The organism is Pseudomonas fjordensis (assembly GCF_976987115.1).
The window spans coordinates 2,719,707-2,777,377 of record NZ_OZ336860.1 but is presented as its reverse complement, the minus strand read 5'-3'; the positions used below and the strand labels follow the sequence as shown (position 1 = coordinate 2,777,377).

Annotated in this window: 35 protein-coding genes and 2 riboswitches (2 of these 37 cut by a window edge); of the genes, 23 read left to right on the top strand and 12 right to left on the bottom strand. The window is 60.0% G+C overall.

From position 1 onward, the window contains the following. Together cobN and cobW are read right to left on the bottom strand one after the other, a co-directional pair. On the bottom strand, nt 1-661 hold the 5' end (the start) of the coding sequence (gene cobN / locus ACWHXD_RS12545; protein WP_138763547.1) for a cobaltochelatase subunit CobN. It extends 3,101 nt beyond the left edge of the window; the window shows 661 of its 3,762 coding nt (coding positions 1-661); its start codon is at nt 659-661; the stop codon falls past the left edge of the window. Between the two features lie 2 nt (nt 662-663). Beyond that, the gene (cobW, locus tag ACWHXD_RS12540) at nt 664-1,725 is read right to left on the bottom strand and encodes a cobalamin biosynthesis protein CobW (RefSeq protein WP_047710668.1); all 1,062 of its coding nucleotides are present in this window, start codon (nt 1,723-1,725) and stop codon (nt 664-666) included. Between the two features lie 93 nt (nt 1,726-1,818). Next, nucleotides 1,819-2,018, bottom strand: a riboswitch (cobalamin riboswitch). A 42-nt stretch (nt 2,019-2,060) separates the two neighbouring features. Then, nucleotides 2,061-2,273, top strand: a riboswitch (cobalamin riboswitch). Between the two features lie 96 nt (nt 2,274-2,369). On the opposite strand from cobW, the gene ACWHXD_RS12535 reads away from it, so the two are divergent. From ACWHXD_RS12535 to cobM, 4 genes are all read left to right on the top strand, one after another. Further along, nucleotides 2,370-2,558, top strand: coding sequence for a CbtB domain-containing protein (locus tag ACWHXD_RS12535; RefSeq protein ID WP_032892180.1), 189 nt, complete (start codon nt 2,370-2,372; stop codon nt 2,556-2,558). Between the two features lie 11 nt (nt 2,559-2,569). Continuing rightward, a complete protein-coding gene (locus ACWHXD_RS12530; RefSeq protein ID WP_032892181.1) occupies nt 2,570-3,274 on the top strand; it encodes a CbtA family protein in 705 nt (234 codons plus the stop codon). Beyond that, nucleotides 3,271-3,663 carry a cobalamin biosynthesis protein gene (locus ACWHXD_RS12525; RefSeq protein WP_032892183.1) on the top strand — a complete coding sequence of 131 codons (393 nt, stop codon included), beginning with the start codon at nt 3,271-3,273 and terminating at the stop codon, nt 3,661-3,663. The genes ACWHXD_RS12530 and ACWHXD_RS12525 overlap by 4 nt, the downstream gene beginning before the upstream one ends. A gap of 70 nt (nt 3,664-3,733) precedes the next feature. After that, nucleotides 3,734-4,480, top strand: a complete 747-nt coding sequence (gene cobM / locus ACWHXD_RS12520; RefSeq protein WP_069558666.1) for a precorrin-4 C(11)-methyltransferase — start codon at nt 3,734-3,736, stop codon at nt 4,478-4,480. A 612-nt stretch (nt 4,481-5,092) separates the two neighbouring features. Here cobM and nfuA read toward each other — a convergent pair. Continuing rightward, entirely contained in the window at nt 5,093-5,677 is a 585-nt protein-coding gene (gene nfuA, locus ACWHXD_RS12515; protein WP_032892187.1) for a Fe-S biogenesis protein NfuA, read from the bottom strand. 213 nt (nt 5,678-5,890) lie between these two features. Here nfuA and ACWHXD_RS12510 point away from each other — a divergent pair, with 213 nt between their 5' ends. Then, a complete protein-coding gene (locus ACWHXD_RS12510) occupies nt 5,891-10,249 on the top strand; it encodes an SET domain-containing protein-lysine N-methyltransferase (RefSeq protein WP_138763545.1) in 4,359 nt (1,452 codons plus the stop codon). A 9-nt stretch (nt 10,250-10,258) separates the two neighbouring features. Here ACWHXD_RS12510 and ACWHXD_RS12505 read toward each other — a convergent pair whose 3' ends face one another. Both ACWHXD_RS12505 and ACWHXD_RS12500 read right to left on the bottom strand, forming a co-directional pair. Further along, a complete protein-coding gene (locus ACWHXD_RS12505; protein ID WP_138763561.1) occupies nt 10,259-11,281 on the bottom strand; it encodes an acyltransferase family protein in 1,023 nt (340 codons plus the stop codon). Between the two features lie 82 nt (nt 11,282-11,363). Beyond that, entirely contained in the window at nt 11,364-13,655 is a 2,292-nt protein-coding gene (locus tag ACWHXD_RS12500; RefSeq protein WP_138763544.1) for a fatty acid cis/trans isomerase, read from the bottom strand. 166 nt (nt 13,656-13,821) lie between these two features. Between ACWHXD_RS12500 and metH the strand changes: the two genes are divergently transcribed. Next, on the top strand, nt 13,822-17,532 hold the full coding sequence (metH, locus tag ACWHXD_RS12495; RefSeq protein ID WP_138763543.1) for a methionine synthase: 3,711 nt from the start codon (nt 13,822-13,824) through the stop codon (nt 17,530-17,532). A gap of 122 nt (nt 17,533-17,654) precedes the next feature. On the opposite strand, the gene ACWHXD_RS12490 is transcribed toward metH, so the two are convergent. Next, nucleotides 17,655-24,827 (bottom strand): NEL-type E3 ubiquitin ligase domain-containing protein, encoded by a 7,173-nt coding sequence (locus ACWHXD_RS12490; protein ID WP_499084056.1) that lies wholly within the window; start codon nt 24,825-24,827, stop codon nt 17,655-17,657. Between the two features lie 199 nt (nt 24,828-25,026). Between ACWHXD_RS12490 and ACWHXD_RS12485 the strand changes: the two genes are divergently transcribed. Next, nucleotides 25,027-29,853, top strand: coding sequence for a dermonecrotic toxin domain-containing protein (locus ACWHXD_RS12485; RefSeq protein ID WP_499084055.1), 4,827 nt, complete (start codon nt 25,027-25,029; stop codon nt 29,851-29,853). A gap of 68 nt (nt 29,854-29,921) precedes the next feature. Continuing rightward, nucleotides 29,922-30,140 (top strand): DUF2970 domain-containing protein, encoded by a 219-nt coding sequence (locus ACWHXD_RS12480; RefSeq protein ID WP_032892193.1) that lies wholly within the window; start codon nt 29,922-29,924, stop codon nt 30,138-30,140. Here the strand turns inward: ACWHXD_RS12480 and ACWHXD_RS12475 are convergent. Beyond that, nucleotides 30,137-31,204: an ABC transporter substrate-binding protein gene (locus tag ACWHXD_RS12475; protein ID WP_032897471.1), complete on the bottom strand. Its 1,068-nt coding sequence runs from the start codon at nt 31,202-31,204 to the stop codon at nt 30,137-30,139. The genes ACWHXD_RS12480 and ACWHXD_RS12475 overlap by 4 nt on opposite strands. Nucleotides 31,205-31,630: 426 nt before the next feature. On the opposite strand from ACWHXD_RS12475, the gene ACWHXD_RS12470 reads away from it, so the two are divergent. From ACWHXD_RS12470 to poxB, 12 genes are all read left to right on the top strand, one after another. Continuing rightward, nucleotides 31,631-33,289 carry a nitrite/sulfite reductase gene (locus tag ACWHXD_RS12470; RefSeq protein ID WP_003190712.1) on the top strand — a complete coding sequence of 553 codons (1,659 nt, stop codon included), beginning with the start codon at nt 31,631-31,633 and terminating at the stop codon, nt 33,287-33,289. Next, nucleotides 33,273-33,767, top strand: coding sequence for a DUF934 domain-containing protein (locus ACWHXD_RS12465; RefSeq protein ID WP_044273390.1), 495 nt, complete (start codon nt 33,273-33,275; stop codon nt 33,765-33,767). Before ACWHXD_RS12470 ends, ACWHXD_RS12465 begins: the two co-directional genes overlap by 17 nt. A 205-nt stretch (nt 33,768-33,972) precedes the next feature. After that, nucleotides 33,973-35,196 carry an NADH:flavin oxidoreductase/NADH oxidase family protein gene (locus tag ACWHXD_RS12460; RefSeq protein WP_138763613.1) on the top strand — a complete coding sequence of 408 codons (1,224 nt, stop codon included), beginning with the start codon at nt 33,973-33,975 and terminating at the stop codon, nt 35,194-35,196. Nucleotides 35,197-35,515: 319 nt separating this feature from the next. Continuing rightward, nucleotides 35,516-36,205: a type IVB secretion system protein IcmH/DotU gene (gene icmH, locus ACWHXD_RS12455; protein WP_032892195.1), complete on the top strand. Its 690-nt coding sequence runs from the start codon at nt 35,516-35,518 to the stop codon at nt 36,203-36,205. Nucleotides 36,206-36,241: 36 nt separating this feature from the next. Continuing rightward, nucleotides 36,242-38,608: a type VI secretion system Vgr family protein gene (locus ACWHXD_RS12450; protein ID WP_138763612.1), complete on the top strand. Its 2,367-nt coding sequence runs from the start codon at nt 36,242-36,244 to the stop codon at nt 38,606-38,608. Between the two features lie 116 nt (nt 38,609-38,724). Then, a complete protein-coding gene (locus ACWHXD_RS12445) occupies nt 38,725-39,486 on the top strand; it encodes a VRR-NUC domain-containing protein (RefSeq protein WP_238344620.1) in 762 nt (253 codons plus the stop codon). A 2-nt stretch (nt 39,487-39,488) separates the two neighbouring features. Further along, nucleotides 39,489-41,045 carry a type VI immunity family protein gene (locus ACWHXD_RS12440; protein ID WP_032892198.1) on the top strand — a complete coding sequence of 519 codons (1,557 nt, stop codon included), beginning with the start codon at nt 39,489-39,491 and terminating at the stop codon, nt 41,043-41,045. Between the two features lie 10 nt (nt 41,046-41,055). Then, on the top strand, nt 41,056-41,934 hold the full coding sequence (locus tag ACWHXD_RS12435; RefSeq protein WP_138763611.1) for a VRR-NUC domain-containing protein: 879 nt from the start codon (nt 41,056-41,058) through the stop codon (nt 41,932-41,934). A gap of 2 nt (nt 41,935-41,936) precedes the next feature. Continuing rightward, entirely contained in the window at nt 41,937-43,493 is a 1,557-nt protein-coding gene (locus ACWHXD_RS12430) for a type VI immunity family protein (RefSeq protein WP_138763610.1), read from the top strand. A gap of 127 nt (nt 43,494-43,620) precedes the next feature. Further along, nucleotides 43,621-44,382: a VRR-NUC domain-containing protein gene (locus ACWHXD_RS12425; RefSeq protein WP_499084051.1), complete on the top strand. Its 762-nt coding sequence runs from the start codon at nt 43,621-43,623 to the stop codon at nt 44,380-44,382. Beyond that, the gene (locus tag ACWHXD_RS12420; RefSeq protein WP_238344618.1) at nt 44,327-45,460 is read left to right on the top strand and encodes a type VI immunity family protein; all 1,134 of its coding nucleotides are present in this window, start codon (nt 44,327-44,329) and stop codon (nt 45,458-45,460) included. The genes ACWHXD_RS12425 and ACWHXD_RS12420 overlap by 56 nt, the downstream gene beginning before the upstream one ends. A gap of 136 nt (nt 45,461-45,596) precedes the next feature. After that, nucleotides 45,597-47,321, top strand: a complete 1,725-nt coding sequence (gene poxB / locus ACWHXD_RS12415; RefSeq protein ID WP_138763608.1) for a ubiquinone-dependent pyruvate dehydrogenase — start codon at nt 45,597-45,599, stop codon at nt 47,319-47,321. Nucleotides 47,322-47,443: 122 nt separating this feature from the next. On the opposite strand, the gene ACWHXD_RS12410 is transcribed toward poxB, so the two are convergent. After that, entirely contained in the window at nt 47,444-48,001 is a 558-nt protein-coding gene (locus tag ACWHXD_RS12410) for an NADPH-dependent FMN reductase (RefSeq protein WP_032892207.1), read from the bottom strand. 227 nt (nt 48,002-48,228) lie between these two features. Here ACWHXD_RS12410 and ACWHXD_RS12405 point away from each other — a divergent pair, with 227 nt between their 5' ends. Then, a complete protein-coding gene (locus ACWHXD_RS12405; RefSeq protein WP_032892208.1) occupies nt 48,229-48,465 on the top strand; it encodes a hypothetical protein in 237 nt (78 codons plus the stop codon). Between the two features lie 49 nt (nt 48,466-48,514). Here the strand turns inward: ACWHXD_RS12405 and ACWHXD_RS12400 are convergent, their stop codons facing one another. Beyond that, nucleotides 48,515-48,853, bottom strand: a complete 339-nt coding sequence (locus tag ACWHXD_RS12400) for a hypothetical protein (protein WP_044273387.1) — start codon at nt 48,851-48,853, stop codon at nt 48,515-48,517. Between the two features lie 183 nt (nt 48,854-49,036). Between ACWHXD_RS12400 and ACWHXD_RS12395 the strand changes: the two genes are divergently transcribed. Next, a complete protein-coding gene (locus ACWHXD_RS12395; protein WP_138763607.1) occupies nt 49,037-49,942 on the top strand; it encodes a LysR substrate-binding domain-containing protein in 906 nt (301 codons plus the stop codon). 142 nt (nt 49,943-50,084) lie between these two features. Then, nucleotides 50,085-54,305, top strand: coding sequence for a TcdA/TcdB catalytic glycosyltransferase domain-containing protein (locus ACWHXD_RS12390; protein ID WP_138763606.1), 4,221 nt, complete (start codon nt 50,085-50,087; stop codon nt 54,303-54,305). A gap of 70 nt (nt 54,306-54,375) precedes the next feature. Here ACWHXD_RS12390 and ACWHXD_RS12385 read toward each other — a convergent pair whose 3' ends face one another. The 3 genes from ACWHXD_RS12385 to ACWHXD_RS12375 form a co-directional block, all read right to left on the bottom strand. After that, on the bottom strand, nt 54,376-54,957 hold the full coding sequence (locus tag ACWHXD_RS12385) for a GNAT family N-acetyltransferase (RefSeq protein ID WP_081089351.1): 582 nt from the start codon (nt 54,955-54,957) through the stop codon (nt 54,376-54,378). Nucleotides 54,958-54,965: 8 nt separating this feature from the next. Beyond that, nucleotides 54,966-57,221 carry an Orn/Lys/Arg family decarboxylase gene (locus ACWHXD_RS12380; protein WP_138763605.1) on the bottom strand — a complete coding sequence of 752 codons (2,256 nt, stop codon included), beginning with the start codon at nt 57,219-57,221 and terminating at the stop codon, nt 54,966-54,968. Nucleotides 57,222-57,579: 358 nt separating this feature from the next. Further along, a protein-coding gene (locus ACWHXD_RS12375) for an IS4 family transposase (protein ID WP_499085050.1) crosses the window boundary here: on the bottom strand, nt 57,580-57,671 show its 3' portion. 1,210 nt of this gene lie beyond the right edge of the window; only the last 92 of its 1,302 coding nucleotides appear in the window; the start codon falls outside the window, past its right edge — the gene reads right to left on this strand; its stop codon occupies nt 57,580-57,582.

Here is a 57,671-nt window from a genome sequence, read left to right as displayed (position 1 = left end):
CATCGATAAAACCGGTATTGGCCGCCTGTAAATGGGAGCGGTAGAACAGCACCGCAGCCACGGGCCAGTCAGCGTGCCAATCGGCCTGCCAGTCATTGAGGCGGGCATTGGCGGTGTGCGGGTGATAGATCGCCGTGCGTGGCAGCGCTTGCGGCTCGGCCCAGGCATAGTCGCGGCCCAGGTGGGTACTGGCCAGGCAGTGGTAAAAATCCAGGGCATTGCCCAGGCCACCTTGGCGCAGGAAGTGCCACAGGCGCTCGCGGTGTTCGACAGCAACGCTGCTCAGGCCGCTGAGTTCCGGGTCCGGGCGGTCGTCACCCGGCACCAGGATCAGGGTGACGCCGCGCTCGGCCAACTCCACCAGGCGCTCGATACCGTAGCGCCAATAGCCGATGCCGCCGTGCAATGACAGCAGGATGACCTTGGCGTGGCGCAATACCTCGTCGACGTACAGGTCGACCGAGGCATGGTTCTGCACCTGCATCGGGTTGGCCAGGCGCAGGCTGGGGTAGTCCTCGGGCAATTGCTGGGCGGCTTCGGCGAGCAGCGCCAGGCTGGAATCGCCGCTGCACAGGATCACCAGTTCAGCGGGGGTCTGGCCAAGGTCGGCAATATTGTCGTCCGCGACGAAACCACCGGGTTGGGTCCTGAGCAGGTGCATGGTTAAACGCTGAGGGCGGCGCGCAATTGCGCTTCAAGGCCGGCGGCGTCCAGTTCCTGGCCGATCAGCACCAGGCGCGTGGTGCGTGCTTCGTCAGCGCCCCAGGCACGGTCGAAGTGCTTGTCAAAGCGCGTGCCCACGCCCTGGATCAGCAGACGCATCGGTTTGTTGGGGATCGCGGCGAACCCTTTCACACGCAGGATGCCGTGCTGCACCACCAACTGGGTCAGAGCGTCGAGCAACAGCGCTTCGTCGGCTTGGGGCAAGTCGATGGAGATGGAATCGAAGGCATCGTGATCGTGGTCGTCTTCACCTTCGTGGTGATGGTCGTGATGGCTGTGACGCCCGTCGATATGCTCCTCGGAACCGGCGCCCAGGCCGATCAGCACGTCCAGAGGCAGGCGACCGCTGCTGGCTTCGATGATCTTCACCGCGGGCGGCAGTTCTTCGGCGACTTCCAGGCGCACACGGGCCAGGTCTTCGGCGCTGATCAGGTCGGTTTTGTTGAGAATCACCAGATCGGCGCTGGCCAACTGGTCGGCGAACAGCTCGTGCAACGGCGATTCGTGGTCCAGGTTGGGGTCAAGTTTGCGCTGGGCGTCGACCTGGTCCGGGAAGGCGGCAAAGGTGCCGGCAGCCACGGCCGGGCTGTCGACCACGGTGATCACCGCGTCAACGGTGCAGGCGCTGCGGATTTCCGGCCACTGGAAGGCTTGCACCAATGGCTTGGGCAGCGCCAGGCCTGAGGTTTCGATGAGGATATGGTCCAGGTCACCGCGACGGGCGACCAGTTCACGCATCACCGGGAAGAACTCTTCCTGCACGGTGCAGCACAGGCAACCGTTGGCCAGCTCGTAGACGCGGCCATTGGCTTCTTCTTCGGTGCAACCGATAGAACACTGCTTGAGGATTTCACCGTCAATGCCCAGCTCGCCGAACTCGTTGACGATCACCGCAATGCGACGGCCCTGGGCGTTGTCGAGCATATGGCGCAACAGCGTGGTTTTGCCCGAGCCGAGGAAGCCGGTAACGATGGTGACGGGAAGTTTGGCCAGTGTTTTCATCGGATGCCCTTTGGGGCGGGCATACGGGACGACAGGCCCTGCGGCGGCGCGCAGCAGCGGATTTCGTCACCGGATCACCCCGCCCGGTTGAATTGGAAAATCAGTCGCGAGGCAGGTCTCCTGGCTTGGGGTGTGCAGGTCTTGCGACCAACGCTGACTGCGCCTTCCCGCCCTATCGGCAGTGGCGTGGCAGTCAACTGAACCCTTCACAGTTGCGGGGGCAGCCGCGGCTTGAACCGCGTTCCCTTCTTAGCTTCGGCCTGGGCCGAAGAACCTCGAGGGTGCAAGGCTACAGGGGCTTGCAGCATTTGACTACCGTCCCCGGCCCATGCTCTCCTACACCTCTTGTTTCGGGTGCCCTTCACAGGGTGAAACGGGAAACCGGTGCGTCATAGACCTATGACCAGTCCGGTGCTGCCCCCGCAACGGTAAGCGAGCGAAGCGTCATGGCCACTGTGCGTTTGCATGGGAAGGCGACGCTTTCAGGAGGCCTCTTTCAAGAGCCGCCCCTCGCAAGCCCGGAGACCGGCCCGAAAAAATCAGATAACAAACCCGCGGTGGGCGGGCGCTGTTCGAACCCTGCGTGCCTGGCGCGTGGGGTCTTCATGCGCTCGTTTCACCCTGACACCTGAAAGGGACGCGCCATGTCGATCATCAGCAGCACTTCGCACTCCGCCACTAGCACCGCCACCCTCAGCCAACGCCTGACCGCCGCCATCGGCGCGTCGATCCTGGGCGCGTGCCTGGTGTATTTCGCCGGGTTCTCGCATATCGAGGCGGTGCACAACGCCGCCCACGATACCCGCCACAGCGCCGCGTTCCCGTGCCATTGAGAGCTGCCGACATGATCAAGCGTATTGCGCAAACCGCAGGGTTCACTGGGCTTTTGGCGGCCTTGCTGCTGACCCTGCTGCAAAGTTTCTGGGTGGCACCACTGATTCTGCAGGCGGAAAGCTATGAAAAAGCCCCGCCAGCCGCCGAAGTGGCGCATGAGCACGCCGCTGGTGCCGCAGCCCACACCCACGACGCCCAAGCCTGGGAGCCGGAAGATGGCTGGCAGCGCGTGCTGTCCACCACCGGCGGCAACCTGGTAGTGGCAGTAGGCTTTGCGCTGATGCTCGCCGGCCTCTACACGCTGCGCGCGCCGACCCGCACCGCCCAAGGCCTGCTCTGGGGCCTGGCCGGCTACGCGACCTTTGTACTGGCGCCCACCCTGGGCCTGCCCCCGGAACTGCCCGGTACCGCGGCCGCTGACCTGACGCTGCGCCAGACCTGGTGGATCGGCACTGCAGCATCGACCGCCGCCGGCCTGGCGCTGATCGTATTCGGCCGCAATTGGCTATTGAAAGGCCTTGGGCTGGCGATCCTTGCCGTGCCCCACTTCATCGGCGCGCCGCAACCTGAGGTGCATTCGATGCTGGCTCCGGAGGCGCTCGAAGCGCAGTTCAAGATCGCCTCGCAATTGACCAACGTGGCCTTCTGGTTGGCCCTGGGCCTGATCAGCGCCTGGTTGTTTCGCCGCAATCGCGACGACCAATACTCGGCATGATTCTGGTTGTCGGGCTTGGCTGCCAGCGGGGCTGTGAGGTTCACAGCCTGCTGGCGTTGCTGGACAGCGCCCTGGCCGAGGCCGGCATTGAGCGCTCACGCGTGACTGCGCTGGCAAGCATTGACCGCAAACGCGATGAGCCTGGCCTGCTGGCCCTGGCCCAGCGGTTGAACCTGCCCTTGCAATGTTTCAGTGCCGAACAACTGGTGGGCTATGAGCATCGGCTGAGCCATCGCTCTGCGCTGGCTTTTGCCCACACCGGCTGTTACGGCGTGGCCGAAAGCGCCGCCCTGGCCCTGGCCGAGCACCTGTCCAATGGCCCCGCGCGCCTGCTGATCACTCGCCAGAAAAGCGCACAGGCCACCCTTGCATTGGCCTGCGCAGGGTAAAATCCCGATAATTGCCGCTTTCGATCATGAGCAATCTTCATGCTCGCCCGTTTTTCAACAGGACTTCTCCATGACCGTCTACTTTATCGGCGCCGGCCCCGGCGACCCGGAATTGATCACCGTTAAGGGCCAGCGGCTGATTCGCAGTTGCCCGGTGATCATCTACGCCGGCTCGCTGGTGCCCGCCGCCGTACTGGAAGGTCACCAGGCGCTCCAGGTGGTCAACAGCGCCGAACTGCACCTGGAGCAAATCATCGAGCTGATCAAGACAGCCCATGCCCAAGGCCAGGATGTGGCGCGGGTGCACTCCGGCGACCCCAGCTTGTATGGGGCGATTGGCGAACAAATCCGCCATTTGCGTGAGCTGGGCATCCCGTTCCAGATCATTCCAGGAGTGACGGCTGTCGCGGCGTGCGCGGCCTTGCTGGAGACCGAACTGACCCTGCCGGACATCGCCCAGAGCGTGATCCTGACCCGTTACGCCGATAAAACCAGCATGCCCCCCGGTGAAGACTTCGACAGCCTGGCGCGGCATGGCACCACCATGGCGATTCATCTGGGGGTCAATCACTTGGAAAAGATCGTCGCCGAACTGCTGCCGCACTATGGCGCGGACTGCCCGATTGCCGTGGTGCACAGGGCGACCTGGCCGGACCAGGAGTGGGTGGTGGGTACGCTGAGTGACATTGCCGAGAAAGTCGCGGCCAAGGGGTTTCGGCGTACGGCATTGATCGTGGTGGGCCGGGTGTTGGCCAGTGACAGTTTCAGTGAGTCGTCGCTGTACCGCGCAGGGCATGCGCACCTCTATCGGCCCTGAAGAAACACAGTTTGGCTAGAGAGCTTGCTCCCGTGACGATCCGACAGTCGGTGCATAACTCTGTAACGATCAACGGTAACCACGATGCGAAGCGAGCCGCTCTTGATCTGCTTTTGATCTTAGGCGCCCCGTTAAACCACGCTGGCCGAACGCAGGCTTGAATTCGTGGGTAACCCGGCAGGACGCCGGGTTAGCCGCCCCGCGCCATGGATGGCGCGTGGCGGCGGCCCACGGATTCAAGCCTGCGTTCGGGCACACCGAGCCTAAGCGAGGTGCCGAGTGGTGGGGCAAGAGCGTTTTGCTTACTTTTGCGCTTTTCAAAAGTGAGCCGCCGTCAGGGCGGAACCCTAAGTGGCCGTTACCGCAGCAATGGATATGTACACAATCCAACTGTGTTGACTGTCAAGCCGCCTTCGCGAGCAAGCCCGCTCCCACAATTTGGATCGTGGGCTTCAGGTGGATAGGCGTCGGCCATGAGGCCGACATCGCAGGCAAGCCAGCTCCCACCCTTGATCTATTTTGTTAGATGTATCTTATAACTGACTGAATTTTAAGCATAAAAAACGGCGCTCACGGGGCGCCGTTTTTTTATGTTCGCAGTGAACACCTTACTCAGTAGTAGGCGTTTTCTTTCTGCGTGTGGTCGGTCACGTCACGTACGCCCTTGAGCTCAGGAATGCGCTCGAGCAGTGTGCGTTCGATACCTTCCTTCAACGTAACGTCCGCCTGGCCACAGCCCTGGCAGCCGCCGCCGAACTTCAACACGGCGATACCGTCCTCCACCACGTCGATCAGGCTCACCTGGCCGCCGTGGCTGGCCAGCCCAGGGTTGATCTCGGTTTGCAGGTAGTAGTTGATGCGCTCATTGACCGGGCTGTCGGCATTGACGTTCGGCACCTTGGCGTTGGGGGCCTTGATGGTCAACTGGCCGCCCATACGGTCGGTGGCGTAGTCGACCACGGCGTCGTCAAGGAAGGCTTCGCTGAACGCGTCGATGTAGGCGGTGAAGCTCTTGAGCCCCAGGGCGGTGTCTTCAGGCTTCTCTTCGCCGGGCTTGCAGTAGGCAATGCAAGTCTCGGCGTACTGGGTGCCAGGCTGGGTGATAAAGACGCGGATGCCGATACCTGGGGTGTTCTGCTTGGACAGCAGGTCAGCCAGGTAATCGTGGGCGGCGTCGGTAATGGTTATGGCAGTCATGGAAACTCCTCACAGGCTTGCCCGCAGTTTACGCCAAATTATTACCCAGGTACAAAGTCCGAGTGTTTTTGTCGGGAAAGACCTGATCCTGCTGACCGAACCCGCTGGCGCTCCTACCGGTTTCTGCGAAAACCTATGCCTACCTATGTAGGCCACCTGCAAAACCGCGCTGAATATAGTGAATCCTCTTCGACCAAGGATTGTGAGGATTGCATGAACAACGCGTTGCAGAGTTTCTATTTCAACGGCTTGCCTGAACAGCAAGCGCACCTGGACCATCTGATTGAGTTCGTGACGGCGCACATTTCACGTTCAGTAACCGCCGCCGAGGTGTACTACTACCCTCCCCCGCAGTCCGAGCTGAATCGCGAGTGCAAGGAAGCCTTTCGGGTCCTGGCAAAACTGGAAGCCGATGAAGACTTTCAGCAGTTCCTGCGGGACAAGCCTGAACCGGATAATTCTCTGCTAGGCCGGGACTTTCTTTACGATCTGCTCTCCACCCTACTCAGCAGCGCCCGCTCGCCGGTACCCGACCCTCCCGAAACGTTCAGCATCGCCGACCGCTCGGTGATTCTGCGCCATGTGCCCACCTATTGGTACATCGACGTCGATGTGTTGCTGGATATCAACCGGCGCGTGGGTAATGGTCTTAAAAGTGACGGTTCGGTACGGTTCGACCTGGTGCTCAAGTATTACGCCATCCTCCCGTCCCATCCAAAAACCGGCGAACAGTGGAAATCGGTTCTTTATGGCTTGCAGGAACACTGCGCCCTGAAAAAACTCGGCCACGAAGGCAGCATCAGCGATCTGCAGCATTTACTGGATGCGCCTGCTGACAAAAAGATCAAGTCTGTTATCCAAGAGATCCAGACACACACCCGTAAATCACTGTTCCAATGCGTGCTGCCGCCGACCTTTTCCTCATCACAGCAGGCCATGCTCAGCACCACGCCGACGGTCTTGCTTGAGCAGATTCTCAACAGTCCGAGCAACCTGGCGCTGGCCGAGCGTATCGCCAAGGCGCTGGACTGGTACGGCAGCCAAAAGGCGCAAACCTGCCCACAACCGGTGCTGGTGAAGTTGCTGTGGCGCGCACTGTGGCTGACGATCATCCCCAACCCACGCTCGACGTTGGATAACGAATTGAAGTTATTCATCACGCCTGGGGCGTCTTACAAGTCGGTCCGCCAAGACCTGATCAGCCAGTATCACCACACCTTGTCGATCAGCACTGACGCGGCGCAACTGGCCATGTGCGTGGTCAAGGCCAATGTCGCCAGCGAAGTATGGGTGGCCGATATTCCCGATGACCTGCCCTACGCCGCCACCAGTACCTGGGTCAACTTCAGAAGCGGTTTTCTGCTGGCCGAAACACTTGCGCCCGGCTCATCGCGCCACATGAGCTTTGAGCAACTGCTCAACCTGACGGCGGAGCATTTTCGTGCCAGCGGCGATGACGTCAAACAACAGGCTCTGGTCGCGGCGGCCAAGCTGGGCCCTACCGTGCAATGGGCGCAGGCCAACGGCCTGATTGCCAGCCGAAAGTCGGGCCCCTCCCGCGAGGAGCTCGCTCAGGCCGTCACCGCGCTGGAACAGCATGAGTATGAGGTGTTCAACGCGGTCCAGAACCTTGCGCTCCATCTGCCCAGCCGTTGGCGCTCGGCGTCGGACGCGGAGTACGACAAAGCCTTCCGTGAAGCCCTTGAGCGCCCGAGAAACGCCTATAAGGTACTGATCCAGTCCCTGCTTGCCCATCTGGGTAGCTGGACCCTGGATGTGGACCGGGACGAAATCACGGTGTACTCATTGAGAGAGGCCCTGAACAAGGTGCCCATCGAATATGAAACCAAACGCAAGGCCGATGCCGTTCGCTACCGCACGGGTTTTATTCTGCGCATCGTCAAGGCTCGCGATCCTTTCAGCGCCCTCTACGTCGAGGTGTTCCCCCTCGCCGGCGTGATTCGCCGACGTGGCGATATCGATACCCTGCCACTCAATGGCAAAGTGGTCGAACTGCGTGACGCCATGAGTTGGTGCAAATACAGATTGGCCACCGAAGTGCCCTTTGATCGCGAGGCCTACCGCGAGAACAAAGCGCCCAGGCGCGGCAAAAAGGCCGAGATGATCGTTGAACAAGTCGGCGAAACATTGCCTGGCATCGATTCGCACACATCGCGCCCCTCATCGTTCGCGCCCAACACGCTGTATGCGCCACGCAGTGAAGCGCTGGCGAGCATGATCGCCCGCGAGCTGTTTTTTTGCGACGAAGAAGCCCTGCTGGAAAAAACCCGCAAAGACACACGCGAAGTGGACATCGGCGCAGAGGTACTCGAAGATTTGGCGTTCTGGGGCAAGATATTTGTCCCGTTCTGGGCCGGTATCGAAGACATCGCCTCCGGCGATCCCCAGCGCATCAAATCCGGCGTCGCCAGCTTGTTCATCGACATCGTGGCTTTCGCATTGCCGGTGGGTCGGTATGTGGCCGGCTCTACCCGCCTGCTCATCCAGGCGGGCAAAACCGGGCTGCGCCTGGCGATGCCGAAACTGGCGAAACTGACGGGAAAACTGGTGATTGCCACCCTGCAGGAATTCAACCCCCTGGCCGCCCTGCCCAGCCTGCTCAGGCTGGCGCGCATGGGCATGCTCAAGTTGGGTCACAAACTGATGCGCCAGACGAAACGGGGCATCGCCCAACTGCGCGATGGGACAATCGCCGCCAGGCACATGCGTTCGGTCGATCCTGACAGTTGGAAGCCGCTGCTGGCTGGCGATCGACTGTTTACTGTCGACGGTTTTGCCAATATCCCGATGCGTAACGTCGGCAGCCTCGACGCGCCCGATTATCGCCTGATCGACGCCGCCTCAAATACCGCCTTCGGGCCGCGTTATCGAGAGCCGATCACAGTCATCAGCAACAGCAGCCCGTTGATCCGTCGATACGCGGTCGACCCCGAGTTGATCAGGGGTCTGACGCCCGACGCTCGCGGCCTCTTCTCCCGAGCGGACTACAATCAAAAGTTCATCTGCAATATCGATGATAAGGGCAAGATCGCGGTGTACCAGGTACGCGACAATTCCTACGGGTTTATTCAGGAGACCGCCGCAGGCGCCGACAACAGCTTTTCGATCGTACTGGTCAATCCAAAGACCAACCGCGACTTATCGATCACGCTGTCCTCGGTCGAGCCCGGTCACTGGTACTCAAGCCAGATCAAACTGGCAGGCGGCGCGCCGGATGCACCCAACGTGGTAACGCCATCGATACTGTTGAAATGGACCGAGGCCAGCGAAGAGGTCCTGAAAAAAACCATGGACACCTTCGTCAGCACTTACAACCTGAACCCCACTGCATTTCGCCAGTTCGTCAACAGCCGCAACACCCTGACGCGCAGAGGCCAACAGATGCTCGACCGTGTGGGAACCGCCCGTTCCAGCGTGACCTACGACCACCTGGAGCGCTGGAGCAAGGTATCCCAACGTGAGCGCAACAGCCTCACCCTTGAAGGCTTCGCCGCCGACCACAACCTTGACCCGGTAGACTTTGCCGAGCATGTAAACCTGGACGGCAGCTACCGGGCGGCAGGCAAGGTGCTGGCCAAGTATGCCAGCGGCGGCGACTTCGATGTGCTGACGCCCGAGCACTTGAAAGCCTGGAACAAACACTACAACGCTGCCAATTCACGGGTCTCGATGCTCTCGTTTGTCGAAGCCAAAAACCTCAACCCGGTGATATGGCGCAGTTACGTCAATGACAATGGCAGCATGACCCGCGCCGGTCGGGAGATGTGGCTGTTCGGACAAAGAAGCCCGCTGGACCAGCCGGTCGCCAGGAAACGGCCTGCACCGCCCCCTACTGCAGGCAGTTCAAAACGCCCGCGCCTGGAAGACAACACCCCACCCACGCGGCGCCGATCAACCTCGATCACAGGCTCTTTTGATCATAAAATCAACAACAACGCGGCAATTTTGCAAGATCCGACCGACGTCAGGCGCAGCTTGACCCTCGAGCTTGAAGGCCCGCTGCACACCATCGAGATTACCGACGCCAACCGTTTTTTTGACGAGTTCACTGGCCTGCAACACGTCGAAGTCAAAGAAGCTGCGACCAAAAGTATCCGAGAATGGATCTCCAAGGAGGGCAGCCATCACCGCCGCCTTGATCGGCTGTTGGAGGTCAAGAAACTGGCAAATGGCCCGGAGCGAGGCCTGTCGGTGGTGGCCAAGACCGATATAAAGCGTTTCGATGTCCTTGGGCCGTACACCGGCAAGCTGCATCGGGATCAAGCCTCGATCAATGCCGAGATTCTCGAAAAAGGCGAGGCGGCCGTCGGTACGTATTTATTCCAGACCAACACCCAAGGCGCGACCATCAGCGGCCACGGCAACAGCAGTACGCTGAGCCTGATCAATGCGGTCAAGGTGCCGAACCTGCCCGATGTCGGCATTGAAAATGTCGGCGCCCTGTATGTAGGCAAGTACATGGTGTTTTTAATCGCTTGGCGAGATATCCCTGCCGGGACCGAGTTGCTGATGGATTACGGGAAAGCCTACTGGAAGTACATGAGGCCCTGAAACTCAGCCCTAATGAGCTTGCCGAGAGGGTATCGCGTCATCAATGCCAAGCCAGCGTTTGAGCCTGCGGTGCGTGCCCCTCTCCAACACGTGGTAGCTGGCGAATGCGCCCAGCGCAATGATGACGATACACACAGGCACCATGGTGTAGGGGTCCACCCCACGGTGCTCGATAGCCCAGCGTCCAGCGCACAGCACCAAGACATGAAGCAGGTACACCGAGTAGGAACAATCCCCCAGCATTTTTATACAGCGCGAGCCGCGCAAATACGGCTCCAGCGCCACACAACTGATCACCAGCACAGCGCTGGGCAGGCCCCATTCCAACGCACGGGGGACATCCGCGCCGTGATAGATCGCCGCCAGTGCCGCCATGATCCCCAGCAACGCCAACCACGGCCTGGCCCGGCACAGGCCGCGGCGATACAGCATGCCGATCGCCACGCCCATGAGAAACTCCAGGACAATGTCATTACGGTAAAACCCATCGGCCAAATCGAAGGCGGGGCCAATGACGTAACACAGCAGATACAGCAACACCGCCACCACCCATAGCCGATAGGCTTGCCCCACTAACAAGGCAGCCGCAAACAGACAGTAGAACAGCATCTCGAAATTCAGCGTCCAGCCCACGTCTAGCAAGGGATAGACGCCATAGCCCGCGGGGTTTTGCGCTGGGATAAAGAGCATTGAAAGGAGTATATGGCCGAGTTCGAGCTCAACGTCTGCAAACATCGAAGGCATGGCCGCCGCCAGCACGGCCAGCAGCACGGTATAGAACCAATAGGCCGGCGCAATCCTGGCTACGCGCATCAGCATGAAACGCCAAGGTGTCAGCGCTTTATCGGCAGTTGCGAGGAAAATCACCAAGCCGCTGATGACGAAGAACACATCCACGCCAGCGCCGCCCTTTTCGACTAACAGGTCCTCCAACGCGTTGCGGACCTCGAAGTTGAAAAACAGCTGCATAACGTGGTGCCCCACAACCAGCCATGCCGCCAACGCGCGTAGCAACTGCACTGAAATCAACATCGGCATCCCCTTTCCAATCCGTAGGTAGATATCCGACTGCTTCAGCCCCCACATGGAGAAATGACCGGATCAATAGCGGTAGTTATAGGTTCTCGTAGCGGTTCATGTCCAATACGCCCTCTTCCACCGGCGTGGTTTCGTGGATATACCGCGACAAGTCATGGAAGTACTGCCAGAACAGCGGGTGACTGCGACGTACACCCCAGCGATCGACGATTTTCTCGAAGCTCTTGGCGTCCTTGGCTTGCTCCATTTGCGCGACAAACTCAGGCACTTGCCGGGCCGGGATATTGAACATGAAGTTCGGGTAGCTGCTGAGCACGCCTGGGTAGATCGTCACTGTGTCCAGGCCCGGCTGATAGCGATACGCCTCACCCAGCAGGAACGCCACGTTACTGTGGGCGCGGTTGCGCAGCAGGCTGTAGACCTCGCGCTTGCCGCTGGCGGTTTCGATGCGCAGCATGGTGGCTTCGGGCAATTGCTCGATCACCTTGAGCCCCGCCGCCGGGCGAGAGGTCAGGCGGCTCAGGGCTTGTTCGGCATCCTGCAAGGCCGGGTCGATGCCGTCGCGGGAGCAGAACGCGCCGCTGCAGCGGTTGATCGGGTCGGGGCTGGCGTTCAAATGGCCGTAGCGGGTCAGCAACTGGTTGGCGAAGTCACGCTTGGGGTCCTTCTCGCTCAGGTGCAAACCACTGGCCTTGTCATCGTCAATCGCCTCGTAGTCCAGCCACAGCTTGAGCTTGCCGCTGTTCTGGTACCAGTCGTCCATGAAGTCTTCGCGGGTATCCGCTGGCATCAAGCGCAGGAAGTTCTGCTCGGCGCCGTTGCGGATCAGGTCGAAATACAGGCGGGTCTGGGCCTGGTGCGAGACGTTGCCGAACACATCGAAATTCACCGCCAACTGGTAATAGGTGCGCTCCAGCAGTGGGTAGTCGAACAACCACATCGTCTGCGGGACCTCGCCAATCAGGCCCTTGGTCACCGAGGCGCTGTCGAAATGGCGGAAAATGCTCAACAAGGCATTGTCATTGCCCGCCCACAATGTCGACCAGCTCGGCGCCGGCAGGTCTGCATAGTTGTCACGGCGCAGGGCTTCGTACTGGTTGCGCTTGTCGCGATAGGCCAGCCACAGGCTCAGCACACTGCCCACGTCGTCATTCTGCCCAGGCATGGCCAGCAACGGCGTGGCCTGGCCGCGATAACGCGCATCGGTGATGTACAGGTCGTGGTCGGGGTCCTGGAACAGCGTCCAGAAGTTATCGCGGATCACATCCGTGGCGATCTGCCCACGGCACACCGGCCCGCGAATGAAGGTACGCACGAAGTACTCGGCGTTATCGAGCATGAATTGGTAGCGCGCTTTGGCCGGTATGGCTTCGAATGTCGCGAACGGGTTGGCGCGGCTGCCGGGGCCGTAGCCTGGCAAGGCAGTGACCTGCCAGTCGCCGCCGTAGAACAGCGCCTTGATCCGCGCCATCTTCGCCGCGCTGAAGGGGTAAGTGATGTGGGTTTTATGCACGATCACGCCCTGCACCGGCCACAGGCGGTAATACACCTGGGTGCCTGGGTCGTCGTTGGGGCGGCGCGTGGCGATCAGGTCAATCGGCTGGCCACTGGGCGTGCGCGAACGCACCCACTGGAAGTAATGCCCCGGCTCGCCGTTCTCAAAATAGATATGCGCCAGAAACAAATGCTCGAACAGCCAGCGCGCCACGAGGCTTTCCCGGGCGCCCGGCTGGTTGAACAGGTTTTCCCACTGCTGTACTTGCAAGGCTTCCCTGGCGCTAGGTGCCAGGCCTTGTTCGTCAATCGGCGCGCCGGAGGCCAGCCAGCGTTGCAGGGTCTGGTATTGCTGGTCGGTCAGGCCAGTGACGGCCAGCGGCATGCCTTCCTTGGGGTGAGCGCCGGCATAGGCACTGAACTCACCGGGCGTCGCGCACATGTTGTCGCGGTTGAGCCCCAGCACAATGTTGTCGGGCAGCTTGGCATTGGGCGCCAGCGGTGCGTTGTGCCCCAGCTCCAGCATGCGCGCCATCAACGCAGCCTGGCTGCCCTGGGCGTCCAGTACCGAATAGAAGCCCTTCTGCTGCCACGCCTGTTTGCCGAAGGCGTCATAAAACAAACGGGTGGTGGGCGTGGCCTGGCTGCGCTCGCCGTCATACACCGGCATCTTGCTTGCGCCCCGCGTTGCGCCCTCGGCGCTGCCCAGGTTGAGCTGGCAGGCGGAGTCATAGCAGGCATGGCAGGCCACGCACTTTTCAGTAAAGATCGGTTGGATGTCGCGGGTGTAGGAAATCGCCGAAGCGGGACCTTCCGCCTGAGCGCTGCTGGCTATCAAGGCCAGGACGGCGCTGACGATTAAACGAAGTGACATGTATCCGGTCCCGATTCAAGGCGTGCGGTGTTTGAAGTGGCGTGATTCTACCGGGCCATGCACCCCAGCAACATGAGCGATATTCATGCAAAACCTCTACATGCTCCAAAAGCCCGCAGGTTTGTTATGATTCACGCCCTCCGAAATGCCTGACCAGAGTAGTCCCATGTCCGACCGAAGCGTTCGTCTGCAAGCCCTTCACCACGCCCTCAAGGAACGTATCCTGATCCTGGACGGCGGCATGGGCACGATGATCCAGAGCTATAAGCTCGAGGAGCAGGACTACCGTGGCAAACGCTTCGCCGATTGGCCGAGCGACGTCAAGGGCAACAACGACCTGTTGGTGCTCACCCGCCCCGACGTGATTGGCGGCATCGAGAAGGCCTACCTGGATGCCGGCGCCGACATTCTGGAAACCAACACCTTCAACGCCACGCGCATCTCCATGGCCGACTACGGCATGGAAGAACTGGCCTATGAACTGAACGTGGAAGGCGCACGCCTGGCGCGCAAAGTGGCCGACGCCAAGACCCACGAAAACCCGGCCAAGCCGCGCTTCGTGGCCGGCGTGCTGGGCCCGACCAGCCGCACCTGCTCGCTGTCGCCAGACGTGAACAACCCCGGCTACCGCAACGTGACCTTCGATGAACTGGTGGAAAACTACACCGAGGCCACCCAAGGCCTGATCGAAGGCGGCGCCGACCTGATCCTGATCGAAACCATCTTCGACACCCTCAACGCCAAGGCCGCGATCTTCGCCGTGCAAGGCGTGTTCGAAACCCTGGGTATCGAGCTGCCGATCATGATTTCCGGCACCATCACCGACGCCTCCGGCCGTACCCTGTCGGGCCAGACCACCGAAGCGTTCTGGAACTCCGTGGCCCACGCCAAGCCGATCTCGGTGGGCTTGAACTGCGCCCTGGGCGCCAGCGAACTGCGCCCCTACCTGGAAGAGTTGTCGAACAAGGCCAACACCCATGTGTCGGCGCACCCCAACGCGGGCCTGCCCAACGAATTCGGCGAGTACGACGAACTGCCGTCAGAAACCGCCAAGGTCATCGAAGAGTTCGCCCAAAGCGGCTTTCTGAACATCGTCGGCGGTTGCTGCGGCACTACGCCTGGGCATATCGAAGCCATCGCCAAGGCCGTGGCCGGTTATGCACCGCGCCCGATCCCGGAGATTCCCAAGGCCTGCCGCCTGTCGGGCCTGGAGCCGTTCACCATCGACCGCAGTTCGTTGTTCGTCAACGTCGGCGAGCGCACCAACATTACCGGCTCGGCCAAGTTCGCAAGGCTGATCCGTGAAGACAACTACACCGAAGCCCTGGAAGTCGCCCTGCAGCAGGTGGAAGCCGGCGCCCAGGTGATCGACATCAACATGGACGAAGGCATGTTGGATTCGAAGAAGGCCATGGTGACCTTCCTCAATCTGATCGCCGGCGAGCCAGACATCTCCCGCGTGCCGATCATGATCGACTCCTCCAAGTGGGAAGTGATCGAAGCCGGCCTCAAGTGCATCCAGGGCAAGGGCATCGTCAACTCCATCAGCATGAAGGAAGGCGTGGAGCAGTTCATTCACCACGCCAAGCTGTGCAAGCGCTACGGCGCGGCGGTGGTGGTGATGGCCTTCGACGAAGCCGGCCAGGCCGACACCGAGGCGCGCAAGAAGGAAATCTGCAAACGCTCCTACGACATTCTGGTCAATGAAGTCGGCTTCCCACCGGAAGACATCATCTTCGACCCGAACATCTTCGCGGTCGCCACCGGTATCGAGGAGCACAACAACTACGCCGTCGACTTCATCAACGCCTGTGCCTATATCCGTGACGAGCTGCCGTATGCGCTGACCTCCGGTGGCGTGTCCAACGTATCGTTCTCGTTCCGTGGCAACAACCCGGTGCGCGAGGCAATCCACTCGGTGTTCCTGCTGCATGCGATCCGCGCGGGCCTGACCATGGGCATCGTCAACGCCGGCCAACTGGAGATCTACGACCAGATCCCGGCCGAGCTGCGTGACGCCGTGGAAGACGTGGTGCTCAACCGCACGCCGGACGGCACCGACGCCCTGCTGGCGATTGCCGACAAGTACAAGGGCGACGGCAGCGTCAAGGAAGCCGAAACCGAGGAATGGCGTGGCTGGGAGGTCAACAAGCGCCTGGAACATGCGCTGGTCAAGGGCATCACCACGCACATTGTCGAAGACACCGAAGAATCGCGCCTGTCGTTTGCGCGCCCGATCGAAGTGATCGAAGGCCCGCTGATGTCGGGCATGAACATCGTCGGCGACCTGTTTGGCGCCGGCAAAATGTTCCTGCCCCAGGTGGTGAAATCCGCCCGCGTGATGAAGCAGGCGGTGGCGCACTTGATCCCGTTCATCGAGTTGGAAAAAGGCGACAAGCCAGAAGCCAAGGGCAAGATCCTCATGGCCACGGTCAAGGGCGACGTGCATGACATCGGCAAGAACATCGTTGGCGTGGTGCTCGGTTGCAACGGCTATGACATCGTCGACCTGGGCGTAATGGTGCCGGCGGAGAAGATCCTGCAGGTGGCCAAGGAGCAGAAATGCGACATCATTGGCCTGTCCGGCCTGATCACGCCGTCCCTGGACGAAATGGTGCACGTGGCCCGCGAGATGCAGCGCCAGGACTTCCACCTGCCGCTGATGATCGGTGGGGCCACCACGTCCAAGGCGCACACGGCGGTGAAGATCGAGCCCAAATACAGCAATGACGCGGTGATCTACGTCACCGACGCCTCCCGCGCCGTGGGCGTGGCCACGCAGTTGCTGTCCAAGGAGCTGAAGGCCGGTTTCGTCGAGAAAACCCGCCTGGAATACATCGACGTGCGTGAGCGCACCTCCAACCGCAGCGCACGTACCGAGCGCTTGAGCTACGCCGCCGCCATCGCCAAGAAGCCGCAGTTTGACTGGAGCGACTACACGCCAGTGGTGCCGACCTTCACCGGCGCCAAGGTGCTGGACAATATCGACCTCAACGTGTTGGCCGAGTACATCGACTGGACACCGTTCTTTATCTCCTGGGACCTGGCCGGCAAATTCCCGCGCATCCTCACCGATGAAGTGGTGGGTGAAGCCGCCACCGCGCTGTACGAAGACGCCCGGGCCATGCTCAAGAAGCTGATCGACGAAAAACTCATCAGCGCCCGCGCCGTGTTCGGTTTCTGGCCGACCAACCAGGTGCAGGACGATGACCTGGAAGTCTACGGCGACGATGGCCAGCCGATTGCCCGGTTGCATCACCTGCGCCAGCAGATCATCAAGACCGACGGCAAGCCGAACTTCTCCCTGGCTGACTTCGTCGCGCCTAAAGACAGCGGCGTGACCGACTACATCGGTGGTTTTATCACCACCGCCGGCATCGGCGCCGAAGAAGTCGCCAAGGCCTACCAGGACGCGGGCGACGACTACAACTCGATCATGGTCAAGGCCCTGGCCGACCGCCTGGCCGAAGCCTGCGCCGAATGGCTGCACCAGCAGGTGCGTAAAGAGCATTGGGGTTACGCCAAGGACGAGCAACTGGACAACGAGGCGCTGATCAAAGAGCAATACAGCGGCATCCGCCCTGCCCCCGGCTACCCAGCGTGCCCGGACCACACCGAGAAGGCCCAGCTGTTCCAACTGCTCGACCCCGAGGCCCGCGAAATGCAGGCCGGGCGCAGCGGAGTGTTCCTTACCGAGCACTACGCGATGTTCCCGGCGGCGGCGGTCAGTGGCTGGTACTTCGCCCACCCCCAGGCGCAATACTTCGCCGTGGGCAAGGTCGACAAGGACCAGGTCACCAGCTACACCGCACGCAAAGGCCAGGACCTGGCCGTGACCGAGCGCTGGCTGGCGCCGAACCTGGGTTACGACAACTGACAGAGCGAGGCCGAACTCGGTCAAAATGTGGGAGCGGGCTTGCTCGCGAAAGCAGAGTGTCAGTCACTGATAAGTTGACTGAAGCACCGCATTCGCGAGCAAGCCCGCTCCCACATTAGTCCTCAGCGAATGCTGGCCAGGCGTTGTATCTCCATGCGCGACAACTGCATCAACTTCAGGTTACGCGCGGTCGCCCGCTCCACCTCCAGCTGATTCAGCGCTTCTTCGTAGCGGCGCAGGCTCTGGGCATCGGCGCGCTCAGCGTGCTCGTCCTCCAGTGCTTCGTACTTCTGCGCAAGCTCCTTGTTCAGCGCATCGAACTGTTCGGGGTAGCGCTCTTGCAGGTACCGAGCCCAATGATCCTGAGCGACCAGGTACTCGATGAACTCATCGGAGCCTTCCTGGGCGAGGATGCTGGCCTGGATCTGCGCGCGCCGCGTGCCCTCGATCGGACGGCCATAGGCCATGTACTCCGGTTGCCCCGGCAGTTCCAAACCGTCGGGCCAGCCACGGGTCAAGCCGATGCGATACCTCAAGCGCTCCTCGGCCCGGTCCAGGCCTGTGGCCGACGCTTCGGCCAGTTGATCGACCCGGTCGAGCCGGAACAACTGCCGCGATAAATCCAGCAGCGCTCGCCCTCGAAGATCAGGCCTTTGCAGCGGGATGCCGTGCAGGGCTCGGTACTCGAATACCCGCACCTCCATCTGACTGAAGGTGAGGATACGCCCGTCAATACAGGTGCCATGGGTTTCAGCCTCGACGAACAACAGGCTGCGCAACTCGGCGTTTGTGGTGGCGGCCTCGATCACATCCCACACGCGCTGCGTCAGGCTGGCGCGGTTGAAGTTGAACTCCGAAGTCAGGCGCAGGCTCGATATCAACCAGAAAAACCGGTCATGGTCAGGGGCGTGCGCCAGCAGCACCCACAGCGCCGTGCGCTGTGTTATCTGCCCAGGGTTGGAACCTTCCAGCCAGGGTTCCAGCGAGGCATTGGCCACCGTGCGCTGCAGCTCGGGCACCGCCTCCACGGGCTCGACGGCAGCGCCCGGATCGCCACCGGAATCGCCGTCCGAGTCATCGGAATCGGGGGCGGAACCGGAGTCCGAATCACTGTCGGAACCGGCGTCGAAGCGTTGGTGCCAGGCATCAAGCTCTACGCGGTGAAACCCCATCAACCTGGTCAGTTGGTGCATTTTGGCGTACTGGTACAGTTCCTCCCGGGTAGCAAGCGTCAAGGTGTGGTTGCCCGACAAGTCGGTACCCGCCACCAACGCATCATGGGCGCCACTGAGCAGGCCGGGCGGTAAGCTGGTTAACACATTGCCGCTCAGGTCCAAGCGGGTCAGCTGCGGGGCGGCCAACACCCCTTCAGGCCATGTCGACAGGCTGTTGTAGCTCAGGTCCAGCGTCTCAAGGCGACTGAACGCGCTGGCATCGAACGCCTCCAGGTCGTTGTGGCTCATGTCCAGCCAGCGCAAGCGTTCGGCGCCCGCCTGGGTGGGCAGAGCGGGTGCCTCTGTGAACAGGTTGGTGGCCAGTTCCAGCCGTTCAAGTTGCGTCATGCCTGCAACCGCATCAGGCAGTGCTGACAGTTGGTTACCGCTGAGTATCAGGCGGTTTGCCCGCGTGAAGGCGCCCAGAAATTCGTTACTGCCTTGGGCCGTCAGCCGGACGCCGGTTAAATCGAGCGTGCGGATATGGTCAAAGGCCAGGTTCAGCGCGGGCAGATCGCCGGTCCTCAGCGCCCTCAGGCTCAATGTGTCCCCCACCTGCCCGGTGCGTCCCGCCGTCACGCCTTGCTGCCAGGAAAAGCGGATAGACTCTGCCGCTCGCGTACGGGTGAACGCGACGGTGTCGCCATCGGCAATCCGTATTTCCCGACTGAATACCCAGCCATTCAAGGTTCGCGTGAGTGCCTCAAAGGTCCGCTGCCATTGACTGAGCAGCGTATCGAGTTGCGCGTCACTCATGCCGGATTGGCGCAACTGCTCGATCCTTGCTGCTCCTTGCTCATCGTTCAACATGGCATTCACTCGGCGCAAGCGCACGACGAAGCTGAGGGGGTACCCAGGGTCTTCAGGTAGCTCCCGCCAAGGCAATAAATACCGGGACAACGACGCAGCCGTCTCCGGGGGCGGAAATGGCCAGGGCTCTTGAGCCAGGGCAAAACGGCTCAATGCGCCTTCTGGCAGCCCCCTCTGCCGCTCGATGCGGTTACGCGCCGCCGTCAATGCTGCCTCACCTTGCGTACTCAGCGGGTTACCCGCCAGCTCAGTACGCAACAGCATATCCGCGTGGCTCAGGGCTCCTGGGGCCACACTCGTCAACGCGTTGTCACGTATGTCCAGGCAGGCTAACTGCGCAAGGTTTTCGGCACCGGTCGGCCATGCCTGCAACAGCGTTTCGCGCAGATTCAAGGCGGTCAGATTCGTCATCGCGCTGACATTCAAACGCCCCAGCCGGTTGTACTGCAGGTTCAACACCTGCAGATTCTTCATCCCATCAAATTGAGCCTGCACCGCTGGGGTCACCACGATATGGTTATCGGACAGGTTCAGGTGGGTCAGGGAAGGCAGCACGTCGGCGGCGACAGGCACGTCGCTGAGGTGGCTGTAGCGCAATTCCAGTTGCTCTACCCCGCCAAACGCGTGGACAAAGCCTTTGAGCTGGTCGGCGGGCACATCCTCGAGCCAGCTCAGCTTGAGCGTTTTCACATGGGAAAACGTACCGGCTGGCAACACCGGCAACTCGTCAATTTTATCGCTGCTCAACTCGGCAGCGGTAGGCAGGTCAAAGGCTGGCAGTTCGAACACCGAACCGTCAAACGTATCCACCTGCCCGCTGAGCTCATCGTCGAGCTTGACCCCGTAGCGCTTACGCACGGCCCAGCTCCAGCTTTTCTCAAGCGCCGTCAGGATGCGCGCGTTATACCCCGCCTCCCAGTGCGCTACGCGAAACTTGTGCCTGATGCCCAGCAGCGTGGACGGCTGATAAAACTGCTTGAAGATACCCAGGTGTTCTTCGCGCAGTGCCTGGAGCGCATTCATGCGTGTTTGCGGGGTCTTCCAGGTGCTCATGAGCGCGTTGGTCACTCGCTCGGCGACCGTCTTTTCGCCCATCAGCAACGTCAGTTCTCCCTGGGCGAAACCTCTGACCATTTCATCCAGATTCACCAGGTGCGGACCCGAGGTGCCGGCGTAATTCTTGACGTGTTCGTAGGCCGGCTTGAATGCTTCATAGCTCAATTGCGACCAGTCCAGCGACAACCCGCGCCACAGCCGCTCATACCCGGTGTAAAGGCTGTCCGGGAGTTTGAGGACTTTGGTTTGCGCCAGGTCCAGGCGCTCCAGCAGTGCCAGTTGCTGGACATAGGCCGGCCAGTGCAACGTCACATTGGGCGCAACGACTTTCAACGTTTTGAGCTGGTTCAGCGGCGTAAGGTCCAGGCTGTCGAGGCGTGCGCTCTGATAGCCAAAGTAGCCGATCTCCAAGCGCTCAAGGCCGGTCAATGTTGCCAGCCTGGCGGGAAACTGCTCCGCCAGCTCCGACGCCCTGAAGGTCAGCTTCAAGTGCTTGAGGCCTTCCAGGCGCACCAGCGAGAACGGCACGTTGGTCAACAACGGACGTGGCACGCGCTCAGCGCGCAAGCCTTGGGTGGCTTCGATGGACAGGCTTTCAAGCTTGGGAAAATAGCGCAAGAACTCGTCGATATTGCCGTCATGCAAGGCGGCACCACTGACGTTCAACTCGCGCACATGGGAAAAGTTCGCGGTCAGGGGCGGTAGCGGCGTATCCAGGTTCAGCGACAAGACCTCGGCACCGGCCACCTTGCCGGCCAGCACGGCCTGGCGCCAACTGCGCTTGAGGGCCTGGGCGGCCAACAGGTGGTAATGGCGCTCGGCGGGCGCTGCGCGACTGATCCAGTCATCCAGTGTTGCCTGCATCTGGCGGTTTTCTTCAAACAACGCCCTGAGTCGGTCCGCAATCGCCCGAACGTCGTTGCCCGCCTGCCGCAGCTCAAGGATAAAGTCATCGACTTGGGCGTCGGTCAAATCCGGGTAGATCCTGCGTACTTCGCGGATAACCGCTTGACGATGGTCCGGCGCGCGCCCACTGGCGTAATAGCCCTTAAGTACGCCGTTGATGCGCACAGGGGGTTTGAACCAGCGGGTCTTGGGTTCCAGCCACTCTACGGCTTGCATGCGATAGGCATCGGCCTGTTCGATGATTTTTGCCTGCAGCGCAGCGTGCTGGCTCACCTGCGGCACGCCCAGACTCTGGCGTGCATCATCAGGCAAGGCATGCATCAGCGAGGCGAAAAAATTATCGCCATGGCTGGGCAGGCTATTGAGGGCTTCACCGCGCTCATCGAAGGCTTGGTAGGCAGGCCCCTGTTTGACCAGGTACTTTTTCTCGCTCGCAGTCTCAGGCCCGATGCTGTCTAGCAACGCACCGTCGACACGGCCATCACGCACTTGCAGGCGTAGCGTCGACGGCCAGCCCGGCAATGTCTGCAAGGTATGCAGCGCCAGCCGGCGCGTGTCCGCCGTGGCAATGGCTTCGCGGCGCAAGCCGGCATAGGCACGTACCAGGCGCCCTTGGCGGGCGTACCAGCGTGCTTCCTCCAACATGTTCAAGGGCACGCGCGTTGCGCTGTCGAACGCTGCCAGCTCATCCGCCTGGGCGTGTTCGAGCACGGCGTGCGCCGCCGATTCACTGAGCCCGGGGCAATTGCGCTGCAGCCGGCGCACACGTGGGTCTACTGCTTCGGTGCCGGTGTAGATACTGTCAAAAATCGCCGGTTTGCGCTGGCGAGCATAGTCGGCCAGTTGCTTGCTGAATTCCAGCGTGCGCGCCTCGCTCACCCGCGCCGCCTCGGCGCCGAGCAGCTTCACGCGCTCGGACTCATCCAGAGCCTGCAGGATACGCTCGGGCAGTTCGCCGCCCAGGATATGCTCACGGCTGACCTTGATGGTCGCGCCAATGCGCGAACGCCCGGCGCCATATTTGACCGGTTTGGCCGTCAACGCCGGGCCGTCGATGACTTCCAGCGCGCGACCCTGGGGCCACCTCGGCATTTCCACAATCAAGGGCAGTGCATACAGGTACAGCTCATCAATGGGTTTGCTGCCCTCCAGTTGCTCGATCACGTCAGCGGCGGCGGTATCCGCCTTGAACAAGCGCATCGCTTCCAACAGCTCGGGCGGCGCGACCGTGCGCTCAACGTGCACTTTGCGCAGGGTGTTGTCGCTGACACCGCTGATATCCGCCAGCTTGAGCAATGCCTCGTCAGTAAAGCCTTCGGTGGCATGCCCGATACGCCGTAACAGCGTGAGGCGGTCCCATTCCAGCGGGCGCTCCAACGTGTGTTGCCAGGCCCCGTGGCCGTTATGCTCAAGGATCGGCTGGTAAGCCTGGGGATCGCTGGGGTGCTTGATCCGCCATTTGCGCAGCGACGTGTCGTACGTCTGCTCGTAAGCCTGGGCGCCGAGGCGGACATAGGTCTTGCCGTCTTTCACATACTGGCCCAGGGCATTGGGACTCAGCGTGTTCTCCAGCACCACCGGGCTGGCATAACGGTCCAGGCTGGCTCGCCACAGCCGGGTGCGACCATCGGGCAGCGTCACCTCATTGAGCGTTTCGATCACAGGCTCCGCCTTGGCTGCCCGCCAACTGACCGCAGCGCCCACGCCGGCCATAATCGCGATCTGCGCGAGGTTTTCGGCGACGTCCACCAAGTGCGCCTTGGCCGCTTGCAAGTCCCCTTCGCCCCACTCTACCGCGCCTTCCAGCGTCTCATAGAGCAACTGCCCAGCCATCACCCCCATCATCACCTCGCCGAGTACCGGCACGAACATCGAGGCGATGTTCAGCCCAAGCATGCCGATCTCAAGCAGGTGTGCGAGCTTGGCGTCACGCGCCTTGGCATCCACCTCAGCGGTGGGTACCGCGTGGGCGCGGGCGTCGGCGATCAACTGTTCACGATGTTGCTCATAGAAATACTTCCAGGGGTCGATGTTCGCCGCCCAGATGCCCTTGCCGGCTCGGGTGCGGGTAGACGGCGCAAGATAGGGGGCGTTGTTGGGTTCCAGTTTGGCAGGCGCTTGGGGTGGCAACTCCTTGATGCCCGTGATGAACTGCGGCGTGGTGAAGTCCAGGAGTTTCTTCCATGGCGAGCGCCAGATGTCCGTCGGGGAGTCGGCGGCCTTCTGGGTGAACTGGCTGAAGTAGTAAGCCCGCTTTGCATAGGGCACGAACCGGCTGAAGAATGCCTGGTACGGCGTCGGCGCAGGGTCGGCGCGCTTGTCGGCATCGCGCTCGGTAAACAGGCGCTTGAACTCTTTTTCCATTTGCGCCCAGGTATAGCGCTTGAGCGGATGCACCGGGTCCTGGGGGATGTAGATGATCAGCTCATTGGGGTAGGTGTATTTCTTGCAGATCAAGAACACCATGCAGCCGGTCATCCTGAGCTTCATCAGGCCCAGGGTCCTGAACCACACTTGCTTGTCGCCCATCCACGGGTGAATTTCACCCTCGATCACCGAGAGAATCATGCGCTGGTCGGCGGGCTGGATGTCTCCAGTCAACACGGCCTGCTCGGCGGCGGCCTTCAATGCAGCCTTCTGGCTGGCAATGAAGTGCTCACGCAGGGTGACGTGTGCAGCGCCCTCCTCAGGGTAAAAAAACGACTGCAGATACGCTTGGTATTTGGCGCCGATGTCCAGGCTGCGGCACAGGCTGAGGAACTGGCTGACCTTGAGGTTGAGCGTCACCGAATGGTAGGTGCCGGGGGTGCTGGTCGCCTCCATGAACCCCGAGGTCTTGTGGTACGCCCCTTCCTTGCACTCATAAGCTTCGAAGTTATGCAGGGCCGCCTCCAGCATCGACAGCTTCAGGAACTGGAAGTCCGACACCTCGACTTCGAGAATTCCCACCGCCAGCGGCCGGCGCAGGCACAGCAAGGTTTTATCGACGTCCACCTCCACCTGGTATTGGTCTTTCAACGCCTTGAGCAACAAGGGCCTGGCGAAGGCGTCGATGTCCTGGAAGCTGGCCATGGTTTTGTCCAGCTGGGTCTGTGCGGTAAAGCTCGCCAGGAAGCTGGCCGCCAATGCCTTGCGTTGCTCGGGCGAGGCTTTTTCGAGCCAGGCAGGCTGCGGCGTGGCGGCGTCCTTGAGCGCTTGCTTGCGCGCAGGTATGGCCTCGATCAGCCAGGAGGGGCTGGCGCGTTCGAGGAAGTCGCCGTGCAAGCTCTGCGTCGCGGCAGGCGAGGAAGGTTGGGTTACATCAGCCATCGGGTCACTCCTTTGATATGGAGTGCCAGAACACCATGCTGGCTGCCGCGCCAAGCGGTGCATATATGGCGCCCGGCGGCTCAAGCGCCGTCGGCGGTATCCCTATACCGTCTGTGCGGTGACGAAATTGGATTTGCTATGGCTGGCCCGCAGAACGGTGCCAACCACCCTCGAATTCAAACAGACAATGGATTTCGTCATGCCCAACCCCGCCCCGCCCCCTCCAACCGTTTTTGAGCAACTGCCTGCCCAGGCGGTCCACACCCGTTTCGCATCGCGTCCAGCCTTGTACTCGGTGGTATTCAACGCCCTGCGCAGGGGGATTCTGGAGCACTATCCAACGCTGCAACTGGATCTGCGCTCGGTCAAGCTCGCCACCCCCCATGCCGAGGGGCACTACACCTACCCCTCGTTGATGGAGTTTGCGATCGCGCATGTGCTGAAACCACAGTTGATGGACCTGCATCCGCAGCGCGAGCTGCCGTACTACCTGACCCAGCAGCCCCCCAAGATACTCAAGCCACGGGCGCCGGCCCTCATCGACATGCAGGTCATCGCGCGCCTCCTCGATGAGCTGCCCGAGTCGCTGTACCTGCACTGGCAGCACGACCTGGCGGACTACTGGAGCAGCGTCGACAGCCATGGCCGCAGTCGCTGGCAATGGCTGAGCGACTTTCTCCACGGTCAGATGACCGCCACCGCCGCACGCTCATCACATCTGGACGAAACCCAGCGCGACATGCTGGCGGTCGTCGCTGCCTGGCCGGTGTTGGCAGAGCGCCTGCCGCGCTCCACGCCCGCCACCTATGTGTACTTCATCGAAAACACCTTCAACCGCGCCGGCCAAGAAGCGCTTCTGCTGACACCCGATCTGCTGTTGGTGCGCGATAAGCAGGTGCTGCTGTACAGCCTGGCCGGGCACATCGAGACCTTCGATTGCATCGATGCGTTCAGCCAATCCTGGGCGACGCGGATGCAAGCGCGCTTTACGTTCGACAGCATGACCTGGCGACGCAACGAACCGAACGGCAATGTATTCGACCAACAAGCGGGCCTGATCCTCAACCAGCAGCTGCAAGACCTCGCAACGCTGACGTTCCAGGGGCAAGACGAAATAACCCTGGGCCGGCGCCTGGAAACCCTCACCGACCCGGCGATTTTCTTTACCCCCGTGCCCGTCCCCCCCGCTCCATTTCTTCACCAGCTGAGCGCCCAATTGCCGGGTTGGCTCAGCCAGGCCGACAACGCTGACCGTTTTGCCTACCATCGCCACCTGCAGGACATGGCACTGGTGCTGCAACAGAGCGAGGGGCAATCCTTCAACCAGGGCATCGAAGACTTGCACAGCTTCAGCCGCGCCGCCTTGCGCAAACAGATGCAAGCTGATCATGGCGACTACGACCCCGACGACGTGATGCTGGACTTCACGATCGGTGCCGGCTACCCAGGCGGCGCCGGTATTGTCGAGCATGTGCGCCTGTCACTGACCGAGCTGGCGGTAAAGAACCTGGCCGGCAAGCCCAGCGGCACGCTGGAACTACTGGCCAAGGGCGCCCAGGCCTTGCCGTCCTGGCTGACAGAGGACTATGTGCTGGGGGCCTCGGGATTGATCCAGCGCGTGGATATCGGCACGGCCTATCCGCAGAACATCAAGGACACGCTGTTGTCCGACACCGCCGATGCGCGCCGGCGAGAAGCGCTGTTTACCCGCGCGCTGAAGGTCAGGTTGCCGATGCAGGCGCTCGAACTCAAGATCCGTCGACAGCACGGCGTCAGCATCGCGGGTTATCGCTACGTAAAGGCGTTGATGGGTGAAAGTCCGTTGGAACGTTTCGTTGACGGCCAGGAGATCGTCCTGCGCCCTCTGGCTCTGTGCCGCAAGCCCGGGGCCTCACCCGATGAAGTCAGCAATGCGTTTATCATCGAACCGCGCGATGCCAACATTGGCCCGCACCTGCTGTACCAACCGCTGTACGCCGATGCGCTGCATGAGTACCCGACCCGCCAGGCGCTGCTGGATGCCCTCGCCAGCCCCGGCGCCTTGCAAGACAGCGTATTGACTTGGCTGAGCGACAAGGCGCGTCCGATCTACGATCACGGCGGTATCCGCGAACCCCACCTGATTCGCTTCCTGCCTGGCGACGAGCTCAGCGTGCTTGAAAAACCCGAGCCCGCTACCCTGGCGGTCGATGAGGGCGCGGGTGAATGGCTGCAATCGCAGGTCAACGGGCAACTGCTCAACCATCTGTTCGGCAGCACAGCGCGAGCGCTGGTGGACTTGGCGGACCGCGAGTCAGTGTCCAACAGTGAAAGCCGCTGGGCCCTTGTGATGGAAGGCGCCTGGTTGCTGTTCAATAGCCTGCTACTGCCGCTGGTGCGAGGGCCGGCGATGCTGGCGGGTTGGTTGATGGTACTGGTCGGTAGCCTGGCGCAGGACCTGGCGGGCCTGGACAGCGATGACCCAACCACCCGTGAGGTGGCATTGATCGATCTACTGCTCAACACCGCGATGGTGCTGTTGCACGCTGCGTCGCCCTCGGCGCGGCCGTTGGCAGAACCTGGCGCACAAGACCACGCCCTGCATCTGCAAACCTGGCGCCGCCCGGTCGGCCTGCCACGCGTTCAGAGCACCGCGGTGGTGCGTCATGGCCCGGTCGCGCTCCCCGGCGAGCCACCGGCCAGCGGCCATACCGCCCTGGACTTCGGTCGTTCGCTCGCCAGCCCCATGGCCAGCGCAACGTTACTCAAGGCGCTGGTCGAGGTGCATGTGCCCTGGCCCGCCATCTTACCCGCTGCGCAGCCAAGCGGTGCGTTGAAAGGGCTTTACCGCATCGACGGAGCCTGGCACGCCAGCGTCGGCGGGATGTTGTTTCAGGTGAGTGTGGTGCCGGGGTTTGGCGAGGTTTACCTGGTCCATCCGCAGCTCCCACAGCGTCCGGGCTTCAGGTTGACCAGCGATGGCCAGGGGCATTGGCGGCTGGACCGACGAGCCAGGTTGAAGGGAGGGATGCCCAGAGAAAGTCTCAATAAATGGCTGTCTGCACGTGAGCAACGAATACAGTCGTTAACGCAAGAATTCGCCGCGCTCCTCGTGGAAATGAACGCGTCAGTGACCGTTACCACCGGGTTTGAATCGGCCTTGAATACCGCCCGCGCCAATCTGGTCGACCAGGCAAAGCGCCTGAGGGATGACTGGCTACTGCTCGGCACCTCAACCGGCATCCCGCAACTGCACCTCAGGGTAACCCAACGGCATGCGGCCAGGCGCGTCAGTACGGCGCACGCCAGGGCCCAATGGGAAACGGCACTCGATAACTACCAGCAAAACGGCCGGGCATTGATCCCCTTGATGCAGCGAATCGAAGCCAAGGCCGATGAACTGATGCAAACCGATCGCACCAACCCCGCACACAAACCCGCACGAGATAAAGCCACAAGAATCATCTATAGCTACTGGAGTTCGGTCTTTGAATGCCTGGCGCAAAAAATGGCCGACACCCTGGCAAGCGACACCGGCGAAAACGCCAGCGAACTCGGTGAGCGCGCCAATCGTGAACTTGCTGAAAACATCACCCATGCCTACGACGAGTACATTGACACTAAAAAGCAGCAAGTAGAGGCGCTCAATCAAATGATTGAACCGGCTGAACACATCGAAACCCTTCTCAAGCAGGCTGATCCTGGGCAGCGCCGGCTGTTGCTGGAGCATAATCCTTCCGATCAACACATCTCTTCAGTGGCCATCAAGCAACATGTCATGCTGGTGTTCACCGATCTGGTGTTCAATCGCACCCATCGCCCTGTGAGGGTGATGGAGTTTCCTTTCATCCGTGTACTCACTGACGCCCAAATCGCCAGCCTCGTGCTTGCACATACCGAGATGCGCACTACCGCAGGCTATTCGACGGCGGAACAAATCGCTGTGCTCAAAGGCGTCCTAGAGCGCTATGAGCAGTTGGAGAACGCGGTCACCTCGTTGCACGACATGCGCTCCGGCTTTGTAAGGGAGGGTTACCGTGTTTCGTACTTGGCACATCTGAACGAGGCACGTTCGAGCCTGGAGGCGCAACTGGCCAACTTGATCCTGGCGCAAGAAAAGATTGCCCCGCAACCTGCGCTCGACAAAGCCAAACGCCAAAAAGCCGCAACCCGACGGGTTATCAAAACCGCAGACAAGAAAAGCCTGGTGGGTGACGTGCGTGCGCAACAGCCCGATGAACCGGGCAATTATGTCGATATCACGGACCCGCTCACCAACACAATCATTGCCTCTTACCACGAACATGCCAGCGAAGGCGTGTGGAAAATCGTCGAGCCCGCCAGCGTGCCGACTAAAACGCCCGCGCCTGTGGTTCGATCCTTGAAAAGAATTAGGGCGCACGCACAAGCCATCAAAGACGAGCGGCAAGGTATTGATGAACGTATTCGCTACCAGCAACGAAAACTGCGCGACCCTGAGCAGCGGGAGGTCGTGAACCCCTATGATTGGGACGTGATGCTGAGTCAGCATGCGGCAAAATTCAAAGCGCTTGCCGAGGAGCTCAAAAACGCGACTGACGAAAGCGCCATTGCCCTGCGTAAAAGTTACGATGACGAGGCAATAGCGGCCACTGAACAGGCTCGTCAACGCTGCGCAGAAGGCTACCTGTTACAGCGCCCCAAAGCCGCCAAAATCGACTATCTGTGGACCCACGGTTTTGTCGACATCAACCTGGTCAAAAAACGTGTGCCATTGAAGGCCGGTGACTACCTGACCGAATATGCCATACGTGACAAACGTAAAATCAAGGCCGGAATGAGGCAGGAAGACGCGGACCTGTGGTACGCGCATTTTCACTACTCCTCCGTCGAACAGCCCGTTTCAAAGCCTGATTTCGGGCACTTGAAGACCCCAGCGGAACGTCTATTCACGCGCAAGGAACTGATGGAGCAAGCCAGAGCCAATAACCGCTCTGTGATCAATCTGGAGAAAGCGTTGGTAGAGGCGCCGCTGGATCAGAAACTGTTCCTTGGCCTGGAAGTGTGAACGGTGCGAGGCACGTTCCGATAGGGTTGAACTATTCTCTGTAGGATGACCCGGCTCGCGAGGCAAGCATGGACGACCCAATCGACAATAAACCGCCGACCTTCTGGCAAATGCTGCACAGCGTCATGGCCGCAGCCTTTGGCGTGCAGAGCGGCAAGAACCGTGCGCGTGACTTCACCCACGGCAAGCCCAGCCACTTTGTGCTGCTGGGCATCCTGTTCACGGCGGTGTTTGCCTTGACCCTGTTTGGCATCGTCAAGCTGGTGCTGCACTTGGCCGGGGTTTAACGCAACAGCAGTTGCAGGCTGAACGGGTAACGATAGGACGCAGGCTTGCCCACCGCTGATAATGCGCGGAAATTCACTGATGGCAGGGGGCCCGATAGCCGGCGTGCCTGGGCGGCGTCGATCAACTGAAACAACGCTTGCTGGCGGTTGCGACCGCCACGGGCGCCGATATCGACCCCCTTGGCCTCATCATGAATCAACACCATGGCCCAACCGCCCAGGGTGAAATGCCCCGCCACCAGGGTACTCAGGCGCCCATCAAGGCGTGCTGCGAGGATCTGCGGTGAGCTGTTGGCGGCACTGAACAACACGTCTTTGCCTGGTACGCGGCCACTGTCTTGCAAGGCCTGCATAGCACCCAGCGCCATTTCGTCGTTGGCCGACCAGACCAGTGCGGTTTGCGGGTAGCGCTTGAACAGTTGGCTGGCCTGCTCGAATGCGCGTTGGCGGCTCCACTCACCATAGACCAACTGGCGCAGTCGCACTTCGGGGTGTTCGGCCAGGGCACGCTGCAAGCCCTGCACGCGTAACTGCGCGACCGGCGTGGTCTTGACGCCGGAAAACGCCAGCAGGTCAAGGGTCGTTCCCGGGGCGACCGGGCCGTGCTGGCGCAACAAGTCGGTGAGCATCAGGTAGCCCGCCTGCTCGTCGTCGGCAACCATCGTGCCGATCAAGCCGGTATCGTTGTAGGCGTCCAGTAGCTGCACCTGGTCGGGCGTCAGCGCGTTGCTGACGATCAGTAACTTCACCCCGCTGCCCTGGGCCATGCGCATGATCTGCGGGGCGACGTACTGTTCATTGACCAGCACCAGGTAATCGGGCCGTTCAGTGCCCAGCAGTGCCTCCCGCGCATGGGCCAGGGTGACCTGGTTGTCACGCTCGGAATAGCGCACACGCAAATCCAGGCCGAGGTCCTTGGCGCCGGCCTGCATGAATTGCGCATAACTGACCCAGAAGGTTTCCGAAGACAAGCCAGGGTTGAGAAACACCACCGACGCAGCCTGGGCGATTGCCCCGTACGCCGACCCCAGCAACCACACACACGCCATCAGAACCTTCAACATGGTTGCCTGAACCTTGAACATAGATCGCCATGATAGTGGCAATTAGACATTCAATCGAGGCTCAATCCACGTGCTGCTTTTACTGGTGGCTGACCCAGAACACCGCGGTTCCGACCACCAGGATAATCAGGAACAAGATTGCCCAGGCGTCCACGGTACTGTCGGGTTTGCGGGCTTTGGTGGAATTACTCATCGCATCGCCTCTTGTCGGTTTTATAGGTGACTGCACTCAGACTCGATCACAGTAAAGACCACACTTGTCCCTATGACAAATGTGGGTATGACGATAACGGTTCTCATTAGTCAGTTTGGTTATTTACATATACCCAAACATCACTTTTGCGCATATACGCAAACTGTTATCGTGCGCCGGCTCCGTTGGGAGTGCGCGGCCGTGCGCGCAGATTTGCCGAGAACAGGACCTATATGTACGTATACGACGAATACGATCAGCGCATCATCGAGGACCGCGTCAAGCAGTTCCGTGATCAGACCCGACGCTACTTAGCAGGTGAACTGAGCGAAGAAGAGTTCCGCCCTCTGCGCCTGCAAAATGGCCTTTATGTGCAGCGCTTTGCGCCGATGCTGCGGGTGGCCGTGCCCTATGGCCAACTGACGTCGCGCCAGACGCGCATGATGGCCAAGATTGCCCGCGACTTCGACAAAGGCTATGCCCACATCAGCACCCGCCAGAACGTGCAGTTCAACTGGCCGGCCCTGGAAGATGTGCCGGATATCCTGGCTGAACTGGCCACTGTGCAGATGCACGCCATTCAGACCAGCGGTAACTGCCTGCGCAACGTGACCACCGACCAATTTGCCGGCGTCGCCGCCGATGAGCTGATCGACCCACGGCCATGGTGCGAGATCGTGCGCCAGTGGACCACCTTCCACCCCGAATTCGCCTACCTGCCGCGCAAGTTCAAGATCGCCATCAATGGCTCGACCTCGGACCGTGCGGCCATCGAAGTGCACGACATCGGCCTGGAGCCGGTGTACAACGCCGCCGGTGAGCTGGGCTTTCGTGTATTGGTCGGCGGTGGCCTGGGCCGTACCCCGGTGGTCGGCGCGTTCATCAACGAGTTCCTGCCGTGGCAGGACCTGTTGAGCTACCTCGACGCCATCCTGCGGGTCTACAACCGTTACGGCCGTCGCGACAACAAGTACAAGGCCCGGATCAAGATCCTGGTCAAGGCGCTGACCCCTGAGGTGTTTGCCCAGAAAGTCGATGCCGAAATGGAACACCTGCGCGGCGGCCAGACCACCCTGACCGAAGCCGAAGTACACCGCGTCGCCAAGCATTTCGTCGACCCTGAGTACAAGGCCCTGAGCAATCAGGACGCCGAGCTGGCCGCACTCGACCAGCAACACCCAGGCTTCGCCCGCTGGCGCACCCGCAACACCCTGGCCCACAAAAAGCCCGGCTACGTGGCAGTAACCCTGTCGCTCAAGCCCACCGGCGTAGCGCCAGGCGACATCACCGACAAGCAACTGGACGCGGTCGCCGACCTGGCCGAGCGTTACAGCTTCGGCCAACTGCGCACCTCCCACGAGCAGAACATCATCCTCGCGGACGTTGAGCAGAGCCAACTGTTCACCCTGTGGGGCGAGCTGCGCGAAGGCGGGTTTGCCACGCCGAACATCGGCCTTTTGACCGACATCATCTGCTGCCCGGGCGGCGATTTCTGCTCCCTGGCCAACGCCAAGTCAATCCCGATTGCCGAGTCGATCCAGCGCCGTTTCGACGACCTGGACTACCTGTTCGACATCGGCGAGCTGGACCTGAACATCTCCGGATGCATGAACGCCTGTGGTCACCACCACGTCGGCCACATCGGCATCCTGGGCGTGGACAAAAAAGGCGAAGAATTCTACCAAGTGTCCCTGGGTGGCAGCGCCAGCCGCGATGCGAGCCTGGGCAAGATCCTCGGCCCATCCTTCGCCCAGGAAGCCATGCCGGAGGTGATCGGCAAGCTGATCGACGTATACATCGAACAGCGTACCGAAGATGAGCGTTTCATCGACACCTACCAGCGCATCGGCATCGACCTGTTCAAGGAGCGCGTCTATGCAGCGAATCATTAAGAACAACGCAGTCGTCGACGAAACCTGGCACTTGCTGCCCAAGGACGCGAGCTTCGACGGCATTTCCAACTGCGACGACCTGATCGTGCCGCTGGCCCTGTGGCGCGAGCACGGCCACGCCCTCAAGGCCCGCGACGGCGGTTTGGGTGTGTGGTTGGACGCCGATGAAGAAGCCGAAGAAATCGGTGATGACGTGCAGCACTTCCAGGTCATCGCCCTGAACTTCCCGGCCTTCACCGACGGGCGCAACTACTCCAACGCCCGCCTGCTGCGTGACCGTTATGGTTACAAGGGTGAGCTGCGTGCCATTGGCGATGTGCTGCGTGACCAGCTGTTCTACCTGCGCCGCTGCGGGTTCGATGCCTTCGCCTTGCGCGCGGACAAAGACCCGTATGAAGCGCTGGAAAGTCTCAAGGATTTCTCGGTGACCTATCAAGCGGCCACCGATGAACCCCTGCCACTGTTCCGCCGCCGCTGACACCCTGTCCCTGTAGGAGCGAGCTTGCTCGCGAAAAACCTGAACGATAACGCTGACATCCTGAATGAGCGCGTTGTCCTCGCGTTCTTCGCGAGCAAGCTCGCTCCTACAGTTCTGCCCGTCAATCCTTCGTGATCGACTCCCGCTTGACATTAAAGTTAACTTTAAGCTTAGCCTGAGGCCTCCCCTGCTCAGGAGTTAACCCATGTCACCCTTCACCCCCCTGCAACTGCCTAACGGCCAAGTCATCGCCAACCGCATCGCCAAGGCCGCGATGGAAGAGAACATGGCGGACCTGCATCAGGCGCCGTCCCAAGCATTGAAGCAGTTGTACAAGACCTGGGCCGACGGCGAGCCCGGCTTGCTGCTCACCGGTAACGTGATGATCGACCGCCGCGCCATGACCGGCCCTGGCGGTGTCGCGCTGGAAAACGATCAACACCTGGCCAGTTTTCGTGAATGGGCCGACGTAGCCCGGGCCAAGGGTGTGCACTTCTGGGTACAGCTCAGCCATCCGGGCCGCCAGACCATGGCCAACCTGGGCCAGCAAGCGTTGGCACCGTCCGCCATCGCGCTGGATATGGGCGGTTTTTCCAAGATGTTCGCCAAACCCAAGGCCATGACCGAAGACGACATCCAGGACGTCATCAAACGCTTCGCCACCAGCGCCCGCCTGGCCGAGCAAGCCGGGTTCACCGGGGTGCAGATCCACGGCGCCCATGGGTATTTGTTGAGCCAGTTCCTCTCACCCTTGAGCAACCATCGCACCGACCATTGGGGCGGCTCGTTGGAAAACCGTGCCCGCCTGCTGCTGGAGGTCGTCCGTGCCGTACGGGCCAGCGTCAGCCCTTCATTTTGTGTGTCGGTAAAGCTCAACTCGGCAGACTTCCAGCGTGGCGGCTTCGATGAGACCGATGCGCGCGCTGTAGTGGAGATGCTCAATACCCTGCCGGTCGATTTGCTGGAATTGTCCGGCGGCAGCTACGAAGCGCCGGCCATGCAAGGCGAAGCCCGGGACGGGCGCACCCTGTCCCGTGAAGCGTACTTTCTGGATTTCGCCAGGGAAATGGCAACTGTCGCCAACATGCCGCTGATGGTGACCGGGGGTATTCGCCGTTTACCGGTGGTCCAGCAGGTACTGGACAGCGGCATCGCCATGGCCGGCATCGCCACCGCCCTGACCCTGGAGCCGCAGTTGCTCAAGCAGTGGCGTGAAGGTCGCGACCTCAACCCACAACTGCGGCCCATGGAATGGAAACGCAAACCCCTGGCCGCCCTCGCCACCCTCGCCGTGGTGCGCAACCAGATGCGCCGCCTGAGCCGCGGCCGCCTGCCCAACCCCAACGTCGCGCCCTGGCTGGCACTGGTGTGTGACCAGTGGTTTATAGCCCGGCGTACGCGGCAGTATCGCGCAAGCATGAAGTCTTAGGCTGCGAACGAAATCTTGCGCTGCCTGACTATCCGAGCGCCATCGTGGATAGTTTCATTCAAAGAAAATCCGATTAAGCGCATTGAAAAAGAGATATTTCTTACATCCAAGAACCACGAAACGTAGCGAACCCGTCCGACATGACATCGCATAACCCCGAAGTTTCTAATAGCAGTACTTTTAGAACAGGGTTTGCCCAATGTCATACACACAAAATCCCCAAGCCCCACAGCCTCTTACTCCCCCCACACAAGTAACCAGGCCGGAGACTCCGGCCTTGGTTGACGTCCTCTCGCAGTTATCGGATCCCGAATTCGACATGCGCGGCGTGGCCTGGAACCCGCTGTGCGATGCCGCCACGCCGCTGATCGGCCTGGTCATTCGTATACGCCGTGTGACCCAGCATGATGATGTACCTGCGCTGTACCAAGCCGTACGTAACCACATCACTGCAATCATGGAGGAAGTCAGCCAACTCGACTACGACGCCGGCATGCTCAAGGCTTACTCCTACAGCCTTTGCTTGTTGGTGGATGAGGTGGTGATGGGCACGCCATGGGGGAGGTCATCAGAATGGAGCCAAGACTCGCTGCTAAACGCCTTTCACCAGGAAACCTGGGGCGGGGAGCGATTCTTCATCGTGATGAACAACATGATTCCCGAAGCAGCCAGGTACCAGCATGTGTTGGAGTTCATGTACCAGTGCCTGATCTCAGGCCTTAAAGGCAAATACGGCGCCCATCCCAAAGGCGATGATGAAATCCAGAAAATCATCGACCAGTTGCACGGCCTGTTGCGCCCGCTGCGCGGCGAAACACCCAAGCGCCTGACCGACCCGCTGACCAACATCGCGCCGCGCAACTATCGGATCAAACGGGTCTGGCCGTTGTGGACGCCGTGGGCCATGGCCGCCGTGGTGCTGATAGTCGCCTACACGTTCTATTCCCTGCGCCTGAACGCTCTCACTCAGGAAGTGCTGGTATCACTGAACAAGATCCTCGCGCTATAGCGCCCAACTCATCAATAGCCGATCAGGAAGGACGCCATGCCCCGTCAAAGCGACCTGCGTTTCACGTTCGAGCCCTTGAAAGGCGATGCCTTCGATGTGGTTTCATTCAGGCTTGAAGAAGGCCTGTCCCAGCCCTTCAAACTGCAATTGGAACTGGCCAGCCACAACGCGGCCATCGACTTCAATAACGTGCTCGACCTGACGGGGCTGTTCACCATCTGGCACGGCGAAACCCCAGTGCGCTATGTGCACGGCCTGGTCAGCCTGTTCACCCAGGGCGACACCGGCTTTCGTCGCACCCGCTACACCGCCGTCATCGAACCGACCCTGGCGCGTTTCGACCTGCGCTCCAACTGGCGCATCTTCCAGGGCCAGACCGTGCCCGACATCATCACCAACGTGTTGGCCGAGCAAAAACTGACCGACCTGCGCCGCGAAATCTGCTTCGAGCACCAACCCCGCGAATACTGCGTACAGGCCGGCGAAACCGACCTCGACTTCATCGCCCGCCTCGCGGCCGAAGAGGGCCTGCTCTACACCTTCGACCACCGCGACGACGGCCACACCCTCGTCCTCACCGACCGCGTCGGCGGGCTGGGTACCATCGGCACGCACAAACATTGCCCCGTGATCTACCAACCCATGGCCGGCGGCGATGCCACGGAACCGGCCTTGACCCGTTTTCACTACACCGAACAAGTACGCACCGCCCGCCAGGTACAACGCGACTACACCTTCACCCACCCGCGCTACGACCAACAGCACACCGCCACTGGCGACCAGGACCTGAAAAACCAGCACAAGGACTACGAACGCTACGACTACCCCGGCCGCTACAAACGCGACATCGCCGGCAAACCCTTCACCAAGACTCGGCTGACCGCCCTGCGCAATGACGCCAAACTGGCGCACCTGGCCGGTGACGACGCGCGCCTGCAACCGGGGCTGGCGTTCGACCTCAACGAGCATCCCCGCGAAGACTTCAACGACCGCTGGCGCACCATCGCCATCACCCACGAAGGCAAACAGCACACCAGCTTGCAGGAAGAGGCGTTCGGCAGCGGCCACGGCACCTCTTATGAAATGACCGCCAGCGCCATCCGCTGGACCTCCGACTGGAAAGCCCCGCTGCGCGACAAACCCTGCATCGACGGCCCGCAGATTGCCACGGTGGTCGGCCCTCCAGGCGAGGAGATCTATTGCGATGAATGGGGCCGGGTGAAAGTGCAATTCCCGTGGGATCGTGCGGACAAAAACAACGATCAGAGCTCGTGCTGGATTCGTGTGGCGCAGGGTTGGGCCGGTGCGACCTGGGGCGCCATGGCCGTGCCGCGAATCGGTCAGGAACTGATTATTGGCTATTTGGATGGCGATCCTGACCAGCCCATCGCCACGGGCCGTACCTACCGCGAGACCAATCTGCCGCCGTACCAGTTGCCCAAGCACAAGACGCGGATGACCATCAAGAGCCAAACCCATAAGGGTTCAGGTTTCAACGAGCTGCGCTTTGAGGATGAGTTGGGCCATCAGGAGGTGTTCATCCATGCCGAAAAGGACAAGAACGTCCACATCAAGCACAACAACACTACCTTCGTAGGAAACGACCGAAGCGAACACGTCGGGCATGACGAGCACATCGAAATCGGTCATGACCGCAGCGAACGAGTGGGCAACGATGAACACATTGCTGTCGCTCAAGACCAGCATCTGCAAGTGGGCCGTGATCGAATACACACAGTAGGGCGCAACCACCACATCGACATCGGTGGAGACCGCGTCGAAGAAATTGCCAACAATCGACATGACAGGATCGCCGCTGATCACCAGGTGCAGATCGGTGGCAATGCTGAACAATCAGTACGCAACCATTACCGCCTCTACACAGGACAGCGCATTGAGCAAAAAACCCGAGTATTCGATGTTGCATCGAACGAGCGCCTTATTCTGCGAGCGCCCGGCGGCAGCATCACGATTGATGGCAATGGCATCACGCTCGATGGACTGGCCATCAGAATCAAAGGCCCTGTGACCACAGATCCGATCGGAACGGGTAACCCACTCGGCACTCCACAACTGCCTGCCGTACCGCCAGGACCGTTCCTGGGGCGCTACACGTTGCTCAAGAACGATCAACGTGCCTTCGCAGGCTATCGGTATCGCATCACCGATGGCACGGCGCTGCTTGCCGAAGGCCGCACCTGCCCCTTGGGCGGCACTGAGTGGACGGTGACGCCGGCAGCCAAACCCGTGCAGGCCCATAAGGCAATCATGCGCGAGGATCAGCAAATCACCGAAACCTGGGCCCCCTACCTGATGGCCCTTGATGATCAAGGCACCCCCGTTGAGGCCAAGGCGATTTTCCCCGACGAATTTCTGGATCAACACAGTGGACACCTCGACTGATGCCAGGTCCTATAGCCCCTGCCGTCGCGCGGATCATCGACGGTGCCTATCGCGCCTATCGGGCAAATCAGGCTTTTGAGAACGCCCAAACCGCCGCCGAACTGGCCCAACTTGCTGTGGAAATTGCCGAGCGCAGGAAGCAGATCAAGGAGACCCTTCGCACCACCATTGAAGCAATGACCCGCGAAATCGAGGTCAAGAGTTCTACCTTTGCCGTGGTGGATCGCGGCGGTAATAGCACGGTTTCTCGGCGAGGCCAGGAGAACATCACGTTCAAGGAATACATCGAACGCAAGGTGCCCTTTCGCCCGGCGATCAGCCAAGTCTGCACCGTTGCGCTGCAAATGCCGATCAAGGTACCGCGCCGTATTCGCAAGAAAATTGCCGGCGATACGGTACAGACCACCATCGAGATCGCCCTCAAGCAATTTACCGCCTCGTTGTTTTTTGAAGCCGTAGACGAGGCACTGGAGTGGCGCAGCCCGCTCAAGGCCGAACCCAACTACAACGGCAACAGCAAGAAGGCCTTGTTGGGCGAGCCGGTTACGCGGCCCAAACGGTTCGGCAGTGCCGTGCAGCCTTTTTGGCCACGGCCGAAGGGTTTGCTGGCGCCCGATCTGGTGGTGGTTGAGTACCGGCAAGAGCCGTTTGAAACCGAGAATGTGTTTGCGGCGGTGGAGATCAAGTTTCCGGGGGATTGGGTGAGAGAAGAACAACTCGATCATTACGTGCTGCTCATGACTCCGCAAACAGGCATCAATCCGAACAAGGTTGGCAAGGAGAAGGTTGCGCTTTTAAGGGTGCCGGAGGATTGCACTGGGTTCGAATCGGATGAAAAGAGAAATTCAAAACCAATAGGCAACAAAAATAGGAGGTAAGCGTGAGCACGAGTCATAGACTGTTTAACGAACAGGAACGCGATGAGTTTATTGCAGAGCTCAAAGAATGGCCCAACACAGACTGGGGGACAGATGAGGTGGCCCGCCACAGCGTCAGCCCCTTCATCAGCTTCTACTTCCCCCCTACCCCTGACAACCATCGAGATATCGCCCTGCTGATGGTGGATATCCACGAAGCCTTCGAGCAACTGCTTGGCTACCCTTACACCATGACGATACACCCGGAGGCAGAGCGCCCTCATGCTTATCCGGAAGAAGAGCCTGATCTTCGCAGGCAGGCCCTGGAGTCTCACCCAAGCGAGACCTTCGTTTTCTGGTTCACCGACGAACCGAATCATGCGTCCTCCCCTACGACCGCAGGCCATTTCTGGCGCAGGCGGTTCCAGGCTGACGGAGCTCGAATCAATTACTCCTCCATCTCATTCTATTACCGCTGGCAATGGTGGCTGGACAACCGCGATGCCTGGCGCCAGTTCGTCCTCAAGACCATTGACCTGCTCAAGGCTCACCAGGTCTACAGCGGTTTCGCCATGGCCAATCCAATGGAATATGGCACCCGGGCGGAAGTCACCACTTGGGAGCGAGCGCTCACGCCGGCTTTCTACGGGCTTGATATTGAGTACCCCTTTGGCATGCGCGACGAACTGCCTAGCGGTATCCGACCGCCGACCTGGGCCTTCCTGCTCGCCGATCACTGGCGAGAAAAGCTCGACCTGACCCGCGAACAGGTACGCAGCGCACTCGCTCACCCCCGCATCAACGTCATCGAACTGCACAGCGGCCAGTGGATCGAGCTGGGCGAACAGCCCGAGTTGTACCCAGTCGAACACGGCGTGCCGGAACTGCCCATGCTCTTGAACAAGTTGCTCAAGCCCATTCGCTACGACGACCTCGGATTACTCGGCTTCGGCCAATGGGACGGTGACCCAAACGAACGTTTTACCGATGCCGACAGCCGCCGCTGGATGGCACGCTTCGATGCCGACAGCGACTGGCCCACACCAGCATCGCGATTGGGCACACCCAAGCCGACGGCTCCCGCACAAAACTCTGCGCCGCTGAGCATCATTGCGGGCATGCCATGCACCCAAGCCGGCTGGTGGCTTGTCCCGGGGGTCGCTGATTCACGTCGCGAATTCAAGCAAGGCGAAGTCCTGCCCGCGCTCATCTCGCAACCCAGTGAAAGGTTGACGCTTTGGCAACGCGACTCCGACCAAACGCCCCCGGAACCCGCCCGGCACGCTTGCAGCCACGAAGCCGCACCCCGCGCCGGTCGCTGGGAAATGGAGGCGGATCGCTGCGTGGAGTGCACCGTCCGGCTGAACGAACGGCTGCCGTTACATCAGGGCCAAAAAGTACGCTGGTTATGGACTGTCAGCGGCATGCGCGCCCGTAGCGGGGAAACCTGCCCATATCCGGGGAAATGGGTATGTGACTACAAACCCGGTACCGAGCGGCTATTCGATTACGCCGCCCTGATGCCGGACGTGGACGGTGAAAAAGTTGTCTGGCGCTGGTTAGGGCTGGTGCAAAGATGAGTGTCGACTGATGCCAGGTCCTATAGCCCCTGCCGTCGCGCGAATCATCGACGGTGCCTATCGCGCCTATCGGGCAAATCAGGCTTTTGAGAACGCCCAAACCGCCGCCGAACTGGCCCAACTTGCTGTGGAAATTGCCGAGCGCAGGAAGCAGATCAAGGAGACCCTTCGCACCACCATTGAAGCAATGACCCGCGAAATCGAGGTCAAGAGTTCTACCTTTGCCGTGGTGGATCGCGGCGGTAATAGCACGGTTTCTCGGCGAGGCCAGGAGAACATCACGTTCAAGGAATACATCGAACGCAAAGTGCCCTTTCGCCCGGCGATCAGCCAAGTCTGCACCGTTGCGCTGCAGATGCCCATCAAGGTACCGCGCCGTATCCGCAAGAAAATTGCCGGGGATACGGTACAGACCACCATCGAGATCGCCCTCAAGCAATTTACCGCCTCGTTGTTTTTTGAAGCCGTGGACGAGGCACTGGAGTGGCGCAGCCCGCTCAAGGCCGAACCCAACTACAACGGCAACAGCAAGAAGGCCTTGTTGGGGGAGCCGGTTACGCGGCCCAAACGGTTCGGCAGTGCCGTGCAGCCTTTTTGGCCACGGCCGAAGGGTTTGCTGGCGCCCGATCTGGTGGTGGTTGAGTACCGGCAAGAGCCGTTTGAAACCGAGAATGTGTTTGCGGCGGTGGAGATCAAGTTTCCGGGAGATTGGGTAGTAAAAAAACAAATAACGGACTACGTGAACCTGATGAAGCCCTCAACGGGCGTCAACCCGGACAAAATCGGAAGAGAGAAAGTTGCGCTGTTGCGGGTGCCGGAAGATTGCACCGGTTTTGAAATAGATGAAAAGAACAATTCAACGTCCAAAGGCCAAAAAAACAGGAGGTAAGCATGAGCACGACTCATAGACTTTTTGACGACGAAGAACGTGACGAGTTTATTGCAGAATTGAAGGAATGGCCCAACACGGATTGGGGTAAAGATGAAATCGCTCGCCACAGTGTCAGCCCGTTCATCAGCTTCTACTTCCCCCCTACTCCTGATAACCATCGCGATGTAGCTCTATTGATGGTGGATATCCACGAAGCTTTCGAACAACTGCTTGGCTTCCCTTTCACCATGACCATGCACGAAGACACAGATCGTCCTCATGCTTATCCGCAAGAAGAGCCTGATCTTCGCAGGCAGGCCATGGAAGCCCATCCACACGAGTACTTCGTATTCTGGTTTACCGACGAAACAAACCATGCCAGTTCACCTACAACATCGGGCGATTTCTGGCGTACTTGGTATCGAACTGACGGATCGCGAACAGAGTATTCCTCAATCGTATTCTATTACCGCTGGCAATGGTGGCTGGACAACCGCGATGCCTGGCGCCAGTTCGTCCTCAAGACCATTGACCTGCTCAAGGCTCATCAGGTCTACAGTGGTTTAGCCATGGCTAACCCAATGGAATATGGCACGCGAGCAGAAATTACCACATGGGAAAGAGCCTTGACGCCCGCTTTCTACGGGCTCGATATCGACTACGAGTTTTCGATGCGTGACGAGTTACTCAACGGCATCCGTCCGCCCACCTGGGCCTTCCTGCTAGCCGATCACTGGCGCGTAAAACTCGACCTGACCCGTGAACAGGTACGCGAAGCACTCGCCCATCCTCGCGTCAGCATCACCGAATTGCACAGCGGTCAATGGATCGAACTGGGTGAGCAGCCGGAGCTTTATCCCGTCGAACACGGCGTACCCGAACTGCCCATGCTCCTGAACAAGTTACTGAAGCCCATTCGCTACGACGATCTCGGATTACTCGGCTTCGGCCAATGGGACGGTGACCCTAACGAGCGCTTTACCGACGTCGACAGCCGCCGCTGGATGACACGTTTCGATGCCGACAGCGACTGGCCCACGCCAGCATCGCGATTGATCAAGCCAAAGCCGCCCACCCCCGCCCAAACCTCTCAACCGCTTAGCGTGGTTGCAGGCATGACGTGCACTAAAGCTGGCTGGTGGCTTGTGCCCGGCGTTGCTGGTTCGCGCCGCGAATTCAAGCAAGGGGAAATGCTGCCAACGCTCCCCCAGCAGTCCAGTGGCAGCTTGGCAATGTGGCAACGCGATCCCGATCAGACACCCCCAGAGCCAGCCCGGCACGCTTGCAGCCACGAAGCCGCCCCCCGCGCCGGTCGCTGGGAAATGGAGGCGGATCGCTGCGTGGAGTGCACCGTCCGGCTGAACGAACGGCTGCCGTTACATCAGGGCCAAAAAGTACGCTGGTTATGGACTGTCAGCGGCATGCGCGCCCGTAGCGGGGAAACCTGCCCATATCCGGGGAAATGGGTATGTGACTACAAACCCGGTACCGAGCGGCTATTCGATTACGCCGCCCTGATGCCGCACGTGGACGGTGAAAAAGTTGTCTGGCGCTGGTTAGGGCTGGTGCAGAGATGAGTGTCGACTGATGCCAGGCCCACTAGCTCCAGCTGTCGCACGGATCATCGACGGTGCCTATCGCGCCTATCGGGCAAACCAGGCTTTTGAAAACAGCAGAACCGCCGCCGAACTGGCCCAACTCGCGGTGGGCATTGCCGAGCGCAGGAAGCAGATCAAGGACACCCTTCGCGCCACTATCGAAGCAATGACCCATGAAATTGAAGTCAAGAGCTCAACCTTTTCCGTGGTGGATCGCGGCGGTAATAGCACGGTTTCTCGGCGAGGCCAGGAGAACGTCACGTTCAAGGAGTACATCGAACGCATGGTGCCTTTTCGCCCGGCGATCAGCCAAGTCTGCACCGTCGCGCTGGAGATGCCGATCAAGGTACCGCGCCGTATTCGCAAGAAAATTGCCGGCGATACGGTACCGACCACCATCGAGATCGCCCTCAAGCAATTTACCGCCTCGTTGTTTTTTGAAGCCGTGGACGAGGCACTGGAGTGGCGCAGCCCGCTCAAGGCCGAACCCAACTACAACGGCAACAGCAAGAAGGCGTTGCTGGGCGAGCCCATTACGCGGCCCAAACGGTTTGGCAGTGCCGTGCAGCCTTTTTGGCCACGGCCGAAGGGTTTGCTGGCGACCGATCTGGTGGTGGTTGAGTACCGGCAAGAGCCGTTTGAAACCGAGAATGTGTTTGCGGCGGTGGAGATCAAGTTTCCGGGCGATTGGGCAGTTTCAAAACAAATGAAAAGGTATGTGACCCTCATGACACCTGAGACGGGAATAAATCCGGCGAAAATTGGCAAGGAAAAAGTGGCGTTGCTTAGGGTTCCGGAAGACTGCGTGGGTTTTGAAGCAGATCAAAAAAAATCCACTCCCAATGAACAAGCAAGGAAAAAGAAATAATATGACCACAACACATGAACTGTTTACCGTTGAAGAAAGAGATCTGTTTATCGAGTTATTAAAAGAGTGGCCAAACTCTGAATCCGGAACAGAGCTCGCATCGCACAGCGTCAGTCCCTTCATCAGCTTTTACTTCCCCCCCAACTCCGACAACCAAGTCGATATCGCCCTGCTGATGGTTGATATTCACGAAGCCTTCGAACGCCTGCTTGGTCATCCTTACACCATGACCATGCACGAAGACACAGATCGTCCGCACCCTTACCCCGAGGAGGAGTTCGACCTTCGCATGCAAGCGATGGATGTCGATGCAAACGATTACTTCGAATTCTGGTTTACCGACGAAGCAAACCATGCCAGTTCACCCACAACATCGGGCCATTTCTGGCGTAGCAGGCACGAAGGTACCGGGAAAAAATCGGCTTACTCCTGGGTTGTTTTCTATTACCGCTGGCAATGGTGGCAGGACAATCGCGATGCCTGGCGACAATTCGTCTTCAAGACCATTGACCTGCTCAAGGCCCATCAGGTCTATAGCGGTTTCGCCATGGCCAATCCGATGGAATATGGCACCCGGGCGGAAGTGACTACCTGGGAGCGAGCGCTTATGCCAGCTTTCTACGGACTTGATATTGAGTATGCCTATGGCATGGACGACGAATTGCCTAATGGCATCCGCCCGCCCACTTGGGCCTTCCTGCTCTCCGATCACTGGCGAGAAAAGCTCGACCTGACCGGCGAACAGGTACGCAACGCAATCGCTCACCCCCGCATCAGCATCACCGAACTGCACAGCGGCCAGTGGATCGAGCTGGGCGAACAGCCCGAATTGTACCCTGTCGAACTCGGCGTGCCGGAACTGCCCATGCTCTTGAACAGGCTGCTCAAGCCCATCCGTTACGACGACTTGGGTTTACTGGGCTTCGGCCAATGGGACGGTGACCCAAACGAGCGCTTTACCGACGCCGACAGCCGCCGCTGGATGGCACGTTTCGATACCGACAGCGACTGGCCCACGCCAGCATCGCGATTGCTCACAGCCAAGCACCAGCTCCCGCGTAAACCTTTGCGCCGCTGACCAGGGCTGATGCAGGTATGCATCACTGAGTGCAAGCATGACGCAATCTTCACATTAAAGGCGGAGCATTCGCCGTGATTGAACTGTCCCCTACTGATCAGCAGTTTTTCAACCTCACTGACGATTGGAGTTCCTCATGGCGAAAATCAACTTGGCCCAGCAGTTGGCGACCACCCTGGAACAAGCGGGCATCAAGCGTATCTGGGGGCTGACCGGCGACAGCCTCAATGGCCTGACCGACGCCTTGCGCAGCATGGACAGCATCGAGTGGATGCATGTGCGCCACGAAGAGGTTGCCGCCTTCGCTGCCGGTGCCGAAGCGGCGGCCACTGGCGAGTTGACGGTGTGCGCTGGCAGTTGCGGGCCGGGTAACCTGCATTTGATCAATGGGTTGTTCGACTGCCATCGCAACCATGTGCCGGTGCTGGCGATTGCCGCGCAGATTCCATCCTCGGAGGTGGGCCTGAATTACTTTCAGGAAACCCATCCCCAGGAACTGTTCAAGGAGTGCAGCCACTTTATCGAACTGGTGAGCAACCCCGAGCAGATGCCTCAGGTGCTGCACCGTGCCATGCGTTCGGCGATCCTCAACCGAGGCGTGGCGGTGGTGGTGATACCAGGGGATGTGTCGCTGTTGGAAGTGGAAGATAAGCTCAAGCCGTGGCCAGCCTTGCACGCACCGCGCACCGTGCCGGTTGAGCAGGACTTGCAGCGCCTCACCGACATGCTCCAGAGCAGCGAGAAAGTTACCCTGCTGTGTGGCAGCGGCTGTGCCGGTGCCCACGATCAGGTAGTGGCGCTGGCCGACGCCCTCGGCGCGCCGGTGGTGCATGCACTGCGGGGCAAGGAGCACGTGGAGTGGGATAACCCGTTCGACGTCGGCATGACCGGCCTGATCGGTTTCAGCTCCGGTTACCACGCCATGCTCGACTGCGACACCTTGATCATGCTCGGCACTGACTTCCCCTATCGCCAGTTCTACCCCACCGACGCCAAGATCATCCAGGTGGACCGCGACCCACAAGCCCTGGGGCGCCGTGCGACCTTGGACCTGGGCATCGCCGCCGACGTCAGTGAAACCATCGCCGCGCTGCTGCCACGTTTGACCCGCAAGACCGATCGCAGCTTCCTTGAAACCTCCTTGAAGCACTACGAAAAAGCCCGCCAAGGCCTGGATGATCTGGCGCAACCGTCCAAGGCCGGTCGGCCGATCCATCCCCAGTATGTGGCGCGCTTGCTCAGCGAGCTGGCCGATGATGATGCGATCTTCACCGCCGATGTCGGCTCACCCACCGTGTGGGCGGCGCGTTATCTGAAGATGAACGGCAAGCGCCGGCTGATCGGCTCGTTCAACCATGGCTCGATGGCCAACGCCATGCCTCAGGCTATCGGTGCGCAGGCGGCATTCCCTGGGCGGCAGGTGATCTCTATGTCTGGGGACGGTGGTTTCACTATGTTGATGGGGGATTTCATTTCCCTGGCGCAGTTGCAATTGCCGGTCAAACTGGTGGTGTTCAACAATTCGTCCCTGGGCTTTGTTGCCATGGAGATGAAGGCGGCGGGTTACCTGGACACTGGCACCGAGCTGAAAAATCCGGACTTCGCGGCCATGTCCAATGCCATGGGGATCTTGGGCATTCGGGTGGAGCAATCCGAAGACCTTGAGCCGGCCCTGCGTCGTGCGCTGGCCCATGATGGCCCGGTACTGGTGGATGTGGTGACCGCCACTCAGGAACTGGTAATGCCGCCGAGCATCAAGCTGGAACAGGCCAAGGGGTTCAGCCTGTATATGCTCAAGGCGGTGATGAGCGGACGCGGGGATGAGGTCATAGAGCTGGCACGCACCAACTGGCTGCGATAACCCCCGACTGTAGGAGCGAGCTTGCTCGCGAAGATCGTAACGACAACGCTGGCATCCTGAATGAGCGCGTTGTCCTCGAGTTTTTCGCGAGCAAGCTCGCTCCTACAGGGGCCGGGCTAATTTCAAGCCTTCTGTTTTTCTACCCACTTGCCGTAGGCATCGATGAACGCCTGCAGGAACGGCTTGGTTTTGTCCGACACCTTCCCCGCTTCATCGAACACACTGCCCGCCCCACCCAGGTAGGCTTCCGGCTGCTGCATGCACCACACATCCAGGAACACCAGCGACTGGCGCAGGTGGTGGTTGGCGCCAAAGCCGCCGATGGCACCCGGCGAGACGCTGATGATCGCCCCCGGCTTGCCGCTCCAGGCGCTTTGCCCGTATGGGCGCGAGCCCACGTCGATGGCGTTTTTCAAGGCGGCTGGCACAGAGCGGTTGTATTCGGGGGTGACGAACAGCACCGCGTCGGATGAACTCACTTGTTTGCGGAAAGTGCTGTAGGCTGCTGGCGGTGTTGCACCGTCGATGTCCTCGTTGTAGAGCGGCAAGTCGCCGATTTCAACAATGTTCAACTTGAGATTGGCAGGGGCCAGTTCGGCCAGGGCCAGCGCGACCTTGCGGTTGATCGACTCTTTTCTCAAGCTGCCCACCAGGACGGCAATCGTGTAGACCTTGCTCATTGAGGTTTCCCGACTTCTGAATAAAGGAGCTTGTAGTTATAGAGGCTTCGCGGCGCGTTCACCAGAGGGTTATGCGGATTCCCTCGACGTTTTCCTTGCAAGCGTTTGCGTAGGAAGCGTCTGAAAATATCAGCGAATAGTATTTTTTTCTTATAGGTAAACTACCCCGCTCCCTGACGGTCTACAGAACCGCAAATCGAGTGTTTATCTCCAGAGGTTCTAAACAGATGGCTGCAGTACTTGTTGGACAGTTTCATGCCAGAGACGCGGAAGGCCGCGTGTATTCGGTGCATGAGTTCCAGGAATCCAACCCGGCGCAAGGCGACCTGGCGGGATCGACGCCCACCGTGACCTACAAGCTGGCCATTGGCGACCGTGTAGAAAAACTGGAAGGTGACGAATTCAAACTGATCCAGTCGGGCACCATTCTCGTGCGCGAGTCCGAAACCACGCTGGCATCGTAAGCGCTTGCCTTGTTCACCTGCTCAGTCCTGGCGACTGGGCTGGGAACGCTCATGGGCGGCGGATCTGCGTTACCTCTATGCCCTGCTCGTCTTGCTTGAGCGTCACCAGCAACTGGCCGCGCTCCCCTTGCACCGTATACATCGAGCGCTTGTAACCCGGCGCGTTGTACGCGGGGTAAGCCTCGACCTCCCTGACCAGGGTAATCCCCACTACTGCGCCCACCTGCTCGTCCACCTGTTGCTGGGTGCGGATAAAGGCTTGCAGTGCGAGATCGTCCGGCGTCGGTTCATCCAGATGATTGAAGAAGTAAGCCGCCAGGCCTCCCACGGTCACCAGGACCAGGAGTTGCTTGGCCGTTACCCCGAAGAACGTCGAGGGCAGAGGCATATGAGACCAGACCTGTTTTTTATTTTAAGTACCGGCAAACCGGCAGGGGTCGTTGCTGATCAGACTCGTCATTCTAGTGGGGTCGTGGCTGAACGCCATAGCCTGGGACGACCCCGGCAGTCTTTTTTACGCACGAAGGCCTGCGCCATTGAATCCCCTGCGCACTGCACATAGACTCCGGCCATGCGTTTACGTCATATCGAAGTGATTCAGGCCATCTTGCAAACCGGCCACCTCGGCACCGCCGCCGAGTGGTTGCAACTCCCCGTGGGCGAAGTAGACGCCACCCTCAAAGACGCTGAGCAGCAACTGGGCTTCATGCTGTTCGCCAGCGTGCGCGGGCGCTTGCAAGCCACCCGGGAAACCTTGGAGTTGCAGGCGCAAATCACTGCTCTGTACGAAGCCCTGGAGCCGCTGCAACGCCTTGCCAGCCGTTTGAAACACCACCACGCGCCGCCCTTGCGCGCCCTCTGCACGCCGCCGCTGGCCAACCAACTGCTGCCCCAGAGCATTGCCGCGCTGCGTCGACGCTTCCAGGACATGCCGTGCAACCTGTCGAGCCAACCCACTGGGCAGATCATCAACAGCCTGCTGTTGCATGAAGCCGATGTAGGCCTGAGCCTGCATGACCCTGAGCATCCACAGATCCAAAGCACGGTGCTGGCCCAAGGCAAATTGCAGTTGCTGGCCCCCCATGGCTGGCTCAAGCCCAAACAAAAATACATTGCGTTGCAGGACTTGGCCGGCCAGTCGCTGATCGGCCTGGAAGGCCATGACCCGCTCAGCCGCTTGCTGGATGCCAAGCTGCAAGCCCTGCGACCACTGCCCGTGGTGCAGACGCGGGTGCAAACCTACCCGATGATGCGCGGCCTGGTGGAAGCCGGAGAAGGCCTGGCAATTGTCGACCCGTTCACCGCCTTCGGTGCGCAGGAGTCCGGGCTGGATACCTGCCCGTTATCACCACCCATTCCGGTCAGCCTGTACGCACTGACGTTGAAGAATGCCGCGTCCACACCCGCGCTGAATGCGCTGTTGGAAATCGTCGCGCAAAAAGCCCAGGCCCTGCTGGCGGGCTCGCCAGCACCGTAACGGGGCTCCGCGCCCTTTCCTTCCTGGCACGACACACGGCCTTAAAGAAAAGACAGGAACCCCATCCTGTGCGCAGGGCACTCATCCAGCACAAAGCACAAGCTTTCTAACGGATGAACAGCGCAACCAAGGATTGATACCCATGCTCCCACTTCCCAATGCACTGGCGCACTTGCCGCTGCTGCACCCTGCTGCCCTGACTCAAGCACCGCCCCTGCAGCCTGCGCCCACGACGCAGTCCTTGCCGGTGGCGGGCTCCACCAACGATGTGGCCCCTGACGAGCTCGACAACCCGGCAGCCCTTAAACAAGCCTTCAGTGAGCGCTGTAACTGGCAGCTACTGGCAGACAACCTGGGCGAACTCCTCAAGGAACTCAACGACGCCTTCCCCGGCGAGGTGTCGGACCGCCAACGAGGCGCGCTCGAAGCCCGGCTCGCCACGCATCTGGCAACCTCCACGCTACCGGTGTGCGAGGGCTCACGGTACTCGCGGCAACACAACCTGGCGCCCAACAGCCGGGTCAAGCTAGGTACATTCCTCAGCGGCAGCGGCGTGCCCGCACCCAAGACCCTTGAGGCGTTGCTGGCGCTTTATCAAGTGGCGACCAAGCAGGTGCAGACGTTTCCCCTGGGCAATTACGGTGGCGCCCTGTCGTGGCCTATCCCGCTGTCGGCGCACGACCAACAAGCCCTCATTGACCTGTTGAACACACCAGACCCCGCGTTGCCGGAACTGCCACTGACCGATAAACAGGGTGTGCTGGGCTACCTGTGCTCTGTCACTCACCTGTCGAGCAACGACTTCAAATTCCCGGCCAGCGCCATGGAAATGCTGCTGGGATCGGCCAAGGCGCAAGCACTGGGCCAGTTCCTTCAAGCGCGACTGGGCGGCATCGCAACCAACACCAGCGTCAATGACTACTTGCTGGCAGCCATTGCACTGGGGCTGGACCCGCAAGCCCTGGGAACACCGGCCCGCAACAGCGTGAGTGGCTTTGATCTCGGCCAACGGGCGCTCTGGAACCAGCCGCCCAACGTGGCGATCGAGGGCTTGAGCCGCCATCTGGTCAAGGAAGGTCGAGCGTCCAAGGCATCGGCCGACCTGGCAGCGCGCCTGTTGCTGGCACGTACCGCACCGCAGTATCTGGTCAAGGACATACCGCCCAACGTGACCTACGCCAGCGTGGCCTGGACTCAATTGGAGATCGCCGTGGCCAAGCTGGAGGTCGAGTCGCCGGGACGTGCACTCACCATGACCTACAGCGAGGTACTGATAGCCGCCGAGACCACCGATGCCGGCGCAGCGCTGACGCAGACGATCCATCGCGAAGCCTTGCACAACTGGGGAATCGTCAACGGTTACGTGAAAGCGGACACCTCCCCCAGCGATACGCAGATGCGCGCCACACAAACCGCCTTCAGCACTCAGCAACAATCGTTGCAGGCCACCGCTCAGGCACTGGCAACCCCCATTCCGATGCGTGAGGAGATGGGCATGCAATTGCTGCGGGAAAAATTTCCCGGTGTGCCGGACGACGTCTTCAGGGCAAAGCACCTGACCAAGGCCCGACTGGTTCCAGGGCGGCCGGGGCGCTTCCCCGGTACCCACTCGATGCTGGATGTGGTCATGCAGGGTGCCAAGGTCGACAACAGTGACAGCGAGCATTGGACCACCCAGGACAAGCGCATCCCCATCATGGCGTTCTGCGCGCTTTCCGATAGCGGCGTACTGTCGGTCGCAGACGCCTTTGACCAGCACTACAAACCTGCAATGGAGGCACTGGAAAAAGGTCATGCGGGAATGACCCAGCACCTGATATCGACGTTACCACCGCAAGATCGGGAAAATTTCGAATATGGCCAGCTCGAATTTTTCCATACCAACGACTACTTCATAGAAGCCGATTTTTCGAGCAAAACCCTGATCAAGAAAGGCCATACGCTGGATGTGAAAATCACCCGCAACGGGCAGGTCAATATTTATCGGATCGACACCCGCGCCGGGAACATTACAAAACACAATTACCTCGCGCATATTTATTCGCCGCCCTATTCCCGGCTCGATATGCGCGACGCAAACACCTTGCACAGGACCGTGCGCTTCAACCCGTTCGCAGACGAGCACGCCCAACGATCCAAGGAAACACCGGCACGCGTTGAAACACCGCAGGTGTTCGACTCCGAGCGCACCCGCTACATCGCCAAAGTGCTCACCCAACGTCTGGACCTGCACGGCGATGACCTGCTCCAGCACGCCCGCGGAACCACTTCATACGATAAAACCAGCGCCGCCAACCAGGCCATCGGCGAGTTTTTTCTCAACATGATTCCTTTCAGGTCGGCGATTGTTAATTTCATGCAGGGCAATATCGGCGACGGCTTGATGGACCTCGGCCTGGATGTGATCGGCCTGGTGACACTGGGCGCCGGCAAAGCCGCCCAGGCCGGCAAAGTGCTGAGCAAGGGCGTGTTTGGGGTCAAAGGCGTCGCCAGAACTGCACGGTTCGTCGGCACCGTCGCGCTCGAGGCGCTTAACCCACTGGGAGGCGCAGGCGATTTGCTCAAGGGCATCAGCCGCTGGGCCTGGTCCAAGGGCACGAAAGCCTTCAATACGCTCAGAGGCGCCACCGGCAGCTACGACCTGCTCAAAGCCGCCAGTACCCAGCATGGCCTGGTTTCCACAGGTACCGCCAGGGTTGCCGGGCATGACCTTGAAATGGGGGCGGTGTTCCAAGGTGGCAACTGGCACGCCTTTGATGCAGCAAAGGGCTTGCCCTATGGGCCGCCACTCCAGCATTTCCAACCCTCGGTGGTGGCTGCCAACGGCGAGCTCAAGGTGCTCAATACACCGTCGCTGCAGGGTTACGAGGCCACGGTCTCTGCAGACCTGCTGCAGGTCAAAGGCTTGCAAGGCAACGTCTACATAGGCCCGAACAATAAAGAATATGTAAAGGTTGACGGCACACTGTATGAGTCCAACCTGAACGAGGGCCAGCGCTTTATAAGGCATCCGTCTGGAACCGGCGTCGACCTTCCAATCAAGGATGTGGGCGTTGCAGGTTGGGAACCGATTTCACGCGGTCACCGTTTGCCCGGAGGCGCCCCCACTACAACCCATTGGCGATTATCCGACGACACGTTCGTCGTCCCCCTTGATGATGTAAAGATAACGCGTACAGGGGCTTCCCCCTACGCCGTCCACTACAAAGGCCGCGATCATACGGTGACGTTTGATACGCAGGTCGGTGCATGGAAAAGCGAGATGTCGAGTACTCTCGTTCCCGGCAGCCAAGCGAACACAGGCGCCTTGTATTTTTGGCGGGCCAGCAAGGGGAAATGGAGGCTGGGTAGTGTCGATGAGTTCAATCACGCCAAAAAAATCAAAACCCACAAACATATCTTTGTTAACGCGCCGTCTATTTCTCTGACGGTCCCCCCTAACGCCAAGCCAATTCCCAAAGAGATTCACTACTTCTGGGCCGGCGGCCATATGAATCCTCACTTGCAGGACAACATAAGGATCAATGCGGTCAGCGCGCCTGGCTATAAATCTATCGTTCATGTTGATGCGAACGACCAGAGGACGTTTGTCAAACTCAAAAATCAACTGGAGTCCAACAAGTCAGGCATTGAGGTCAGAAACCTTCATAAAGACGACGTTTTCCAACAGTTAAAGTCATCCGACATGTATGCCTATTTCCGCCAAGGCCAGGGAACCAACCTTGCTGCAGCCTCGGATGTGGCGCGCTATCCGATCATGAAGAAATACGGCGGCATTTACCTTGACACTGACGACAGCATTGTCACCACCGTCAAAGACACCGAATTGCGCGCGGCGCCCAACGACATTCTGTTAAACAGCCCCGTCGCCATTGAATTCACTGACTACAGAAATTTCTACAACACCAGCAACTTCGCCACCCAACCTGACAACCCTGTCATCGACACCATTATCAGTGAGATGCGCACCCGCTTCGCTAATAACAAAGACTACTTCACCGCACACCGCCCCACCGTTCAACAAGGCGAGGCACCCAATGCTGAGTTCTACCAGTACGAGCGTAAAATTTTTGAGACGGTTGGCCCCGATATGTTTAACGACATACTGAAGTCGCGCAGGCCTGACATGTATGACCTTGGTTTTGATAGATTAAAAGAAGTCACACTGGTTGATAATAAACCGGTGCGAAACGGGCCGGCTATCAACATAGAAGCGGTCATACACGAGCAGTATAAAGCGCAAGGCATCGTCCCACCGAGCGATACGCGAGACAAAATGAACGCGGTAAAAACCCATTACTTTCCGTTCGCCTTGGATTTTAAAATCAAAACCGGCAACGAACACTCTTGGATGTACACCTGAGCATTGAGGTAGCGGGACGGGCCGGCATAAATGCCGCCTGGTCCCCGCCAGGGTCAACATCGTCAGCCGTTCATACCGCTTCGCGCTCCGATTTGAACAACCGATACCAGAAAATCGCGACCTCGCGGGTGTGCGGGTCGATCCCGCGATAACGCAACTGATCGATACCGCCCATCACATAACCACAGCGCTCATACAGGCGACAGGCGCCGAGGTTGTTGTTCTGGGTCTCGAGCATCATGCCCGGCAGGTTTTTCTTGCGGGCCCAGAATTGCGCCACGTCCAGCAGTGACTTGGCCACGCCATGTCGGCGCGCCGGCAACGCCACGGCCAGCTCGTCAACGTGGGCAAAGCCGTTCCAGTTGGTGCTGACCACGATATGCCCCACGGCACAGTCGTCCAGGTACGCCATGAAGATCGAGCTGTCGGCGGCGTCACGGAAACTGGCGAACTCCTCCGGGTCGATGCCATAGCACTTGCGGTACGGCAGCACGCGCTCCACTGGCCATTGGTCAACGCGCTGGCCCATTTGCGGCACCCCATAGGCGCTGACTTCAAAGCTGAAATCATTGCCCCACACATAGGCGTCAAAACCTTCGTCGGCGACTCGCACACTGAGTCCTGGATACTTCGGGTTCATTACAGCTTGCATAACCTTCCTTAACCCTTGATGCAGTCGACGGTATAACGACGGCCACTGCCGTCATCTTCGTGTTGCAGCCCATGCACATCCGCGACAAAACCGGGGAAACTGCTATCGAACGTGCGGGCAAATGCCAGGTAATCGATGATCGAACGCGTTGACTCGGTGAAGCGTTCGCCAGGCATGATCAGTGGAATGCCCGGCGGGTAAGGCACCAGCATCACGGCGGCGATGCGTCCGGCCAAGGCATCGATAGAGACCGCCTCCACCTCACCCCTGACCAACTGATCGTAGGCGTCGGCAGGTTTCATCGCGATTTGCGGCAATACCGTATACATACGCTTGAGGTGCCTGGCCGTGGCATTGCTACGGTAACAGCTGTGCAACTGGTCGCAAAGGTCGCGCAGCCCCAGGCCTTGATAACGCGCCGGGCCTTGGGCATACACCGACGGCAAGCAACTGGCCAGGCTGACATTGGCATCGTAGCTACGCTTGAACTCCAGCAGCTCGGTGAGCAAGGTGCTCCATTTGCCTTTGGTAATGCCCATGGAAAACAGCACGAGGAACGAATACAGCCCTGTCTTCTCCACCACCAACCCGCGCTCCCAGAGGAACTTGCTGACCACTGCGGCGGGAATCCCGCACTCGCTCAAGGCCCCGCCGGCGTTGAGGCCAGGCATCACCAGCGTGACTTTGATCGGGTCCAGCAGCACGTAGTCTTCGACCACATCGCCAAAGCCATGCCATTCATCCCCAGGATGCAACAGCCAATCCGCCGTGGCGACCCGGTCGATGCCTGTGACCGAGGGTGGTTGCCAGATGGAAAACCACCAGTCCTCGGCCGCGATATGTTGGCGCAAATTAGCCAGGGCGCGACGAAAACTTAAGGCCTCGTCGAACATTTCCTGAAGCAGCGAGCGGCCGGCCGGGCCTTCCATCATCGCCGAGGCCACATCCAGCGACGCGATGATGCTGTATTGCGGCGAGGTGGAGATATGCATCATGAAGGCTTCGTTGAAGCGGTCACGGTCCAGTTGCCGTGCGCCACCGTCCTGCACGTGGATCATCGACGCCTGGCTGAAGGCGGCCAGCAATTTATGCGTACTGTGGGTGGTGAACACCAACGGGCTGTCCGGCGTGCGCGAGGTGCCCATGCCATAGCGCCCGGCGAAGAACTCGTGAAAGGCGGCGTAGGCGTACCAGGCCTCATCGAAGTGCAGCACCTCGACACTGCTGCCCAACTGCTGCTTGATCAGCTCGGCGTTGTAGCACAGGCCGTCATAGGTGGAGTTGGTTACCACCGCCAATTTCACTTTCGGTGGTCGCCCACGGGTCAAGGGGCTGGCGTCGATCTTGGCGCGGATCGACTCAGGGCTGAATTCGCTCAGGGGGATCGGGCCGATGATCCCCAGTTCGTTGCGCTCCGGGCACAGGTAGAGAGGGATCGCGCCGGTCATGATGATCGAATGCAGCACCGACTTATGGCAATTGCGGTCCACCAGCACCAGGTCATCGCGCCCCACCATGGAATGCCAGACGATCTTGTTAGCGGTGGACGTGCCGTTGATCACGAAAAACGTATGGTCGGCGCCAAAGTTACGCGCAGCGCGGGCCTCGGCTTCGGCCAAGGGCCCGGTGTGATCGAGCAGCGAGCCCAGTTCGGGCACCGACACCGACAAGTCCGAGCGCAGGGTGTTCTCCCCAAAGAACTGATGAAACGCCTGCCCCACCGGGCTTTTGCGATAGGCCACGCCACCGCCATGGCCGGGGGTGTGCCAGGAATAATTGGAGTCGGCAGTGTGTTGCACCAGGGCCTTGAAGAACGGCGGTAACAGGCCATCCAGGTAAGTGCGTGCGGCGCGGGCGACTTGGCGCGCCAGAAACGGCACGGTGTCTTCGAACAGATAAAGGATGCCGCGCAGTTGGTTGAGCTCGCTCATGGCATCGGCAGGGGCGTTTTCCAGGGTGACTTGCTCGCCCAACGCAAAGATCGGCAGGTTGGGTGCGCGCAGCCGCGCCAGGCGAATCAGCTCTACCATGTTTTGCAGCAGATGAGTGTTTTCCCCGGCGCCTTCGGCGGCGATCAACATGCACGCCAGACCATGATGGGTAGCGGCCACCAGCCGCCCCTCGGCGTAGTCCACCGCAGAAAAAATACTGAAGCCCTCCTGTTCCAACTCCCTGGCGATGCCTCGAACCCGGTCACCGGCAACGGTGTCGGCCTTGATGTCACGGTGCACGATCAGAACGGGGAACTTCAGGTCTTTGTACATGAGCACTCTTACTCCGGAGGCTTTGCACAAGGGTAGAAGCTGGAAGCAAAAGTGGCGAATGAAGATTTCACAGGTGGTCGAGAGGTATCTCTAACTTCGGTACGGGGCTGAACCTGTGGCGAGGGAGTTTGCTCCCGTGACGGCCTGCCTGCCGGCCATACCGCAATCAAACTGTGGGAGCTGGCTTGCCTGCGATGACGGCCTCCCAGCCGACACCTATCTACCTGATACCCCACAATCCAAATGTGGGAGCGGGCTTGCTCGCGAAGGCGGCCTGACAGGCGACACAGTGGGATTGTGTACATATCCATTGCTGCGGTAACGGCTACTTAGGGTTCCGCTCTGACAGCCAGCCCTTTCAAGGTCTTTTCGTTTTGGCAGCCTTGATTACCCTGTCCGTTGAAACATGCGCATTCACCGCCTTGCCTTGCACCCATGTCTTGGGTTTAG

Coding starts and splice junctions, on each gene's coding strand:
- ACWHXD_RS12480 (WP_032892193.1), top strand. CDS start 29,922: ATGGACGACCCAATCGACAATAAACCGCCGACCTTCTGGCAAATGCTG.
- icmH (WP_032892195.1), top strand. CDS start 35,516: ATGCGCGGCGTGGCCTGGAACCCGCTGTGCGATGCCGCCACGCCGCTG.
- ACWHXD_RS12535 (WP_032892180.1), top strand. CDS start 2,370: ATGTCGATCATCAGCAGCACTTCGCACTCCGCCACTAGCACCGCCACC.
- ACWHXD_RS12475 (WP_032897471.1), bottom strand. CDS start 31,204: ATGTTGAAGGTTCTGATGGCGTGTGTGTGGTTGCTGGGGTCGGCGTAC.
- ACWHXD_RS12470 (WP_003190712.1), top strand. CDS start 31,631: ATGTACGTATACGACGAATACGATCAGCGCATCATCGAGGACCGCGTC.
- ACWHXD_RS12485 (WP_499084055.1), top strand. CDS start 25,027: ATGCCCAACCCCGCCCCGCCCCCTCCAACCGTTTTTGAGCAACTGCCT.
- ACWHXD_RS12395 (WP_138763607.1), top strand. CDS start 49,037: ATGCGTTTACGTCATATCGAAGTGATTCAGGCCATCTTGCAAACCGGC.
- ACWHXD_RS12460 (WP_138763613.1), top strand. CDS start 33,973: ATGTCACCCTTCACCCCCCTGCAACTGCCTAACGGCCAAGTCATCGCC.
- ACWHXD_RS12390 (WP_138763606.1), top strand. CDS start 50,085: ATGCTCCCACTTCCCAATGCACTGGCGCACTTGCCGCTGCTGCACCCT.
- metH (WP_138763543.1), top strand. CDS start 13,822: ATGTCCGACCGAAGCGTTCGTCTGCAAGCCCTTCACCACGCCCTCAAG.
- ACWHXD_RS12490 (WP_499084056.1), bottom strand. CDS start 24,827: ATGGCTGATGTAACCCAACCTTCCTCGCCTGCCGCGACGCAGAGCTTG.
- ACWHXD_RS12405 (WP_032892208.1), top strand. CDS start 48,229: ATGGCTGCAGTACTTGTTGGACAGTTTCATGCCAGAGACGCGGAAGGC.
- ACWHXD_RS12465 (WP_044273390.1), top strand. CDS start 33,273: ATGCAGCGAATCATTAAGAACAACGCAGTCGTCGACGAAACCTGGCAC.
- ACWHXD_RS12450 (WP_138763612.1), top strand. CDS start 36,242: ATGCCCCGTCAAAGCGACCTGCGTTTCACGTTCGAGCCCTTGAAAGGC.
- ACWHXD_RS12500 (WP_138763544.1), bottom strand. CDS start 13,655: ATGTCACTTCGTTTAATCGTCAGCGCCGTCCTGGCCTTGATAGCCAGC.
- ACWHXD_RS12430 (WP_138763610.1), top strand. CDS start 41,937: ATGAGCACGACTCATAGACTTTTTGACGACGAAGAACGTGACGAGTTT.
- nfuA (WP_032892187.1), bottom strand. CDS start 5,677: ATGACTGCCATAACCATTACCGACGCCGCCCACGATTACCTGGCTGAC.
- ACWHXD_RS12530 (WP_032892181.1), top strand. CDS start 2,570: ATGATCAAGCGTATTGCGCAAACCGCAGGGTTCACTGGGCTTTTGGCG.
- cobW (WP_047710668.1), bottom strand. CDS start 1,725: ATGAAAACACTGGCCAAACTTCCCGTCACCATCGTTACCGGCTTCCTC.
- ACWHXD_RS12435 (WP_138763611.1), top strand. CDS start 41,056: ATGCCAGGTCCTATAGCCCCTGCCGTCGCGCGAATCATCGACGGTGCC.
- ACWHXD_RS12385 (WP_081089351.1), bottom strand. CDS start 54,957: ATGCAAGCTGTAATGAACCCGAAGTATCCAGGACTCAGTGTGCGAGTC.
- ACWHXD_RS12505 (WP_138763561.1), bottom strand. CDS start 11,281: ATGTTGATTTCAGTGCAGTTGCTACGCGCGTTGGCGGCATGGCTGGTT.
- ACWHXD_RS12510 (WP_138763545.1), top strand. CDS start 5,891: ATGAACAACGCGTTGCAGAGTTTCTATTTCAACGGCTTGCCTGAACAG.
- ACWHXD_RS12400 (WP_044273387.1), bottom strand. CDS start 48,853: ATGCCTCTGCCCTCGACGTTCTTCGGGGTAACGGCCAAGCAACTCCTG.
- ACWHXD_RS12380 (WP_138763605.1), bottom strand. CDS start 57,221: ATGTACAAAGACCTGAAGTTCCCCGTTCTGATCGTGCACCGTGACATC.
- ACWHXD_RS12525 (WP_032892183.1), top strand. CDS start 3,271: ATGATTCTGGTTGTCGGGCTTGGCTGCCAGCGGGGCTGTGAGGTTCAC.
- cobM (WP_069558666.1), top strand. CDS start 3,734: ATGACCGTCTACTTTATCGGCGCCGGCCCCGGCGACCCGGAATTGATC.
- poxB (WP_138763608.1), top strand. CDS start 45,597: ATGGCGAAAATCAACTTGGCCCAGCAGTTGGCGACCACCCTGGAACAA.
- ACWHXD_RS12410 (WP_032892207.1), bottom strand. CDS start 48,001: ATGAGCAAGGTCTACACGATTGCCGTCCTGGTGGGCAGCTTGAGAAAA.